The sequence below is a fragment of the Mesorhizobium australafricanum genome, from assembly GCF_033977265.1.
In the GTDB taxonomy this organism is placed as follows: Bacteria; Pseudomonadota; Alphaproteobacteria; order Rhizobiales; family Rhizobiaceae; genus Mesorhizobium; species Mesorhizobium australafricanum.
The window spans coordinates 1-54488 of the sequence record NZ_JAVIIT010000022.1; the positions used below are offsets into that span (position 1 = coordinate 1).

At 63.1% G+C, this 54488-nt stretch carries 57 protein-coding genes and 1 pseudogene; 30 read left to right on the forward strand and 28 right to left on the reverse strand.

Annotation, left to right across the window (positions count from 1 at the left end; all coding sequences use genetic code 11):
- From hemA to RFM98_RS27990, 11 genes and pseudogenes are all read right to left on the reverse strand, one after another.
- On the reverse strand, window positions 1–910 hold a 910-nt coding region (hemA, locus tag RFM98_RS27940), incomplete at its 3' end, for a 5-aminolevulinate synthase (protein ID WP_320311794.1).
- A 475-nt stretch (window positions 911–1385) separates the two neighbouring features.
- Entirely contained in the window at window positions 1386–1997 is a 612-nt protein-coding gene (gene fixJ / locus RFM98_RS27945) for a response regulator FixJ (protein ID WP_320311795.1), read from the reverse strand.
- Window positions 1987–3474, reverse strand: coding sequence for a PAS domain S-box protein (locus tag RFM98_RS27950; RefSeq protein WP_320311868.1), 1488 nt, complete (start codon window positions 3472–3474; stop codon window positions 1987–1989). Before RFM98_RS27950 ends, fixJ begins: the two co-directional genes overlap by 11 nt.
- 248 nt (window positions 3475–3722) lie before the next feature.
- Entirely contained in the window at window positions 3723–3875 is a 153-nt protein-coding gene (gene ccoS, locus RFM98_RS27955) for a cbb3-type cytochrome oxidase assembly protein CcoS (RefSeq protein WP_320217550.1), read from the reverse strand.
- Window positions 3872–6157 carry a cation-translocating P-type ATPase gene (locus tag RFM98_RS27960; protein ID WP_320311796.1) on the reverse strand — a complete coding sequence of 762 codons (2286 nt, stop codon included), beginning with the start codon at window positions 6155–6157 and terminating at the stop codon, window positions 3872–3874. Before RFM98_RS27960 ends, ccoS begins: the two co-directional genes overlap by 4 nt.
- Window positions 6154–6669, reverse strand: coding sequence for a FixH family protein (locus RFM98_RS27965; protein WP_320311797.1), 516 nt, complete (start codon window positions 6667–6669; stop codon window positions 6154–6156). Before RFM98_RS27965 ends, RFM98_RS27960 begins: the two co-directional genes overlap by 4 nt.
- Window positions 6666–8225 carry a cytochrome c oxidase accessory protein CcoG gene (gene ccoG, locus RFM98_RS27970; RefSeq protein WP_320311798.1) on the reverse strand — a complete coding sequence of 520 codons (1560 nt, stop codon included), beginning with the start codon at window positions 8223–8225 and terminating at the stop codon, window positions 6666–6668. The genes RFM98_RS27965 and ccoG overlap by 4 nt, the downstream gene beginning before the upstream one ends.
- Window positions 8226–8396: 171 nt before the next feature.
- Window positions 8397–9260, reverse strand: coding sequence for a cytochrome-c oxidase, cbb3-type subunit III (gene ccoP, locus RFM98_RS27975; RefSeq protein WP_320311799.1), 864 nt, complete (start codon window positions 9258–9260; stop codon window positions 8397–8399).
- A 2-nt stretch (window positions 9261–9262) separates the two neighbouring features.
- The gene (locus RFM98_RS27980; protein WP_041005791.1) at window positions 9263–9412 is read right to left on the reverse strand and encodes a CcoQ/FixQ family Cbb3-type cytochrome c oxidase assembly chaperone; all 150 of its coding nucleotides are present in this window, start codon (window positions 9410–9412) and stop codon (window positions 9263–9265) included.
- Window positions 9413–9424: 12 nt separating this feature from the next.
- Window positions 9425–10156: a cytochrome-c oxidase, cbb3-type subunit II gene (gene ccoO, locus RFM98_RS27985; RefSeq protein WP_320311800.1), complete on the reverse strand. Its 732-nt coding sequence runs from the start codon at window positions 10154–10156 to the stop codon at window positions 9425–9427.
- A gap of 10 nt (window positions 10157–10166) precedes the next feature.
- Window positions 10167–10397, reverse strand: a pseudogene (locus tag RFM98_RS27990) (cytochrome-c oxidase, cbb3-type subunit I); the annotation flags it as partial.
- Between the two features lie 47 nt (window positions 10398–10444).
- On the opposite strand from RFM98_RS27990, the gene RFM98_RS27995 reads away from it, so the two are divergent.
- Together RFM98_RS27995 and RFM98_RS28000 are read left to right on the forward strand one after the other, a co-directional pair.
- A complete protein-coding gene (locus RFM98_RS27995; RefSeq protein ID WP_320311801.1) occupies window positions 10445–11578 on the forward strand; it encodes a porin in 1134 nt (377 codons plus the stop codon).
- Window positions 11579–11819: 241 nt separating this feature from the next.
- A complete protein-coding gene (locus RFM98_RS28000) occupies window positions 11820–12896 on the forward strand; it encodes a tyrosine-type recombinase/integrase (RefSeq protein WP_320311869.1) in 1077 nt (358 codons plus the stop codon).
- A 601-nt stretch (window positions 12897–13497) separates the two neighbouring features.
- Here RFM98_RS28000 and RFM98_RS28005 read toward each other — a convergent pair.
- Both RFM98_RS28005 and RFM98_RS28010 read right to left on the reverse strand, forming a co-directional pair.
- The gene (locus RFM98_RS28005) at window positions 13498–14394 is read right to left on the reverse strand and encodes an alpha/beta fold hydrolase (RefSeq protein WP_320311802.1); all 897 of its coding nucleotides are present in this window, start codon (window positions 14392–14394) and stop codon (window positions 13498–13500) included.
- 225 nt (window positions 14395–14619) lie between these two features.
- Window positions 14620–16662 (reverse strand): lytic transglycosylase domain-containing protein, encoded by a 2043-nt coding sequence (locus RFM98_RS28010; RefSeq protein ID WP_320311803.1) that lies wholly within the window; start codon window positions 16660–16662, stop codon window positions 14620–14622.
- Between the two features lie 355 nt (window positions 16663–17017).
- Between RFM98_RS28010 and dapA the strand changes: the two genes are divergently transcribed.
- From dapA to RFM98_RS28025, 3 genes are all read left to right on the forward strand, one after another.
- The gene (gene dapA, locus RFM98_RS28015) at window positions 17018–17899 is read left to right on the forward strand and encodes a 4-hydroxy-tetrahydrodipicolinate synthase (RefSeq protein WP_320214386.1); all 882 of its coding nucleotides are present in this window, start codon (window positions 17018–17020) and stop codon (window positions 17897–17899) included.
- Window positions 17900–17924: 25 nt separating this feature from the next.
- Window positions 17925–18404, forward strand: a complete 480-nt coding sequence (gene smpB / locus RFM98_RS28020; RefSeq protein ID WP_320311804.1) for an SsrA-binding protein SmpB — start codon at window positions 17925–17927, stop codon at window positions 18402–18404.
- Between the two features lie 164 nt (window positions 18405–18568).
- A complete protein-coding gene (locus RFM98_RS28025; protein WP_320311805.1) occupies window positions 18569–19294 on the forward strand; it encodes a glycoside hydrolase family 25 protein in 726 nt (241 codons plus the stop codon).
- A gap of 24 nt (window positions 19295–19318) precedes the next feature.
- Here the strand turns inward: RFM98_RS28025 and RFM98_RS28030 are convergent, their stop codons facing one another.
- Window positions 19319–20248, reverse strand: coding sequence for a DMT family transporter (locus tag RFM98_RS28030; RefSeq protein WP_320311806.1), 930 nt, complete (start codon window positions 20246–20248; stop codon window positions 19319–19321).
- 154 nt (window positions 20249–20402) lie between these two features.
- Between RFM98_RS28030 and RFM98_RS28035 the strand changes: the two genes are divergently transcribed.
- Window positions 20403–20864, forward strand: coding sequence for an Lrp/AsnC family transcriptional regulator (locus RFM98_RS28035; protein ID WP_320311807.1), 462 nt, complete (start codon window positions 20403–20405; stop codon window positions 20862–20864).
- A gap of 32 nt (window positions 20865–20896) precedes the next feature.
- Here RFM98_RS28035 and RFM98_RS28040 read toward each other — a convergent pair whose 3' ends face one another.
- Window positions 20897–21553, reverse strand: a complete 657-nt coding sequence (locus tag RFM98_RS28040) for a uracil-DNA glycosylase (RefSeq protein ID WP_320311808.1) — start codon at window positions 21551–21553, stop codon at window positions 20897–20899.
- Window positions 21554–21566: 13 nt separating this feature from the next.
- Complete coding sequence (locus tag RFM98_RS28045) at window positions 21567–22148, reverse strand: LabA-like NYN domain-containing protein (RefSeq protein WP_292471979.1); 582 nt, start codon at window positions 22146–22148, stop codon at window positions 21567–21569.
- 304 nt (window positions 22149–22452) lie between these two features.
- Between RFM98_RS28045 and rpoZ the strand changes: the two genes are divergently transcribed.
- The 4 genes from rpoZ to RFM98_RS28065 all read left to right on the forward strand — a co-directional run bounded on the left by rpoZ (window position 22453) and on the right by RFM98_RS28065 (window position 26290).
- Window positions 22453–22854, forward strand: coding sequence for a DNA-directed RNA polymerase subunit omega (gene rpoZ / locus RFM98_RS28050; RefSeq protein ID WP_320214393.1), 402 nt, complete (start codon window positions 22453–22455; stop codon window positions 22852–22854).
- A 125-nt stretch (window positions 22855–22979) separates the two neighbouring features.
- A complete protein-coding gene (locus RFM98_RS28055) occupies window positions 22980–25211 on the forward strand; it encodes a RelA/SpoT family protein (protein WP_320311809.1) in 2232 nt (743 codons plus the stop codon).
- Between the two features lie 103 nt (window positions 25212–25314).
- Window positions 25315–25893: an orotate phosphoribosyltransferase gene (gene pyrE / locus RFM98_RS28060; protein ID WP_320214395.1), complete on the forward strand. Its 579-nt coding sequence runs from the start codon at window positions 25315–25317 to the stop codon at window positions 25891–25893.
- A 13-nt stretch (window positions 25894–25906) separates the two neighbouring features.
- Complete coding sequence (locus tag RFM98_RS28065) at window positions 25907–26290, forward strand: VOC family protein (protein ID WP_320311810.1); 384 nt, start codon at window positions 25907–25909, stop codon at window positions 26288–26290.
- On the opposite strand, the gene RFM98_RS28070 is transcribed toward RFM98_RS28065, so the two are convergent.
- Complete coding sequence (locus tag RFM98_RS28070) at window positions 26268–26798, reverse strand: GNAT family N-acetyltransferase (protein WP_320311811.1); 531 nt, start codon at window positions 26796–26798, stop codon at window positions 26268–26270. The two genes, RFM98_RS28065 and RFM98_RS28070, sit on opposite strands and share 23 nt — an antisense overlap.
- Window positions 26799–27007: 209 nt before the next feature.
- Between RFM98_RS28070 and RFM98_RS28075 the strand changes: the two genes are divergently transcribed.
- The 6 genes from RFM98_RS28075 (at window position 27008) to RFM98_RS28100 (ending at window position 31509) form a co-directional block, all read left to right on the forward strand.
- Window positions 27008–27595, forward strand: coding sequence for a DUF2062 domain-containing protein (locus RFM98_RS28075; protein WP_320311812.1), 588 nt, complete (start codon window positions 27008–27010; stop codon window positions 27593–27595).
- Entirely contained in the window at window positions 27592–28005 is a 414-nt protein-coding gene (gene acpS, locus RFM98_RS28080) for a holo-ACP synthase (RefSeq protein ID WP_320311813.1), read from the forward strand. The genes RFM98_RS28075 and acpS overlap by 4 nt, the downstream gene beginning before the upstream one ends.
- Before the next feature lie 79 nt (window positions 28006–28084).
- The gene (gene lepB / locus RFM98_RS28085; protein ID WP_320311814.1) at window positions 28085–28834 is read left to right on the forward strand and encodes a signal peptidase I; all 750 of its coding nucleotides are present in this window, start codon (window positions 28085–28087) and stop codon (window positions 28832–28834) included.
- A gap of 105 nt (window positions 28835–28939) precedes the next feature.
- Window positions 28940–29656 (forward strand): ribonuclease III, encoded by a 717-nt coding sequence (gene rnc, locus RFM98_RS28090; RefSeq protein WP_320311815.1) that lies wholly within the window; start codon window positions 28940–28942, stop codon window positions 29654–29656.
- Window positions 29641–30573: a GTPase Era gene (era, locus tag RFM98_RS28095; RefSeq protein WP_320311816.1), complete on the forward strand. Its 933-nt coding sequence runs from the start codon at window positions 29641–29643 to the stop codon at window positions 30571–30573. Before rnc ends, era begins: the two co-directional genes overlap by 16 nt.
- Window positions 30574–30615: 42 nt before the next feature.
- Window positions 30616–31509, forward strand: coding sequence for an aminoglycoside phosphotransferase family protein (locus tag RFM98_RS28100; RefSeq protein ID WP_320311817.1), 894 nt, complete (start codon window positions 30616–30618; stop codon window positions 31507–31509).
- 46 nt (window positions 31510–31555) lie between these two features.
- Here RFM98_RS28100 and RFM98_RS28105 read toward each other — a convergent pair whose 3' ends face one another.
- A complete protein-coding gene (locus RFM98_RS28105) occupies window positions 31556–31720 on the reverse strand; it encodes a type II toxin -antitoxin system TacA 1-like antitoxin (protein WP_320311818.1) in 165 nt (54 codons plus the stop codon).
- A 135-nt stretch (window positions 31721–31855) separates the two neighbouring features.
- Here RFM98_RS28105 and recO point away from each other — a divergent pair, with 135 nt between their 5' ends.
- Entirely contained in the window at window positions 31856–32614 is a 759-nt protein-coding gene (recO, locus tag RFM98_RS28110; RefSeq protein WP_320311819.1) for a DNA repair protein RecO, read from the forward strand.
- 12 nt (window positions 32615–32626) lie between these two features.
- On the opposite strand, the gene RFM98_RS28115 is transcribed toward recO, so the two are convergent.
- Complete coding sequence (locus tag RFM98_RS28115; protein ID WP_320311820.1) at window positions 32627–33091, reverse strand: NUDIX hydrolase; 465 nt, start codon at window positions 33089–33091, stop codon at window positions 32627–32629.
- A 351-nt stretch (window positions 33092–33442) separates the two neighbouring features.
- On the opposite strand from RFM98_RS28115, the gene RFM98_RS28120 reads away from it, so the two are divergent.
- From RFM98_RS28120 to RFM98_RS28155, 8 genes are all read left to right on the forward strand, one after another.
- The gene (locus RFM98_RS28120) at window positions 33443–36196 is read left to right on the forward strand and encodes a DUF2339 domain-containing protein (protein ID WP_320311821.1); all 2754 of its coding nucleotides are present in this window, start codon (window positions 33443–33445) and stop codon (window positions 36194–36196) included.
- 49 nt (window positions 36197–36245) lie between these two features.
- Window positions 36246–36488, forward strand: a complete 243-nt coding sequence (locus RFM98_RS28125) for a type II toxin-antitoxin system VapB family antitoxin (protein WP_320311822.1) — start codon at window positions 36246–36248, stop codon at window positions 36486–36488.
- Complete coding sequence (locus tag RFM98_RS28130) at window positions 36488–36901, forward strand: type II toxin-antitoxin system VapC family toxin (protein WP_320311823.1); 414 nt, start codon at window positions 36488–36490, stop codon at window positions 36899–36901. Before RFM98_RS28125 ends, RFM98_RS28130 begins: the two co-directional genes overlap by 1 nt.
- A gap of 159 nt (window positions 36902–37060) precedes the next feature.
- On the forward strand, window positions 37061–37579 hold the full coding sequence (locus tag RFM98_RS28135; protein WP_320311824.1) for a sigma-70 family RNA polymerase sigma factor: 519 nt from the start codon (window positions 37061–37063) through the stop codon (window positions 37577–37579).
- On the forward strand, window positions 37576–38370 hold the full coding sequence (locus tag RFM98_RS28140) for an anti-sigma factor family protein (RefSeq protein ID WP_320311825.1): 795 nt from the start codon (window positions 37576–37578) through the stop codon (window positions 38368–38370). Before RFM98_RS28135 ends, RFM98_RS28140 begins: the two co-directional genes overlap by 4 nt.
- A gap of 205 nt (window positions 38371–38575) precedes the next feature.
- Window positions 38576–39673: a peptidase C39 family protein gene (locus RFM98_RS28145; RefSeq protein ID WP_320311826.1), complete on the forward strand. Its 1098-nt coding sequence runs from the start codon at window positions 38576–38578 to the stop codon at window positions 39671–39673.
- Window positions 39674–39677: 4 nt separating this feature from the next.
- Window positions 39678–41141 carry a RimK family ATP-grasp domain-containing protein gene (locus RFM98_RS28150; protein WP_320311827.1) on the forward strand — a complete coding sequence of 488 codons (1464 nt, stop codon included), beginning with the start codon at window positions 39678–39680 and terminating at the stop codon, window positions 41139–41141.
- Window positions 41142–41178: 37 nt separating this feature from the next.
- Entirely contained in the window at window positions 41179–41451 is a 273-nt protein-coding gene (locus RFM98_RS28155) for a DUF3303 domain-containing protein (protein ID WP_320311828.1), read from the forward strand.
- Window positions 41452–41472: 21 nt separating this feature from the next.
- Here the strand turns inward: RFM98_RS28155 and RFM98_RS28160 are convergent, their stop codons facing one another.
- Window positions 41473–42396 (reverse strand): LysR substrate-binding domain-containing protein, encoded by a 924-nt coding sequence (locus RFM98_RS28160; protein ID WP_320311829.1) that lies wholly within the window; start codon window positions 42394–42396, stop codon window positions 41473–41475.
- A gap of 85 nt (window positions 42397–42481) precedes the next feature.
- Here RFM98_RS28160 and RFM98_RS28165 point away from each other — a divergent pair, with 85 nt between their 5' ends.
- Window positions 42482–43399, forward strand: a complete 918-nt coding sequence (locus RFM98_RS28165; RefSeq protein WP_320311830.1) for a fatty acid desaturase family protein — start codon at window positions 42482–42484, stop codon at window positions 43397–43399.
- Between the two features lie 16 nt (window positions 43400–43415).
- Here the strand turns inward: RFM98_RS28165 and RFM98_RS28170 are convergent, their stop codons facing one another.
- The 3 genes from RFM98_RS28170 to ygfZ are packed head-to-tail and all read right to left on the reverse strand — an operon-like array spanning window position 43416 to window position 47138.
- Entirely contained in the window at window positions 43416–45557 is a 2142-nt protein-coding gene (locus tag RFM98_RS28170; RefSeq protein ID WP_320311831.1) for an EAL domain-containing protein, read from the reverse strand.
- A 37-nt stretch (window positions 45558–45594) separates the two neighbouring features.
- Complete coding sequence (locus RFM98_RS28175) at window positions 45595–46260, reverse strand: YfbR-like 5'-deoxynucleotidase (protein WP_320311832.1); 666 nt, start codon at window positions 46258–46260, stop codon at window positions 45595–45597.
- Entirely contained in the window at window positions 46260–47138 is an 879-nt protein-coding gene (ygfZ, locus tag RFM98_RS28180; protein WP_320311833.1) for a CAF17-like 4Fe-4S cluster assembly/insertion protein YgfZ, read from the reverse strand. Before ygfZ ends, RFM98_RS28175 begins: the two co-directional genes overlap by 1 nt.
- A gap of 85 nt (window positions 47139–47223) precedes the next feature.
- Here ygfZ and RFM98_RS28185 point away from each other — a divergent pair, with 85 nt between their 5' ends.
- Both RFM98_RS28185 and RFM98_RS28190 read left to right on the forward strand, forming a co-directional pair.
- Entirely contained in the window at window positions 47224–48555 is a 1332-nt protein-coding gene (locus RFM98_RS28185) for a dihydroorotase (protein ID WP_320311834.1), read from the forward strand.
- Between the two features lie 49 nt (window positions 48556–48604).
- Complete coding sequence (locus RFM98_RS28190) at window positions 48605–48829, forward strand: hypothetical protein (RefSeq protein ID WP_320311835.1); 225 nt, start codon at window positions 48605–48607, stop codon at window positions 48827–48829.
- A gap of 92 nt (window positions 48830–48921) precedes the next feature.
- Here the strand turns inward: RFM98_RS28190 and RFM98_RS28195 are convergent, their stop codons facing one another.
- The 4 genes from RFM98_RS28195 to RFM98_RS28210 all read right to left on the reverse strand — a co-directional run bounded on the left by RFM98_RS28195 (window position 48922) and on the right by RFM98_RS28210 (window position 51441).
- Window positions 48922–49713 carry a hypothetical protein gene (locus tag RFM98_RS28195; RefSeq protein ID WP_320311836.1) on the reverse strand — a complete coding sequence of 264 codons (792 nt, stop codon included), beginning with the start codon at window positions 49711–49713 and terminating at the stop codon, window positions 48922–48924.
- A gap of 115 nt (window positions 49714–49828) precedes the next feature.
- Entirely contained in the window at window positions 49829–50086 is a 258-nt protein-coding gene (locus RFM98_RS28200; RefSeq protein ID WP_040984202.1) for a hypothetical protein, read from the reverse strand.
- A 357-nt stretch (window positions 50087–50443) separates the two neighbouring features.
- Window positions 50444–50821 carry a TIGR02301 family protein gene (locus RFM98_RS28205; protein ID WP_320311837.1) on the reverse strand — a complete coding sequence of 126 codons (378 nt, stop codon included), beginning with the start codon at window positions 50819–50821 and terminating at the stop codon, window positions 50444–50446.
- Between the two features lie 206 nt (window positions 50822–51027).
- Window positions 51028–51441 carry an NUDIX hydrolase gene (locus RFM98_RS28210; RefSeq protein ID WP_320311838.1) on the reverse strand — a complete coding sequence of 138 codons (414 nt, stop codon included), beginning with the start codon at window positions 51439–51441 and terminating at the stop codon, window positions 51028–51030.
- A gap of 118 nt (window positions 51442–51559) precedes the next feature.
- Between RFM98_RS28210 and RFM98_RS28215 the strand changes: the two genes are divergently transcribed.
- Window positions 51560–52321 carry an SOS response-associated peptidase gene (locus tag RFM98_RS28215; RefSeq protein WP_320311839.1) on the forward strand — a complete coding sequence of 254 codons (762 nt, stop codon included), beginning with the start codon at window positions 51560–51562 and terminating at the stop codon, window positions 52319–52321.
- A 111-nt stretch (window positions 52322–52432) separates the two neighbouring features.
- Here the strand turns inward: RFM98_RS28215 and RFM98_RS28220 are convergent, their stop codons facing one another.
- The gene (locus RFM98_RS28220; RefSeq protein ID WP_112095803.1) at window positions 52433–52588 is read right to left on the reverse strand and encodes a hypothetical protein; all 156 of its coding nucleotides are present in this window, start codon (window positions 52586–52588) and stop codon (window positions 52433–52435) included.
- A gap of 391 nt (window positions 52589–52979) precedes the next feature.
- Between RFM98_RS28220 and cysS the strand changes: the two genes are divergently transcribed.
- The gene (cysS, locus tag RFM98_RS28225) at window positions 52980–54431 is read left to right on the forward strand and encodes a cysteine--tRNA ligase (protein ID WP_320311840.1); all 1452 of its coding nucleotides are present in this window, start codon (window positions 52980–52982) and stop codon (window positions 54429–54431) included.
- Window positions 54432–54488 lie beyond the last annotated feature (57 nt).

The following is a 54488-nucleotide window of genomic DNA, read 5'->3' on the forward strand; positions in this document are numbered from 1 at the left end:
GCGCGTCGCGCTCGGCCTGCGAACGCTTCAGATGCCGGATCGAGGTGGTGGCGGCCGCCGCGATCGCCGGCGGCAGCGCGGTGGTGAAGATGAAGCCCGGCGCATAGGAGCGCACCGCGTCGATCACAGCACTGGTGCCGGTGATATAGCCGCCCAGCGTGCCGAACGCCTTGGCCAAAGTGCCCTCGATGATGTCGATGCGGTCGGCCAGGCCTTCGCGCTCGGTGATGCCGCCGCCGCGCGCACCGTACATGCCGACAGCGTGGACCTCGTCGATATAGGTCATGGCGTTGTAGCGCTCGGCGAGCTCGACGATCTGCCTGATCGGCGCGATGTCGCCGTCCATCGAATAGACGCTTTCGAAGACGATCAGCTTGGCGCGCTCGCGACCGGCCGCCTGCAGCAGGCTTTCCAGATGCGCCACGTCGTTGTGGCGGAAGATCTTCTTTTCGGCGCCCGAGCGCCGCACGCCTTCGATCATCGAAGCATGGTTCAATTCGTCCGAGAGCACCAGGCAGTTGGGCAAGAGCCGGGCAATGGTCGAGATCGAGGCCTCGTTGGAGACGAAGCCGGAGGTGAAGACCAGTGCCGCTTCCTTGTCATGCAGGTCGGCAAGCTCGTGCTCGAGCTCGACCAGCGGGTTCGAGGTGCCGGAAATGTTGCGGGTGCCGCCGGCGCCCGAGCCCATCTTGCCGGCAGCGTTCTGGAAGGCGGCGATGACGTCGGCGTTCTGGCCCATGCCGAGATAGTCGTTGGAGCACCATACGGTGATTTCCTGGGCGCGGCCGTTGGAACGCCAGATGGCGCGCGGGAACTTGCCCACCATGCGCTCGAGGTCGGCGAAAACGCGGTAACGCCGCTCCGCGTGGATCTGGTCGATCGCATCTTCGAAGAACCGCTGATAGTTCATGTAGAGCTCCTGTGCGGGAATTGGCGCCGCGGACCACGACGGGTTCGATCTGCCGGGGACCTCAAACTACGAACCAGGGGAAGGCGCCGCTTTGAGTTATGTCAAATTGCAAGGTGCGCGGTTGCCTCGTGATAGGAAGGTTCCTCGACGCAAGCCGTCTAAAAATGATTCAAATCAAAGCGCGGAACCCCGTTTCGGCCCACGCTAGCTAGATGTGGAATCCCATAGCAAGCGCTCCGTTTGGTCGCAGTCTCGAACTGGCCGTTCTGGACGAGGAAGGGTTGCACGCCGTTATATTTCCCTGCGAAAAAGGCAGGGAGGGGTGGCGGCATGCCGTTACCGGCAATCGCGTCGATATCCGGCCGACCCACTGGCGCGACTGGGATCTGCCAAAGGACGGTACTGCTTCGCCTGGAAACCTTTCCTAGAGCGGCAAGTCCGGACGGAACCGCTGCGCACTTTTCCTGGAATTGCTCTAATATTTGGGTTCCGTGATCAAGGCCATTCGTACCAGATGCGAGAGGCTGCCGGCGCCCATCTTGCTCATGACATTGGCGCGATGGATTTCAACCGTGCGTGGGCTGATCCCAAGATCGTAGGCAATCGTCTTGTTAGGCAATCCGGAGACAAGTCCATCGAGCACCTGGCGCTCCCGCTCGGACAGAGTGGCCAGATTCTTCCGGATCTCGGTTGACTGCGGGTGTGCCGCAACGGGCTGGCTGCGATTGTCCAAGGCGGAGCGAATCGCATCGATGAGCACCTGATCGTCGAAAGGCTTTTCGATGAAGTCGGCGGCGCCCTCCTTCATCGCCTGGACGGCCAGCGCGACGTCGGCGTGCCCGGTCATCACGATCACCGGCACGCCAAGGCCACGGGCCTTCAGTTGCCGCAGAAACTCGATGCCGTCTATGCCAGGCATGCGCACGTCGGTGACGACGCAGCCGTCGACCTCCTTCAGCTCTGTCGCCAGGAATGCGGTTGCCGATTCGTAGAGGCGCACAGCAAAGTCGGCTGTCGCGAGCAGGAAACCCAGCGACTTGCGAACGTCGACATCGTCGTCGACCACATGGACGATATCATTGGCCACCGGCGACCTCTTCCTTTTCCACCGCGCGCAAAGTGAACCTGAAAGCAGTCCCTCCACCAGGCATTGAGTCTGCCCAGATATGACCGCCATGCGACTCCACGATAGTGCGGCAAATCGACAGGCCGACACCCATTCCATTTTTTTTGGTGGTGACGAAAGGCTGAAAGAGCTGAGCTGAAACTTCTGGCGCCAGTCCGGGGCCGGTGTCAATTACACCAACTTCCGCCATACCATCCTGGCGTGCCACAGTAACGACACGCAATTCGCGCTTGGGAGCGCCCTGCATGGCCTCCACGGCGTTTCTCATCAGATTCAGCAATACCTGCTCGATCTGAATTCGGTCGGTCAAAACAAGCTCGGCAGCCGGGTCGAGATCGTAATTGACGCGCACGTCCGCTTCCTTGGCGCCTACCAAGGCGAGCGATGAAGCGTCCTCGATCAGCGTTGGCAGACGTTCGACCTGACGTTCGCTTTCACCCCTGGCGACAAAGTCCCTGAGACGACGGATCACGTCACCGGCGCGTAGTGCCTGTTCGGCAGCCTTCTCGACGGCATCCTGCAGCATGGCGGCATTCTCGTCCTTGCTTTTCTCGAGGAGACGGCGGCTGCCCTTTAGGTAGTTCGTGATGGCCGTCAGCGGCTGGTTGATCTCATGCGCCAATGTCGAGGCCATTTCGCCGAGCGCGGTGAACCGCGCCATGTGGAGCAGCTCCTGCTGCTGCTCCTGCATCCTAGCTTCCGTTCTGTGGCGTTCCGTCAGGTCGCGGCAGAAGCCGGTGAAGAAGCGGCCCGTTCCCGGATGCATTTCGCCGACCGCGAGTTCCATCGGAAAGGTCGATCCGTCCTTGCGCATCCCGGTTACCGTGCGCCCTAACCCAATGATGCGGCGCTCTCCCGTCGTCAGGTAACGCTGCATGTATGTGTCGTGCTCCTCCCGGTACGGCGAGGGCATCAGCATCTTGACGTTTTGCCCGATGACCTCGCGGGCCCTGTAGCCAAACAGCATCTCGGCCGCCGTGCTGAAAGATTGGATGTTGGCACCTTCGTCGATGACGACCATCGCATCAGGTACCGTCGCCAGGATCGAACGCAGGTGATCCTCACGCAGCTGCAGCGCGGCGTTGGCGAATGACAGATCGCTGACGTCGGTGCCCTGAACAAAGATTGCCGTGATCCGGCCATCCTTGGCCCTGATGGGCTGGTAGACGAAGTCCAGGATGCGTTCTTCCGCTATGCTGGTTTCAGTGTTGCGCAGGACGATTTTGGCATTGCGGCCAACATAAGGCTCGCCGGTTTCGCTGACACGATCGAGCAATTCGAAGAACCCCTGACCCTCGAGCTCGGGCAAGGCCTCGCGAACGGACTTGCCGATAACCTGCCGCTGACCGATCAGGCGTTGGTAGGCAGCATTGGTCAACTGAAAGACGTGGCCCGGCTCGCTGAGCAAGGTTATGAACCCAGGAGCCTGGTCGAACATCAGGGCGAGAAGCTCGTGTTCCGGCAAGCTTTCGACGGCCAGCGGAGACGCTTTGGCGGCGGCTTCCGACCAGCCTTGCTCCTTCTTGCTCACAAGCAGTCTCCGGATTGAGAAACCGCGGCGGTCGCCGATTTAGCACCCATGGATCCGCTCGCCAAACAGCGGTTGTGACGATTTGATCGGTATCAAGGCGCAGCACCCCGCGCAATGCAAATGACAAAACGTCTATATCAGTTTGATCGCCGGCCTTAGTTGTCTCGCGCATCGGGTTCGATCAGTATCCGCTCAGCGGCTCCATCGAGATCCTCGTACTGGCCGCTGCGCAAAGCCCACAGGAAGCCCGACAAACCGAGCGCCCCCAGGAACAGGGCCACGGGAATGAGATAGACGAGCGTGGTCATGGATGGGCCGCTTCGATGACGTCGGTGCGGCGCCTGGCCGGAGTCGCTTCAGGTGCCGTCTTCGGCGTCGCCTGCAGCCGCATCGCATTCGCGATCACGATCAGCGACGAAGCGCTCATCGCGATTGCCGCGATCAGCGGCGTCACATGTCCAAGGATGGCGATCGGCACGGCGAATGCGTTATAGACGATCGCGATTGCGATGTTCTGGCGAATGAGCCGGCCGGCCTTGCGCGAGACATCCAGGGCGAGCGGCACCGCCGACAGGCTCTCGCGCAGGAAGACGAAATCCGCGGCCTGGCGGCCAATGTCGGCCGCGGTTGCCGGAGCCATCGAAACGTGTGCCGCCCGCAATGCCGGTGTGTCGTTGAGGCCGTCGCCCACCATCAGCACCTTGTGTCCGGCGCGGTCCAGCGACTCGATCCATTCGACCTTTCCTGAGGGCAGCAGCGCCGGCACGAAACTTTCGGTTCCCAATGATTTGGCAACCTCGCCGCAGGCCTTCGCGGTATCGCCGGACAACATATCGACGGACACGCCGGCGTCCTTCAATTGCTGGATCGTTGCCTTGGCGTCTAGTCGAAGCGCATCCTCGAAAGCGAAGCACGCGACGATGTTCCCGTTCTTGGAGAGCACCGTGCCGCCATAGCCGCCGAGCTTGCCCTCACCGCCGGTGCGAGCCTTCCAGCCCGCCCATCCGCGCCGTCCGAGCCGCCACGTATTCCCCTCCGTTATGGCTTCGACGCCGAAGCCCGGATGCTCGGCGACGGATTCGACACCGGGCTGGCCGGAATACCCCGCATAACCGGCGATGGCCCTCGAGAACGGGTGGCGGGAATGAGCCGCCATGTCGGCCGCGATCGCAAGCATGGTCGGATCGATCGAGGACGCATTCACCAGCTTTGGGCGCCCGAGCGTCAGCGTTCCGGTCTTGTCGAACACTGCCGCGTCGATCGCAGCGAGACGCTCCATTGCCGAGCCATCCTTGACCATGACGCCAGCCTCGAAAAGTCGTCTGGCCGCTACGACCTGGACGATCGGCACCGCAAGACCGAGCGCGCAGGGGCAGGTGATGATCAGCACGGCGATGGCGATGGTGAGAGCCCGGTGCCAATCGCCGGACGCCACCATCCAGCCGAGGAATGTCACGAAGGCCGCCAGATGGACCACGGGCGCGTAGAGCGCCGATACGCGATCGGCGATGCGCCGGTAATGTGAGCGGCCACCTTCGGCGGCCTCCATCAATCGGACCATTTCTGCCAGAAAGGAGTCCTTCGCGGCTGCCGTTGCCAGCATCGTCAGCGGACCTGTGAGGTTGAGCGTGCCTGCCTGAACATGTGCGCCGGCACCCACGGCCTTGGGCGCGCTCTCGCCGGACACGATCGAGCAATCGAGGTCGGAGTTTCCGCTGAGTATGTCTCCGTCGACCGGTATACGTTCTCCAGCCGCGACGAGCAGGCGCATTCCCGGCGTGAGTTCGGCCACTGCCACATACTCGCGCGTGCTGTCTTCCCGCAGGACCACCGCGCCCCGCGCCGCGAGCCTCGAGAGGCCGCTGACAGCCGTTCGCGCCCGCTCCCGCATCACGTGGTCCAGCGTGCGGCCGATCAGCAGGAAGAAAAGCAGCGATACCGAGGCGTCAAAATAGGCGTGCTCGCCGTGATTGATGGTCTCATAGAGGCTCATCGCGTAAGCGAGCGAGACACCCACCACGATCGGCACATCCATGTTCATGCGGCCATGGCGCAGCGCGTTCGCGGCAGAGCGGAAGTAGATCCCGCCGGCAAAGGCGAGGGCCGGGATGGCGATCAGCGCGGACAGCCAATGGAACAGATCGCGTGTTGCACCTTCCGCGCCGGACCAGACCGATACCGAGAGCAGCATGATGTTGCCTGCCGCGAAGCCCGCCACGGCGACAGCGCGGATCAGCTCCGAGAGCGTCCTGTCCTTCTCGTGAATTTCCTGGTCGAATAGGTGCGCCTGATAGCCGAGACGACCGAGCACGGCAAAGAATGGCGGGACGCTGTCTCCGTGCCAGCGAATCGACACACGCTTCGTCGACAGGTTGACGCGAGCGGACTCAACGTTCTCGACCGAGCCGAGCGCAGCCTCGATCGCTTGAATGCAAGCCCCGCAATGAACCGTCGGCACCGACAGGTCGGTCTGGTGAATGTCGCTGCCCAGAGAGCGGCTGGCGAGCTTGATCTCGTCGCTCGACGGCGATGCGGACGCCGCTGCGGCGATCTCCAACGTCATTTCAGCCCCTGGCGCGCAGCAACTCATTGCAGGGCTCCATTCAAGATCATGACGCGGCGGACGTCGCGAAATGGTGACGTCAGTCCGGCGTCCGCATCGATCTCCACGATCCAGACGCCGTCCTTCGGCGTGTGCCGGGCGGCAAACGCCTGCGTATTGCCAGGAGAACCGCCGGATGGCGCGGCGAGCGTCAGGGCTTCGTCCTCGGCCTCGTAGGCTGGATGGCGGAACAACATTCTGACGCCGTGCAGCGGCACCGTTTTGCCCTGGCTATCGACAAGGAGGTAGCGGACTTCGCCCGCGGCGACGGTCAGCTTGCCTGTCCAGCCCAGCGCTGCCTGCGCCCTTCCTTTCCTCGCTTCTTCGTTGAACTGCTGGCTCGCAACATAGGTGTTCTCGACAACGAGGCCGGTCCAGCTCTTCTGAGCGAGCGTGGCCATGGTGACGTTGACCCCGATCACCACAGCGAAGAAGCTGACGATGACGATCAACATGTGCTTGCCGGTGAAGCCGCGTGGCCTTTGCGTATCGCCGCTCATCTGTCTTTCTCCGGCGCGTTGAAACTGGCGGTGTATTCGGCGGATTCGGAACTCGCCTTGTCGTCGATGCGAAATTCGAAATTCTGCACCGGCTTCTTGATCCGGCTTGCCGGTTGCCTGACGAAGATTTTGAGCGTCTTCAGCCGGTCGGGTTCGACCGGAATCGAGAATGAGCGGCCCGCGGGCTGCTCGATGCCGACGATGCTCATCTCGCCGCCATCGAGGCCTTCCAGCGTCACCTCGATCGTCCTCGGCTCGGGTATCATGTTGAGCAGCTTGACGGTGTAGCCGTTGCGGATCGAGCCGTCCGAGAGCGTCACGAACTGCGGATTGCGGTCATGCAGGACATTGAGCTCCAGCCGCTCGCGTGTCAGCAGCGAATAGACGAGCACCAGGCCGATCGCCGACCATGCACCAAGATAGATGTAGGTGCGCAACCGGAAGATCTTGCCCAGATGGAAATGTGCCAAGCCGTTGGCGAAGCTGCCGCTCGCCGTTCTTACGAGCGCCGGATCGACCGGGCGAGAGCCCCCGGAAGTAGCCACTGCCATGTTGGCGTTGTAGTCCGCCAAGGTGGCATAGGAAATCAGCCCGCGTTCCCGGCCGAGCTTGTCCATGACGCTGTCACAGGCGTCGATGCACAGAGCGCAGGTGATGCATTCCAGCTGCTGGCCGTCACGGATGTCGATGCCCATGGGGCAGACGGCGACACAGGCGTTGCAGTCGACGCAGTCGCCGACCGCTTGGCCGGAGGCCGAGGCCTTTTTGGCATGCCTTGAACGCGGCTCGCCGCGCCAGTCGTTATACGTCACCGTCAGCGAATTTTCGTCGAGCATGGCGGCCTGGATGCGCGGCCACGGGCACATATAGGTGCAGACTTGCTCGCGCATCAGCCCGCCGAACACGTAGGTGGTGCCGGTGAGCACGGCGATCGTGACATAGGCGACGGGCGCCGCCGCGCCGGTGACGACCTCGCCGAGCAGCTTCGGCGCGTCGGCGAAGTAGAAGATCCATGCGCCGCCCGTGGCCATAGCGATGACGAGCCAGACGGCATGCTTCGATACGCGCAGGACCAACTTGCGGGCCGTCCAGGGGGCAGCCTCCAGCTTCATGCGGGCGTTGCGGTCGCCTTCGATCGCGCGCTCGACGACAAGGAGCAGGTCCACCCAGACGGTCTGCGGGCAGGCATATCCGCACCAGGCTCGCCCGACCGTCGATGTGATCAGGAAAAGGCCGACGCCCGCCATCATGAGGAGGCCGGCGACGTAGTAGAACTCCTGCGGCCAGATCTCGATGAAGAAGAAGTAGAAACGGCGGTTCGCCAGGTCGATGAGAACCGCCTGGTCGGGAGCGAAGGGGCCCCGATCCCAGCGCAGCCAGGGGGTCAGGTAATAGATGCCGAGTGTGATCGCCATCACCAGCCATTTGAACTGGCGGAAACGACCGGAGGCCCGCTTCGGAAAGATTTTCTTGCGCGCGGAATAAAGTGGCTGTCGCGCCTTTGCAGAGTTGACCGCTTCGGCCTCGAGCCGTTCTACCTGCGACTGATCCAGCACGACAATCTCCAATCGCGGCGAAATGGTGCCGCTTATGTCCAGCAGTCTTGCAATCGCTCACGCGCGTCGCGTTGATGCAGGTCAAATTGAGCTATCAAAAAAGCAAGTCGAGGCCCGGCATGACCGGGCCTCGTCGCTTGAACGGCCGAGGGCCGAGAATAGGCCCCGCTCCTATTCTCCACCGCCAAGCGAATGGACATAGACAGCCAGTTCCTTGACCGTCGTCTCGCCAAGGCGGCCGACCCAGGCAGGCATTACTCCGTTCTTCGGGGCTCGCACCTGAGAAGCAATTGCGGCTTCACCGGAGCCGTGGAGCCAGATCGCATCTGTCAGGTCGGGTGCTCCGAGCTCCCGGTTGCCCTTTGCGTTCTCGCCATGGCAGGTGGCACAATTGTCCGCGAAAACCTTGGCGCCGGGCTCGATCAGGGTTTTGTCCCGCACGGACCCGGAAAGGCCGGCGACGAAAGCGCTGACCTGAGCGACCTGCTCGGGCTTGAGCACGTCGACGAAGGCGGGCATCTCCGACTGACGGGTGTCGGCGTCCGCGGCGAAGCGGATGCCGTGCGTGATCGTCTGCTGGATCTGCTCGGTCTTGCCGCCCCAGAGCCAATCGTCATCGTTGAGGTTCGGAAACCCTGTCGATCCTTGCGCGCCGGAGCCGTGGCACTGCACGCAGTTGACCTTGAATGCCGCGCCGCCGCCCGCGACGGCGAACTCGCGCAACGCGTCGTCCGCGGCAATTTCCGAAACCGTTTTGGACTGTATTGCCGCGACGTATTTGGCCTTGCCGGCTTCAGCCGCGGCCATTTCGTTCTTGACGTCATTGCGACTGGAAAAGCCCAGAACACCCTTGGTGGCGGAGCTCAGCATCGGCCAGGCGGGGTAGGCAATCGTGTAGGCCAGCGCCCAGGCGATGGTGACGTAGAAGGTGATCACCCACCAGCGCGGCAGGGGATTGTTGAGCTCCCTGATACCGTCCCATTCGTGGCCGGTCGTCGTCACGCCCGAGATTTCATCGACATGCTCGCTGCTCATGATCAATCGTCCTTGAGAGGAATCTGTGCGGCGTGGTCGGCATGCGCTTTGCCACCTGGACGAAGCGCGAAAGCAATGCAGCCTACAAAGAACAGGGCCATGGCAAGCAGGCCCCAACTGTCGGCAAACTCCCGCATCAAGTTGTATTCCATCGGTTGCTCTCCTCAGCGGTAGCCAGCTGCTTCGTCGTAGTTCTTGAAATCGACCAGTGTGCCGAGCATCTGCAGATAGGCCACCAGGGCGTCCATCTCGGTGACCTGCTGGGGGTTGCCGTCGAAGTCGCCGACCTTGGCTTTCGGATAGCGGCTTTCCAGTCCGGATGTATCGGCGTTCGGATCGGCCTGCGCCATCAGGTCGGCATTCGCGTGGGAGATCATGTCGTCGGAGTAGGGCACTCCGACGCGCCTGTTGGCTATCAGATGCGTCGAGAAATCCTTCACCTCGATCGGCGTGTCCTTCAGGAACGCGTAGCTCGGCATGATCGACTCAGGCACGACGGAACGCGGGTCGGTCAGGTGCTGGACGTGCCAGCTGTTGGAATAGCGGTCGCCGACGCGAGCGAGATCCGGCCCGGTCCGCTTGGATCCCCATTGAAACGGATGATCGTACATCGACTCGGCCGCCAGGCTGTAATGGCCATAGCGTTCCACCTCGTCTCGGAACGGCCTGATCATCTGGCTGTGGCAGAGGTAGCACCCCTCGCGCACATAGATGTTGCGGCCGGCGAGTTCGAGCGGCGAGTAGGGTCGCATGCCCTCGACCTTCTCGATCGTGTTGTCGAGATAGAATAGAGGCGCGATCTCGACGATACCGCCGACGGTCACAACCAGCAGGGATCCGACAAGAAGCAGCGTGGCGTTCTTCTCGATCAGCGCGTGTTTATCCATCAAGCCCATGTCTGGCTCCTTATTCGGCAGGCTGGAGGGCGGGGGCGGAGCCCGGCAAAGGCTGCTCTTGGCGCTGGTAGCCACGAATGGTCATGGTGACGTTCCAGGCCATGATCAGCATGCCGGCGAGGTACATGGCGCCGCCCGCGGCGCGCATGACATAGTAGGGATGCATGGCGGCGACCGTCTCGGCGAAGGAATAGACGAGGAATCCCTGCTCGTCGTACTCGCGCCACATGAGCCCCTGCATGCCTTTTTGCTCAACTCTTCCGGTCGATTCTGACTGGAGGTCAGAAAATGAACATCAAGAGCCTTCTTCTCGGCTCAGCTGCGGCCCTGATCGCAGTTTCCGGTGCACGCGCCGCCGACGCCGTCGTCGTCGCCGAGCCGGAACCGGCTGAATACGTCAAGATCTGCGACGTCTACGGCGCCGGCTACTTCTACATCCCGGGCACCGAGACCTGCCTGCGCATCGGCGGCTATGTCCGCTACGACATCGGCGTCGGCGAATTCGGTTCGGTTAACGGCACTGAGGGCCCTGATCGCCTCGATGGCAGTCGTCAGCAGACCTACCGCAAGAACGCCCGGGCTGACGTGAAAATCTTTACCGGTTCAGAAACGGAACTGGGCTCTCTGAAGACCTATAGCGAATTCGAATTCAACTTCGGCAACTCGCAGGGCAATCCGTTCGCCCGCCAAAAAGGTGGGCAACTCGATAGCGCGTGGATTTCGCTCGGCGGCTTTCTCATCGGCTACACCGATTCGGTCTTCGCAAGCTGGACCGGCTTTGCAGGCAATGTGATCAACGACTCGGTCATCGCGTATGGCGCCCAGGACGGCACTAACCAGATCAACTACACGTTCGACGCTGGCAACGGTTTCTCCGCGGTCCTGTCGCTCGAGGAGGGTCGGGGTTCGTATTCCCAGTATCGGGCGCCGGGCCAGGATTGGGTCGTCGACGACAACACGGTCGACAGCTATGTTCCGCATGTCGTTGGTGGTGTGAAGTACACGCAGGGCTGGGGCAGCATCTCCGGCGTTGCGGCTTACAACAGCGACTACGAAGAGTGGTCAGGCAAGGTCCGCTTGGACGTCAAGGCCACCTCCGAGCTTTCGCTCTTTGCGATGGCTGGCTACGGCACCGACGATCACATCGACCGGAACTTCTACAAGCCTTGGGGTGGCAACTGGGCCGTCTGGGGTGGTGCCAGCTACAAGCTCAACGAGAAGACTTCGATCAACGGTCAGGTATCGTATGACGAAGACAAGAATCTCGTCATTGCAGCTAACGTGAACTACGAAATCGTTCCCGGCTTCAAGGTCATTCCGGAAGTCGATTACAACCGCGCCGCCAATTACGATCGTGTTGGTAACCACACCAACAACGACAGCTTCGTCAGCGGCGTCGTTCGCTTCCAGCGCTCGTTCTAAGGGCTGGTTCGATACAGTTGAAATCCAGCCCGGGCGCTTTCACGCCCGGGCTGTTTGTTTTCGCGATTGGGTGAGGGCAAACGAAAGACGAAAAGGGGGTACCGGTAGCTGAAGTCCGCAAAATGGTTCCGTGGGATTCGCCGCCTGGCGGATGGACATCATTTTTGCCGGACAGAAACTCTTGAAAGGACATCTTCAAGCGGGTAGCTGTGCCTATCCACTCGGGGGTGTGGCTAAAAAAATGACGAACGAAGCGATTCAAGAGGGGGGGTCCTCTATTCACTTTGGAGTTTTTTCTTCTCAGAATTCGAACTTTCGATACACGTACAACAAGGTCAGAGAAGTAAAATCGTACAGAGTTGGGGAGCTTTTCGCAGCTTATCGGGATATACTCTGGGATGACGGGCGACATAAATACAATGTCAGCTCTTTCATTGGTGAAATAGACGAGATCCTTCTGGGAGAACGTTTCAGCACCTTTGACCAGAACACCCTGGACAATCTTATCGGCACCTTGCGCCAGCGCGGCAACAGCAACGCAACCATCAATCGCAAGATGGCTGCCCTCAGCAAATTGCTGCGTAAGGCGCATAAGATGGGAGATATCCACAGCCTGCCCGAGTTCCGCCGCCAGAAGGAGCGGGCGGGACGGATTCGTTTCCTCGAAAGGGACGAAGAGGCGAGGTTGTTCGCGGCGATCAAGAGCCGCAGCGAGGATGCCTACCGGCTTTCCGTCTTCCTGGTCGATACCGGCTGTCGCCTCGGCGAGGCGCTCGGCCTGATCTGGAACGACCTCCAGGAACACCGGGTCTCCTTCTGGATCACCAAATCCGGCCGCAGCCGCACCATTCCGATGACCGAACGCGTCAAGGAAGTGATCAAGCTGCCGCCGAACGCGGAAGGACGGCGGCCGAAGGGCCCGTTCACCAAGCTCACCCAGGCGCAGTACCGCGCGATCTGGAACGAGGCGAAGACGGAAGTCGGTCTCGGCGCCGACGAGCAGGTGGTGCCGCACATCATGCGTCACACTTGCGCTTCACGCCTCGTGCAGGGTGGTATCGACATAAGGCGCGTTCAGATGTGGCTTGGCCACCAGACGTTATCGATGACCATGCGTTACGCGCATCTGGCCACCAACGATCTCGATGGCTGCGTCGTCGTTCTCGAAAAGCCGCGCGGCGATGAAGCGTCGTCGCGCTCGGCGGAGAGTTCGGTGTTTGCTTCGCCTCTTACGACGCCGACTTCCGTCTCGTCGTCTCGGAAAGAGAAAAAGCCCGCAGCGGCCAAGGCGCCCCGCAAGCGATCGAAACGCGAATAGGCCGATCGGATCAGACTCGCTGGCGCCGAAAATCCATATTTTAGAGCAATTCGAGGAAAAGTGCGTAGCGGCTTTAATTGCGTGAAAACAAAGAGATAGAGCGGTTCACCGTTCCGTGAAACGGTGAACCGCTCTAGTTCCCCTACACAGGGATTTTGAAAGGTTGCCGTTTGTCTTGGTGCAAGATTTTCCGTTCATTTCCGTGAAATCAGCGCAAACGCCGGGGATTTGGTTGAAGCCTCCCAACGTCGTTATTCTATGGCGGAGCAAGGAGCGAAGCGACGCGCGCAGACCATAGAATCCATGCCGCGACGTCGAAGCGTTGCTGCGGTGCAGAATTCTGCTCCGTTGCACTCCTTGGCGAAGGTAACGGCATGGATTCTAGGGTCTTCGCGACGGAGCTTCGCTCCTGCTCCGCCCTAAAGCGCGTCGCGCTGAACCGGATTCGGGCGACGCGCTTTAAGTCTTTGTTTTGATGCATGTCGTTGTCCCAGAACTGCTGCACACTTCTGGGCGAATGACGATCGCGATGGACGTTTCGGCCAATCTCCAACGCACGCCACCTGCCAACGCAAACAAAGAGCCGAGCGGTCTCGGGTTTTTACTTTTGTTTGACTTGATTTTCGACTTGATCGAGGAACGCCGCTATCTTGTCCGGCAGGACGCCGGTTTCGAGGAAAGGCGCGTGGCCCTGGCCTTCGACGATGATCGCCTCCATGCCGGGATGACGCCTGCGCATCTCGTCAAGCGTCGCCGCGGAGAGAAGTTTCGAGTTGGCGCCGCGAACCACAAGCAGCGGCATGGCGGCGAGCGCGTCGAACTGCGGCCACAAATCCGGCAGCGGCTTGTTGAAATCGACGCCGGCCAGCGTGTCGACCAGGGCCGGATCGAAATCCGGAACCCAGCCGGCGTCCGTCTCGCGGCAGATCGCCGCCACCATGCGCGCCCAGTCGGCGTCGGTGAGGGTGGGGAAATCGGCGCCGTGCACGCGCCGTTGCGCCGCCGCCGCTTCCGCGAATGTCTTCGGTTTCGGTGCGCGATCGAGATAGGAGCGGATATGGGCAAGGCCTTCCGCCTCGATCGCCGGGCCGATGTCGTTGAGCACGATGGCCCTCAGCACGGCCGGCTTCAGCGCCCCGAGCACATGAATGATCAGGCCGCCGCGCGAGGTGCCGATGAAGGCGGCTTGTTCGATGCCGAGCGCCGACAATCCGGCAAGCACGTCGCCGGCCTCGACCCCGACATTATAGTGGCCGATGTCGGGATCGTAGTCGGATTGGCCGCGGCCGCGATAGTCGAAGGCGACGACCTTGCGCGGGCTTTTCGCCTTGCTGGAAAGGTAGAGAGCAAGCTCATGGAAGTCGCGGGCATTGCGAGTGAGGCCCGGCAGGCAGACGGCCGGCCAGGTATCCATGTTCACTTCGCCATAGATCCGGGCATGGAGCTTCAAGCCGTCGAGCGCAGTATAGTTGAAGTCGGAGAACTCACCGCTCGCCATCGGAATGCCGTTCCTCGCTGGGATGACCGACAGCTATAGCCGAGAGCAGGGAACGTCAAATGGGGAGTTCTTTCCTTCTCCCCTTGTGGGAGAAGGTGTCGCCGAAGGCGACGGATGAGGGGTGCTACAGGGAACACCGACGTCTCACTCCGCTGGAACACCCCTCATCCGTCTCGGCGCTATCGCGCCGATCCACCTTCTCCCGCAAGGGGAGAAGGAAACCCCTCAGCTCCGCCCGTTCACCAGATCTCCCACAATGTCGTATTTGCCTGAAATACGCATCTTATAGACCTCGTAATTCTCCATCACGCGCTGCACGTAACTTCTTGTTTCCGTGTAGGGAATCCGCTCGATCCAGTCGACCACCTCATCGACCTGCTTGCTGCGCGGGTCGCCGTATTTCGCCATCCATTGGGCGGCCCGGTTGGGGCCGGCATTGTAGCCGGCGAAGGTCAGCACATAGGAGCCGCCGAAGCGGTCGAGCTGCTCGCCGAGGAAGGCCGAGCCCAGCGTCGCGTTATAGCCGGCATCCGTCGTCAGCCGCGCCTGCGAGAAGGTCATGCCGGCTTTCTTCGCCAATTGCTTGGCCGTGCCCGGCATCAACTGCAGCAGGCCGCGCGCGCCGGCGCTGGAAACGGCGCCGACATTGAACTCGCTTTCCTGGCGGGCAATGGCGTAGGCGAGCGCCTTGCCGGACCCCGATATGTTGGCCGAATCGGGGATGACGCCGAGCGGATGCGACAGCGCGCCGACATCGATGCCGCGCTGGGCGGCGATCTTGCCGATCTTCAGCGCCATGAAATGGTTGCCCTGCTTTTCCGCCAGCAAAGCAAGCAGTGCCAGCTCGCCCGGGCTGGTCAGCTGCCCGGCAAGGTCACGGTACAGCGTCTCGGCGTACCGGTCATAGCCCGCTTCCTGCAGCCGCTTGATCGCGCTGACCGCCTCGCGGCCGTCAAAGCTCTGGCGGTCGGCCGCGCTCGGTTTGGGATAGACGATGTTGAGGGTCCGCAAGCCCACGCGCTCGCCGGCGAGCTGGCCGTAGAAGGTCGTGCCGTAGCCGGCTGCGCGCGTGAAATAATCCTTGGCGCTGCCTGGTCCGCCGACTTCCGCCGCGCGCCCGAGCCAATAATAGGCGCGCGACAGCGAGACCGGTCCCTGGGCGAGCTCGGTGATGCGCGTGAAATGCCCGGCGGCGGTCGCCGGGTCGTTGAGACCGCGCAAGGCATACCAGCCGGCATGGAATTCGGCCTCGGCGGCGTTCTGCGGGCTCTCGGCGGCGTGCACGGAGACAATCTTGTAGGCGGTCTTGATGTCGCCCTGGTCGACCAGCTCGCGCGACAGCACACGACGCTCGACCCACCAGGCATCGGGGTCGACCAGCGAATCGCGGTTCGTCGGCGCTTTCATCACGACAGAAGCGGCATCGGCGAATTTCTGCTGCTTGCGCAGATATTCCGCCTCGGCGAAGAAATAGCCGGCCGAGCGCTGCGCCGCCGGCACCGCCTTCAACAGCTTGGCGGCGTTCTTGTCGCCCTTGTCGGCCGCCGCCCAGGCATCCGCCAGGGGTTGCGCGCCGGCGAGACCCGCAACGCGCAGCGCCGAGGACGGCCGGTCGGCATAAAACATCCGCTCCATGCGGTAGCGATGATCCGCCGCCGGGATCAGCGCGCCGAATTCCTTGATGACGGTCGCCTCGTCCTTTGCTTCCAGCTTTTCCGTGCGCCAGAACGGCACCAGCACCGCGCGCGCCGCGGCCTGGTTGCCAAGCGCCACCTGCGAGCGGGCAAGGATGATCACGCCCTCCGGCGTCAGCGGCTGGCTGCGGCCGAAGGCCTGCACCACCATTTGCGGCGGCGGGTTCTCGCGATAGAGCGCCCGCTCGCTGTTCTTGCGCAGCGCGATCGTGCCGGGCCATCCCGGCAGCATCTTGGCGGCATCGGCGATTTCGCCGCTCGGCACCTGGTCGCCGCCATAAAGCGCGATCGCCCAGGCAAGGATATGCCGGTCGAGCGAAATAGCGGGCAGCGTATCGCGCGCATTGCGCGCGCCGACAATGTTGTTGGCGGCGAGCGCATCGAGCCCGCTCTTCAACTGGGCAATACTGTCCGATGAAGGCGAGGGCTGCGTCTGGCCGGGGGCCTGCGGCGAGCCGGGCGCGGGGATGGAAGCCGTCACACGCACATCGACACTGCCGCCGATCGCCATGGTGGGCATCAGCGCGACGATCGCGCCGAGCAGCGCGAAGATATGAGGCCGCCTCGTCGGCATTGTTGCAATCCTAGCACATGGTCAGCGGGCGAGTGGGACTTAGGAGCCCGAACGAGAGCGTAAACTTAGGTCGTGAAGGGCTCGTAAACAAAAGGTTATCGAGGCCGTTCGAATTGCGCTTGCTGGCACTACGCCGATGCTTGCCGCTGAACCATGTCGAGACTATGGTGCGCGGCCTCGCTTTCGGTTAGAAGGCGCGCAAATAAAACGCCATTGCATGTCGCCCAAAAGTGGGAACCGGTTTTGGGGCGACGACATGCATCAACCAACGAAAACGCATGTCGCCCAAAAGTGGGTACCGGTTTTGGGATGACGACATGCGTAAACCAACAAAGTTCCAAGGAGTTTGGACGACATGCTGAGAGGCTCGCTGACCGCGCTCGTTACACCGTTCGAAAAGAGCGGGCGCTTCGACGAGAAAGCCTTTCGCGCTTTCGTCGAATGGCAGATCGCCGAGGGCACCAAGGGCCTCGTTCCGGTCGGCACCACCGGCGAGTCGCCGACGCTGTCGCATGACGAGCACCGCCAGGTCGTCAAGGTCTGCATTGAGGTCGCCAGGGGCCGTGTTCCGGTCGTCGCTGGGGCCGGGTCCAACAACACCGAGGAAGCGGTCGGGCTGGTGCAATACGCCGAAAAGGCCGGCGCCGATGCTGCCCTTGTCGTCACGCCTTACTACAACAAGCCCACGCAGCGCGGCCTTTATGAGCATTTCGCCGCCGTCGCGAAGGCGACCAAGCTGCCGATCATCATCTACAACATCCCGCCGCGCTCGGTGATCGACATGACGCCGGAGACGATGGGCAGGCTGCGCCACGACTTCAAGAACATCGCCGGCGTCAAGGACGCGACCGGCAAGGTCGAGCGCGTCTCCGAGCAGCGCATGACCTGCGGCAAGGATTTCATCCAGCTCTCCGGCGAGGATGCATCCGCCCTCGGCTTCAACGCCCATGGCGGCGTCGGCTGCATCTCGGTCACCTCGAATGTCGCGCCGCGGCTCTGCGCCGAATTCCAGGAAGCGACGCTTTCCGGCGACAGCGCCAAGGCGCTCGACCTGCAGGATCGGCTTCTGCCGTTGCACAAGGCGATCTTCATGGAGCCCGGCGTTTCCGGCGCCAAATACGCGTTGTCGAAGCTGGGCAAGGTCGAGAACGTGGTGCGCTCGCCGCTGGTGACCGTCGAAGCCTCGACCGCCGAGAAGCTCGACGCGGCGCTGAAGCACGCCGGCTTGATTAATTAGGGATGAGGCGCCACCTCTCCGCATTATGAATCAAGTCAAGAAAGCCGACCCCAACAACAAGACCGTCGCGGAAAACCGCAAGGCGCGCTATTCCTACGAGGTGCTCGACACGATCGAGACCGGCCTGGTGCTGACCGGCACCGAGGTGAAGTCGCTGCGCCAGGGCCAGGCCAACATTCAGGAGAGCTACGCCTCGGCCGAGGGCGGCGAGATCTGGCTGATCAATTCCTACCTGCCGGAATATCTGCAGGCCAACCGCTTCAACCACGAGCCGCGCCGGCGCCGCAAATTGCTGGTCTCGAAGCGCGAGATGGCCAAGCTCTCGCAAAGCGTCGAGCGCGAGGGCATGACGCTTGTGCCGCTCAAGATCTATTTCAACGACCGCGGCCGCGCCAAGCTCCTGCTCGCTGTCGCCCGCGGCAAGAAGCTGCACGACAAGCGCGAGACCGAAAAGCAGCGCGACTGGTCGCGCGAGAAGGGCCGGCTGCTGAAGGAGCGCGGCTGAGCTTTCGCCGCCGGCGCAAGGCGTCTGAAAAAAGCCACCGGCCGTGGTCCGGCGCGAACGCCAGAGCAATTCCAGGAAAAGTGTGAAACGGTTAGCTCGGCAACTTGGCCGTAGCCTTTCCGTCCGGAATTGCGTCAAAACAAGGTTCCGACAGGGGGATAGTCTTGGGGAAGCGGATTGTTTTCTGGGGTCTTGCCGGCGCGGTTGTCGCCTGCGCGATCGTGGCGGGCGCCTTCTTCTGGTTCCGCGGCTTTTCACCCGACCGTAGCGAATTCCCGATCCGGGGGATCGACGTCTCGCACCACCAGGGCAGCATCGACTGGCGGCGCGTCGCGGCCGACGATGTCGCCTTCGCCATCATCAAGGCGACCGAAGGCGGCACCCATGTCGATACCCAATTCGCGACCAATCTGCGCGAGGCGCGCGCGGCCGGCCTCGCGGTCGGCGCCTATCACTTCTTCACCTTCTGCCGGCCGGGCGCCGACCAGGCGAAGAATTTCATCGCCGTGGTGCCGCGCGGCGAGCCGCTTTTGCCGCCAGTGGTCGATATCGAATTCGGCGGCAACTGCCCGCAGCGGCCGTCGCCCGAGCAGTTGAACACCGAGCTTGCCGCTTTCCTCGGCCCGGTCGAGACAGCTTTCGGCAAGCAGGCGATCTTCTACCTGACCGACGAGGCGGCCGACGCCTATTCCGCAACCATCATCGCGCGCCAGCGCTGGCTGCGTTCATTGGCGATCAGGCCGCGCGAAAACGACTGGATCTATTGGCAATATCACAATATGGGCCGCGTCGACGGCATCGAAGGCGATGTCGATCTCAACGTGCTGAAGGGCAGCCGCGAGACGCTGGCCGAGCTGTTCGCGCCGACGCCTGAAATTGCAGGCCCTTGAGTAGTTTGCCGTACCGCTGAAGTCTCACGATCCGCCTGACGCTTGTGCATTCAGGCTCGCGCTGGCGGTGCGTGTCCCGATCGCCGAGAAGGCCATTCCCGCTACCATGATGGCGATGGCTGCGAACTGGATCGTCATCGGCGTTTCGCCGAGTACCGCCATGCCGACAATCACCGTGGCGATCGGTATGCCGGGCAGGAACAGCGATGCCGTCTGCGGTCCCAATTGCCGCACGATATAAGTATAGAGGAACATGGCTGCCGCGCCGGCCAGAACTCCCTGGATCACGATCTGGCCGGCGATCTCCGTGGCCGCCGCGGCATGGATATGGCTTGGTGCGAAGAGATAGAGAACCGGCAACGGCAGGCACGACAGCAGCACGACAGCAGCCGTCGCCGTGACCGGATCGGCACGCCAGAGCCTCACGAGAACGGCATAGGTCGAAAACATGAGGCCCGATCCGATGAACAGCACGTCGCCGATGAAGACGCCGTTGGCGGCGTCACGCGCCGCCGCGATGAACAGCAACAGCCCGGCGATGATCGCGACGACGCCGATTGTGCGCCGTTGCGAAGCGCCGTCATCGAAGAAGACGCGCGACAGCAGGAACGAAAAGAAGACGATTGACGCGGGGCAGAGCGCAGCCGCGTGGGCGGCAGGCGCATAAGTCAGACCCCAATTGATGATCAACGGATAAGGCAAGCCGGCCAGTGCCGCCAATGCCAGTGCCCGTCGCCAACCCAGCGCCCTCATGGGCGCGAAGCCGCTGCGCCAGACGATCGGCACAAAGACCACCCCAGCGCCGCCAAAGCGCAAGGCGGCCAAATCTGTCGCCGTCAGATGATCCCTGAGGCTGAAGCGAGCGGCGACGAATTGGATAGCGTAGATGCCGATCATGGTGAGGCCGGCGATGATCGCCAGTCTCGTGTTTCCTGCGTCCCCTGCGTCTGCCACGACCTGCCACCATTTGTTGTCCGAGATGGAGACCGTCTCCACCGCCGTGACGAATGCGCAGGCTATTGCTCAGGTCATAGTGATGAAATACGCTCTTTTTGGAAAATAGTAGTGGAATTCACACTGGAAAGGCAGTTCCGAAGTGAATCCTGAAGTGAGTGGTCTCGACGGCGTCGACCGCAATCTTCTTCGGCTGCTGCAGGAGGATGGGCGCCGCACCACGCTTGACCTGGCGGCGCGTGTCGGCCTGTCGCCGACCGGCACGAGCCAGCGGGTGAAGCGGCTGTTCCGCGAAGGGTACATCACCGCGGTCCGGGCCGTTCTCGACCCCGCCAAGATCGGACGCGGCACGCTCGTCTTCATCGAGGTCCGTCTCGATCACACGGCGCCTCATATTTTCGAACGCTTCGCCGAAGCGGTGACCAAGGCGCCCGAGGTTCTCGAGTGCCACATGGTCGTCGGCGGTTTCGACTATCTGGTAAAGGCGCGAATTTCGGAAATGGCCGCCTATCAGGATTTTCTGACACGGGTCATCTTACCGCTGCCGGGGGTGAAGGAGACACATACCTACGCCTCGATCGGTGACGTGAAGCCGGATGCGCTGCTGCCGGTGTGAGCCGGCGTCAGCCCGCCCGAGGACGCTTGAATCTAGTCCTTTAGGAACGCCGCGATTTCCTGGAACACGCTCACGAACATTGCTTCCGTCAGCACGCCCGTATTGGTGTTGTAGCGCGAGCAGTGATAGCTGGAAAACAGCGCGATGCCGCCGGCCTCCTGCCGTCCGCCATGGCGGAAGGGCAAGGCGGCGACGCGTCCGCCCAGCGCCCGCACCGTCGACTGGTGTGCGATCGAACCCAGCGTCAGGATGGCGCGCAGATTGGGAAAGCGCGCGATGGTCGGCTTGAGAAAGGTCCGGCAGGTGGCGATTTCGGCGCCGACCGGCTTGTTCTCCGGCGGCACGCAGCGCACCGCGTTGGTGATGGCCGTGCCGACAAGCTCAAGCCCGTCGTCCGGTCGCGCCTTGAACTCGCCGCGGGCCAGGCCCTGCGCGATCATCGTGCCGTAGAGCAGGTCGCCGGCATAGTCTCCGGTGAAGGGGCGTCCCGTGCGGTTGGCGCCGCGCAGGCCGGGCGCCAGCCCGACGATCAGCAGGCGGACTGAGGCTTCGCCCTCCGGTGGCAGGAAGGTCGGCACCGGCGCATTGAACCAGCCCGGCTCGCGCTCGCGCCAGCCGGCGATGAAATCATGCAGACGCGGGCAAAGCGGGCAGTCATGGCCGGGTTCGGGGCAGGGCACGGCGGACAACGCCGCGGCCCCGTCAATAATCGTCCTCGTCGACTTCGGCAGGTTCCGGCCGGCGCGCGGGCCGCTCGGACGGGTCGCGTCCGACTTCGTTCTTCAGCGTCATCAGGTCGATGAAATGATCCGCCTGGCGGCGCAGGTCGTCGGAAATCATCGGCGGCTGCGAAGCCATGGTCGAGATGATCGACACCTTTCGACCGCGTCGCTGCAGCGCCTCGACCAGCGTGCGGAAGTCGCCGTCGCCGGAGAAGATCACATAATGGTCGACGACATCGGCGAGCTCCAGCGCATCGACGGTCAGCTCGATGTCCATGTTGCCCTTGATCTTGCGGCGGCCGGTCGAGTCGGTGAATTCCTTGGCGGGCTTGGTCACCACCTTGAAGCCGTTATAGTCGAGCCAGTCGATCAGCGGCCGGATCGAGGAATATTCCTGATCCTCGACCAGCGCGGTGTAATAGTAGGCTCTGAGCAGATAGCCGCGCTTCTGGAAGCTCGACAGAAGCTTGCGGTAGTCGATGTCGAAGCCCAGCGCGCGCGACGTGGCATAGAGATTGGCGCCGTCGATGAAAAGAGCGATCTTTTCACGAGGATCGAACATTGAAAAACATCCCTTTCGAAAATTTCTGTCGTCTAAAAGCGTTTGACGAATAGGTCCCACAAATGGGCCTTGGCACCGTCACATCCGAGATAACGCGAGATTTGTGGATATCCAAGGGCAGGGCCCTCTATTGCAAGCAATTGTGATCGCGACTATGTGAGCTTCATCATGGCGCGGTTCGATGATGAGCCGGGCAAAGGTCCGCAAAGCTGACGCCGCCGCCATAAAGCTTGTATTTCAGCCGCGCCCGCGTTATGGAGCGCGCCAGCTTTCCATCAAATCCATCGCATGAAAGGGGCAGTCCATGGCCCGCGTAACCGTTGAAGATTGCATCGACAAGGTCGACAACCGTTTTGAACTCGTGCTGCTCGCCGGCCACCGTGCCCGTCAGATCAGCCAGGGCGCGCAGATCACCGTTCCGCGCGACAATGACAAGAACCCGGTCATCGCGCTGCGCGAGATCGCCGACGAGATGCTGTCTCCCGACGACCTCAAGGAAGACCTGATCCATTCGCTGCAGAAGCATGTCGAGGTCGACGAGCCGGAGGCCGAGGGCGAGGCGATCGCCGATCAGACCGGCGCGACCGCCGTTGCAGCCGACGCCGACGACGCCGAGGAGAACGTCACTTTCGACCGCATGAGCGAGGAAGACCTTCTCGCCGGCATCGAAGGTCTGGTACCGCCGGAAAAGAGCGACGATTACTGAGCTTCCCGGAACTTGCCTGGATCAAGCATCCGGCACTTCCGTCTCGTGAGTTTCGTGGCTATCTATGGGATGCGTCGCACCTTGGTGCGGCGCATCAATCATTTCAGCACCGCGAGATCCCGCCCATGATGCGTCAGTATGAGCTTGTCGAGCGCGTCCAGCGCTACAAGCCTGACGTCAACGAGGCGCTGCTCAACAAGGCCTATGTCTATGCCATGCAAAAGCATGGCCACCAGAAGCGCGCCTCGGGCGATCCCTATTTCTCGCATCCCCTCGAAGTCGCCGCCATCCTCACCGACATGCATATGGACGAGGCGACCATTGCCGTTGCCCTGCTGCATGACACGATCGAGGACACGACGGCGACCCGCGCCGAGATCGACGAGCTCTTCGGCCCCGAGATGGGCAAGCTGGTCGAGGGGCTGACCAAGCTGAAGAAGCTCGACCTCGTCTCCAAGAAGGCGGAGCAGGCGGAGAATCTGCGCAAGCTTCTGCTCGCGATCTCCGAGGATATTCGCGTTCTTCTGGTCAAGCTCGCCGACCGCCTGCACAACATGCGCACGCTCGACCATATGCCCGAGTCCAAGCGCCTGCGCATCGCCGAGGAGACGATGGACATCTATGCGCCTTTGGCCGGGCGCATGGGCATGCAAGGCATGCGCGAGGAACTGGAAGAAATCGCCTTCCGCTACATCAATCCGGAGGCTTATCGCGCCGTTACCGCGAGGCTTGCCGAGATTTTCGAGCGCAACAAGGGCGTCTTGCAGGAGATCGAGACGGCGCTGTCGGGCCTGTTCGAAAAACACGCCATCAAGGCGAGCGTGAAAAGCCGGCAGAAGAAGCCGTGGTCGGTGTTCCGCAAGATGGAGGCCAAGGCGCTCTCCTTCGAGCAGCTCTCCGACATTTTCGGCTTCCGGGTCGTCGTCGATTTGGTGGACGACTGCTACCGCGCGCTTGGCGCCATCCACACCACCTGGTCGATGGTGCCCGGGCGCTTCAAGGATTACATCTCGACGCCTAAGCAGAACGACTACCGTTCGATCCACACCACCATCGTCGGCCCGTCGCGTCAGCGCGTCGAATTGCAGATCCGCACCAGGGAGATGAACAAGATCGCCGAATACGGCGTCGCCGCGCATTCGATCTATAAGGATAGCGGCGGCAAGATGAACGGCGCCGGCCATGCGATCTCCAAGGAGACCAATGCCTATGCCTGGCTGCGGCGCACCATCGAGCAGCTGGCCGAAGGCGACAATCCGGAGGATTTCCTCGAGAACACCAAGCTGGAGCTGTTCCAGGACCAGGTCTTCTGCTTCACGCCCAAGGGCATGCTGATCGCGCTGCCGCGCGGCGCCACGCCGATCGACTTCGCCTATGCCGTCCACACCGACGTCGGCGACACCTGCGTCGGCGCCAAGGTCAATGGCCGCATTATGCCCTTGATGACGGAACTGAAGAACGGCGACGAGGTCGAGATCATCCGCTCCAAGGCGCAGGTGCCGCCCGCCGCCTGGGAATCGGTCGTGGTCACTGGCAAGGCGCGTGCCGCCATCCGCCGCGCCACCAAGAATGCGATCCGCAAGCAATATTCCGGCCTCGGCGCCCGCATCCTGGAACGCGCCTTCGAGCGCGCCGGCAAGACATTCACCAAGGAGAGCCTGAAGCCGGTGCTGCACCGGCTGGCGCGCAAGGATATCGAGGATGTGCTGGCCTCGGTCGGCCGCGGCGAGCTGAGCTCCACCGACGTCATGAAAGCGGTTTTCCCCGACTACAAGGACGAGCGCGTCACCGTCGCTGCGCCCAAGCAGCGCGAGGAGGGCTGGTCGAAGATCCGCAACGCCGCCGGCATGCTGTTCCAGATGCCCGGCAGTCGCGCCGCGCGCAAGGACAAGGACCAGCCGCGCGACGGCGCGGTGCCGATCCGCGGCGTGCGTGGCGACCTGCCGGTGCGCTTCGCGCCGGAGGGTGCCGTGCCCGGCGACCGCATCGTCGGTATCATCCAGCCGGGAACCGGCATCACCATCTATCCGATCCAGTCGCCAGCGCTGCAGGCCTTCGACGACCAGCCCGAGCGCTGGATCGACGTGCGCTGGGATATCGACGAGCGCACCAAGGAACGCTTCCCGGCGCGCATCTCGGTCACCGCCATCAACGCGCCGGGTTCGTTGGCCGACATCGCCCAGGTGGTCGCGTCCAACGACGCCAATATCCACACGCTGTCGATGATACGCACGGCGCCCGATTTCACGGAGATGCTGATCGATCTCGAAGTCTGGGACCTGAAGCATCTCAACCGGCTGCTGTCGCAGCTCAAGGACAATTCGAGCGTCAGCGATGCGCGGCGTGTGAACGGGTGAGTGAGTAGTGAGTAGTGAGTAGTGAATGGAAGGTGCGATCACTACCAACTAATCACTACTCAACACTCACCATTCACCCACCCACCAACGGCATGGAGCAACAATGAACACCGACGAAGTGCTGGGCATTTTCCGCGAGGCCGGCGCCGTTCTCGAGGGTCATTTCATCCTGACGTCTGGCCTGCGCAGCCCGGTCTTCCTGCAGAAGGCGCGCGTCTTCATGCATGCCGACAAGACCGAGCGCCTGTGCAAGGCGCTGGCCGAGAAAATCCGCAAAGCGGTGCCGGGCAGGATCGACTATGTCGTCGGCCCGGCCATCGGCGGCCTGATACCGGCCTATGAAACCTCACGCCATCTCGGCGCGCCGGCGATCTGGGTCGAGCGGGAAGGGGGCGAATTCAGGCTCCGCCGCTTCGAGATCGCCAAGGGATCGCGCGTCGTGATCGTCGAGGACATCGTCACCACGGGACTCTCAATCCGCGAGACGATCGACTGCCTGCGCGAGCTCGGTGCCGAGGTGGTGGCGGCCGCCTGCATCATCGACCGCTCGGCCGGCAAGACCGATGTCGGCGTGCCGCTGATCGCGCTTGCCGAGTATGAAGTGCCCGCCTATCCCGCCGACCGCCTGCCGCCGGAACTTGCCGCCATTCCGCCCGTTAAGCCGGGAAGCCGCAACATCTGAGGTCTCACTAGATATGATCGCCGGCATCGACCATTTCGTGCTGACGGTCCGTTCGGTTGAAGCGACCTGCGATTTCTACCGGCGAGTGCTTGGCATGCGGCGCCTGGATGAGCCGAACCGGCCGACGGCGCTTGTGTTCGGCTCGCAGAAGATCAACTTGCACGAAGTCGGCCGCACTTTCGAGCCGAAGGCAAAGACGCCGACGCCGGGTTCCGGCGATTTCTGCCTCGTGGCGGCGGTGCCGCTTGCCGAAGTCCAGGCCAGCCTCGAAGCCAGCGGCGTGGCGATCGAAGTCGGACCGGTCCAACGCACCGGCGCGCGCGGCCCGATGATGTCGGTCTATTTCCGCGATCCGGACGACAATCTGGTCGAGGTCAGCGAGTATCCGCTCGGCTGAGATCGAGCTGCATGGCGCAGCGCTGGTCCGAAGCCATGCCATGCTCGGCCTCGTCGCTGAGCAGGCTTGCGAGCCGTTCTCCGATCCCGGCGCCTTCGAGGATGCGAAATCCGAACTTGCGATAGAAGGGCGCGTTCCACGCGACGGCGCGAAACGTGGTCAGCGTCACTGCCGCGAGGCCAAGCCGCTTGGCGTCCGCGATCGCCCGTTCAAGCAGAGCGCGGCCGATGCCCGAGCCTTGCCGGTCCAGGCGCACGTCCAACTCCCAGATATGCAGCGCATCGCCCTCGATCCCGGCGCTCAGGAATCCGACCGGCCGGTCCTGGTTGTCGGCGGCAACCCAGCAAGCGCCCCCGGCGATCAGCGCGCGGTGCCGTTCCGCGCTGACATTGTCTCCATCGGCGAGCCATGCCAGTTCCGGGATGGCGCGGAACGCCAGTCCGGCGGACTGCTCGATCTGCGGCAGTGCCTCGGCGTCCTCGACCCGCGCCGGTCTAATGATGATCATCGGCTCCGCATCCCGGTTGTTTTCCTCAGTTTCGCCAGAATGACGCTGTTGTTACACCTGCGGCAGACCATCGCGACGGCGTTTCGTTGTGATGCTGCCTGGCTATCGCTATATAAGTCTTGTTGCCTTGCTGCGCCCTCGAAGCGCAAGATAGTTTGGCGCGACCCGGTGGCAGGGGCAGCGCGTGTTGGACCGGGAACTGGAACAGAGTGCTTTTTCGACGCCGAGAGCCTGATGGCCTCCTGGAGCGGGTGCGTACTTATCTATGGCCGCGCCGCTCGTTCTCGCGTTCCGTGCAATATTTTTCCAAACGCATCCTGCGGCTGAAGGCGACGCCGCATTCGGTCGCCGCCGGCGTTGCCGCGGGCGTTTTTGCATCCTTCTTCCCGCTTGGCTTCCACTTCATTGTCGCCGCCGTGCTGTGCTGGATCATCGCAGGCAATCTGGTCGCGGCGGCACTTGGCGCCGTGTTCTTCGGCAATCCGCTGACCTTCCCGCTGCTGTGGGGCGCGTCCTGGGAAACCGGCAAGCTGCTCCTGCGTGAGCGCCTGCCGAAGCACGGGCCGCCCGAGCATCTCGGCGAAATGATGCACAAGCTTTCCTTCGCGAAGCTCTGGCACCCCGTTCTGGAGCCGATGCTGATCGGCGCGGTTCCGCTCGGCCTGATCTTCGGGCTCTTGTTTTATGGCGTCACGCGCTGGGGCATGACCGTGTTTCGTGAGCGGCGCAAGAAGCGCATGGCCGAGCGTGCCGAGAAGAAAGCGCGGCAAGGCGCACGGGAAGTGCCCGCGGAATGATCGTCGGCATCGGCAGCGACCTGATCGACATCAGACGCATCGAAAAATCGCTGGAGCGGCACGGCCGGCGCTTCATCCAGCGCATTTATACCGAGGTCGAACAGGCCAAGTCGGAAAGGCGTGCCGCCCGCGCCGCTTCCTATGCCAAGCGCTTCGCCGCCAAGGAGGCCTGCGCCAAGGCGCTGGGTACGGGCATGGCCGAGGGTGTATTCTGGCGCGATATGGGCGTGATCAACCTGCCGAGCGGCGCGCCGACCATGGCGCTGACCGGCGGCGCCGCGGCCAGGCTGGAGAAAATCCTGCCGAAAGGCCACCACGCGCTGATCCATCTCACCATCACCGATGATTTTCCGCTTGCTCAAGCCTTTGTGATCATCGAGGCAGTGCCCGCCGAACAAGCGCCACATTGATTCCCTCTGACCACTGGCGGCATGACGTTGCCCAGCGCGCGCCGAGACTCTATACCAACATCGCACAATCGAGGACGACATGAGCGTGGCTGAAAAATCGCAGAAGAAATCCGGCGGGCTTGGTGAAACCTTCTCCGTCATCATCCAGGCTCTGCTGCTCGCGCTCGTCATCCGCACGCTGCTCTTCCAGCCTTTCTCAATTCCGTCCGGCTCGATGCGGCCGACGCTGCTCGAAGGCGACTATCTCTTCGTCACCAAATGGGCCTACGGCTATTCGCGCTATTCGCTGCCGTTCGGTCCCGATCTCTTCTCCGGCCGCATCTGGGGCTCCGAGCCCAAGCGCGGCGACGTCGTGGTGTTCAAGTTCCCGCCGGACCCGTCGGTCGACTACATCAAGCGCGTCGTCGGTCTGCCCGGCGATAAGATCCAGATGAAGGATGGCCAGCTCTTCATCAATGACGTCGGCGTGCCGCGCGTGAAGACCGGCCAGATCGAAAATCCCGACATCACCGAAGTGCCTCAGCCGGTCGACGTCTATCGCGAGACGCTGCCCAACGGTGTCAGCTACGACACGCTCGACCTGACGCCGAATTCGATCGGCGACAGCACGCGCGAATGGACCGTGCCGGCCGGCCACTACTTCATGATGGGCGACAATCGCGACAATTCTTCCGACAGTCGCTTCAGCGTCGGTTTCGTGCCGGCCGAGAACCTGGTGGGCCGCGCCAATCTCATCTTCTTCTCGATCGCCGGCAAGGCGAGCCCGCTCGAGATCTGGAAGTGGCCGTCGCTGATGCGCGCCGGGCGCCTGTTCCAACTCGTCCATTAGATCAGGATGACGTTCCGTTGAATCGCCATCCTGATCTAACTTTTTGTGGGAGCTTGATGTTCTCCAAAAACCGGGTCCCCCTTTTCGGGATCAAGCTGTAAAGCCATGGCGGCTAGCAAGCGTTTGACCGCCGATGCCCTTGCCGAGGCGCTTGTCGAGCGTACCGGCCACGTCTTTGCCGACCGCCAGCGCCTGCAGCGCGCGCTGACCCACGCCAGCGCGCGTTCGACCCATGCCGGCATCGATTACGAGCGTTTCGAGTTCCTGGGCGACCGTGTTCTCGGCCTTATCGTTGCCGACATGCTGCTCGCGGCCTTTCCCGATGCCGCCGAGGGCGAGCTTTCGCTGCGTCTCAACGCGCTGGTCAATGCCGAGGCGCTGTCCGAAATCGCCGAGGAGATCAGCCTGCCGGAACTGGTCCGTGCCGGCTCCGACGTGCGCAACCTCGAAGGCCGCAAGCGCACCAATCTGCGCGCCGATGCGCTGGAATCGCTGATTGCCGTGCTTTACCTGGATGGTGGCCTTGAGACTGCCCGCGCGTTCATCCACCGCTACTGGCTACCGCGCTCGCAGGCGATAGGTGCTGCGCGGCGCGACGCCAAGACCGAATTGCAGGAATGGGCGCACCAGGCAGCCGCCGGCGCCGTGCCGGCCTACCGGATCGACGGCCGCGAGGGACCGGACCACGACCCGCTGTTCACCGTCAGCGTCAAGGTCGGCTCTTTTGCTCCGGCGACCGGCAGCGGCCGTTCCAAACGTGAGGCCGAGCAGGCCGCGGCGGCTACTCTTTTGCTGCGCGAGGGCGTATGGAGCGCGGCATGACCGCAAACCAATCTCCCGAGATCCCCAACACCCGCTCCGGTTTCGTCGCGCTGATCGGCGCGCCCAATGCCGGCAAGTCGACGCTGGTCAACCAGTTGGTCGGCGCCAAGGTATCGATCGTCACCCACAAGGTGCAGACCACCCGCGCCATCGTGCGCGGCATCGCCACGCATGACAACGCGCAGATCGTCTTCGTCGACACGCCGGGCATCTTCAAGCCGAAGCGGCGACTGGACACGGCGATGGTGACGACCGCCTGGGGCGGCGCCAAGGATGCCGATGTCGTGGTGCTGCTGATCGATGCCGAGCGCGGCATCAGGGGCGATGCCGATGCCATCCTCGCCCGGCTGAAGGACGTGCGGCAGCCGATGTTGCTGGTCCTCAACAAGGTCGACCGCGTCAAGCCCGAGGCGCTTCTTGCACTGGCTGCGACCGCGAATGAACGCGTGCCGTTCAAGCGCACTTTCATGGTGTCGGCGCTGACCGGCTCCGGCTGCAAGGACCTGCTCGACTATCTCGCCGAGACGCTTCCCGCCGGCCCCTGGTACTATCCGGAAGACCAGATCTCCGACCTGCCGATGCGCCAGCTCGCGGCCGAGATCACGCGCGAGAAGCTTTATCTGAGGCTCCATCAGGAGCTTCCCTATTCCTCCCATATCGAAACCGAGAAATGGGAAGAGAAGAAGGACGGCTCGGTCCGCATCGAGCAGGTCATCTATGTCGAGCGCGACAGCCAGAAGAAGATCGTGCTCGGCCACAAGGGCGAGACGATCCGCGCCATCGGCCAGGCCGCGCGGATGGAAATCGCCGGCATCCTGGAGCAGAAGGTGCACCTCTTCCTGTTCGTGAAGGTGCGCGAGAACTGGGGCGACGACCCCGAGCGCTACCGCGAGATGGGGCTGGAATTTCCCCATTGATGCCTGTCGCCCAAAAGCGCGAAGCGGCTTTGGGACGACGACATGAATGACCCGCAACCGACCATCGATACCGGTCTCGTTCGCCGGCTGGTCGAAACGCAGTTTCCGCAATGGCGGCATCTGCCGGTCAGCCCGGTCGCTTTCGGCGGCTGGGACAACCGCACCTTCCATCTGGGCGACGAGATGACGGTCAGGCTGCCGAGCGCGGCCGCCTATTCGCTGCAGGTCGAGAAGGAGCAGCGCTGGCTGCCGAAACTCGCGCCGCTGCTGCCGCTGCCCATTCCGACGCCGCTCGCCATGGGCGAGCCGGCGGCGGACTATCCTTGGCATTGGTCCGTCTATCACTGGATCGAGGGTGAGACGGCCAGGACCGCGCCCATCGCCGATCCCGTCTCCTTCGCGGTCTCGCTCGCCGATTTCCTCGTCGCGCTGCGAGGTGTCGATGCGACGGATGGACCCGCGTCCGGCCGGCATAATTTCCACCGTGGCGGACCGCTGACCGTCTATGATGACCAGGCAAGGCAAGCGATCACCGCGCTGGAAGGCCGGATCGACGCCCGGGCCGCGACCACCGTCTGGGAAGCAGCGCTTGCCGCGACCTGGCATGGATCATCGGTCTGGTTCCATGGCGATGTCGCCTCGGGCAATCTCCTGGTCGAAGACGGCCGCCTGAGCGCCGTCATCGATTTTGGTACCTCCGGCGTCGGCGACCCGTCCTGCGATCTGGCGATCGCCTGGACCTTCTTCGAAGGCAAAAGCCGCGAGGCTTTCCGAACTCGTATCGCCGTCGATGACGCGACCTGGGCGCGCGGCCGCGGCTGGGCGCTGTGGAAGGCGCTGATCACCGTCGCCGGCCACGACGCCAACCAGGCGGAGGCCGAAAGGCAGCGTCATGTCATCGATGAGGTGCTTGCCGACCATCGGAAATGGGCGTGATGCGGATCACAACAGTCCCTTTGCTAGCGAGACAATTCCGATACCGTCACAACGTGCAAGGAAGAGCCGCGATCGCAGCCTGTAGCTTATCGTTGGGCCGTGGAGGATGCTCCAGCAATTTGAGGATTTGCTCGAAATCGCGCTCAGACACTTTGATTGCTTCAGTCGCCTTGTCGAAGAAATCAGTTTTGTTGGTGGTTTGCTCGGGCATGAATGGCTCCTGGCGTCAGCAACATATACCTTATGAGCACAAGAGGCAGTAACTAGCTCGTGCGATGACGGTTCCAAAGGGCCTATTCGGCAGCCAATCTTGATTTCGCCGCGCAACGGGTGAAAAGCTCGGCTCATGGAATGGCGCGACGAGGGAATCGTTCTCGGCACTCGCAAGCATGGCGAAACCAGCGCCATCCTCGAGGTGATGACGCGTGCCCATGGCCGCCATCTCGGTCTTGTGCGGGGAGGGCGCTCGCGCAGGCAGCAGCCGGTGCTGCAGCCCGGCAACCGCGTCGACCTTCTGTGGCGGGCGCGGCTCGACGAGCATCTTGGCATCTTCCAGGCCGAGGCGATCGAGATGAACGCGGCGCGGCTGATGGACAGCGCGGTCGCCGTGTACGGCCTGCAGACCATGGCCGCGCATCTCAGGCTCCTGCCCGAGCGCGATGCCCATGGCGGCCTCTACGAGGCGCTTGCCGTGATGATCTCCCATCTGGGCGATGCCGATGCGGCGGGCGAGCTGGTGGCGCGCTTCGAGCTGCTCATCCTCGACGAGCTGGGCTTCGGCCTCGACCTCAGCCAATGCGCGGCGACCGGCACCAGGCAGGATCTCATCTATGTCTCGCCGAAATCCGGGCGTGCCGTCTCGCGCGGAGCCGGCGCCCCCTGGCATGACAAGATGCTGGCGCTGCCCGCCTTCCTGCAACGCGGCTCCGGCCTGCGCGCCGACGCAGTAGCACTCGAGGACGCCTTCCGGCTGAGCGGTTTCTTCTTCACCCGCCATGTCTACGAGCCGCGCGGCCTCGAGCCGCCCGACGCCCGCGCCGGCTTCCTGGCCGCGTTGCGCCGGCATCATGCGGCGACGAAAGCGATTGCCGGTGAATCAGGGTAGCAGGAAAGGCGCTTAATCCGCTCCTCGCCGTTCCAGGAAATCGTCGAGCATGGCCAACTGGCCTTTCAGGATCTTGAGGCCGGCTTCGGGCACTGAAAACCAGCCGGCTCGATCTACCTCGGGAAACGCCTTCATGCTTCCCGATTTCGGCGGCCACTCCATGGTGAACATGTTGCTCTTGATGGCATTTGCGTCGACATCGGCCTCGACGCTCCACGCCACCACGATCTTGCCGCCAGGCTGCTTGTAGCTGCCGAGCGGCTGGAAGTCGCCGTCGATGGCGACGCCGAGCTCTTCCTCAGCCTCCCGTTTGGCGGCTTCGAGCTCATCCTCGTTGTCGTCGATCAGTCCCTTCGGGATGGACCACGCGCCCTCATCCTTTCGCGCCCAGAACGGTCCGCCTGGGTGGACGAGAAGGAATTCGAACACACCGGCAGTGCGCCTGTGGATCAGCAGGCCGGCACTTCGCTGCGGCATCGGTCACCTCACGGCATTTCCTTCGGCCGCACGAGAATAGCACGAGTATTGCGTGGTCGAAGTCACGCGATCTCATCGGCAAACGCGGACGGCGCCGGCGGCCCGGTATTGGATAAACCGGCAAGTTGCTGGCATTCGGCCACGAAACATGCTCGATCTTGTCAGTGCATGTCGCCCAAAAGTGCGCAGCGGTTTTGGGAGAACGACATGCACCAAGACAATGACTAAAGGCGCGTCGCCTGAATCCGTTTCGGCGCGACGCGCCTTTAGTCGGCAAGACGCTGATTTGGACCAGCCGTCTCATTGCCGCATTTGTTGGCCACGACTGGTCTGGTTTTGAGGGAAACCGCCATGTTTTTCAGCCTGATTGCCATTGCCGCGGTCATCGCTCTTTTCGTCATTGTTTCACGACAACAGAACCGCATCGCGCTGGTCGAGCGCGAATTGGGCGCGCTGCGCAGCCTGGTTCTGTCCGGCGCGGTGCTGCCCGCGTCCAAGGCTGCAGAAAGCGCTTCAAGCGAGGAAGTACCGACTGCGGCTATCGCCACCGAACCTGCGGCTCAGGACGCTGCTGTCGCCGAGCCAGCCGCAGTGAAGACCGATAGCGCTGATGCCGAGGTCGTGGTCGGGCCGTGGAAAGGCGAGGCGGGCAAGAATGGCGCGAAGGAGCCCGAAAAAGCCGAACCCGCTGACACGGCCGCGCCCGCCGGAACGGCGGTGCCCGCAAAGGCGGCGCGCCAGACCGACGTCGAAATGGCGCTGGGCACGCGCTGGGCGGTCTGGGTCGGCGGCATTGCGCTGGCGCTCGGTGGCCTGTTCCTGCTCCACTACACCATCGAGGCCGGCATTTTCGGCCCCGGCGTACGCCTCACCATGGCCGGCATCCTCGGCCTGGCGCTGATTGCCGGCGCCGAATTCATCCGCCGCACCGGCTTCAAGGTGCCGGTGCAGGGCGCGGCCGGCGCCTATATTCCCGCCATCCTCACGGCCGCCGGCGCCTTCATCCTGTTTGGCACGGTCTACGCGGCGCATGGCGTCTATGGCTTCATCGGTCCGGCGACGGCCTTCGCGCTGCTTGGCGTCATCGGCGTCGCGACCATCGGCGCTTCGCTCGTGCATGGCATGGCGCTGGCCGGCATCGGCCTCGTCGGCGCCATGGTCACGCCGGCGCTGGTCGCCTCGCAGGCGCCCAATCCCTGGGCGCTGTTCGTTTATCTGGCGATCGTGCTTGCGGCGACCACGGCAACCGCCCGCATCCGTGACTGGAAGGCGCTCGTGGCAGCGGCTTTCGCCGGCACCGGCATCTGGACCGTTCTTTACATGGTCGACGCGCCGGACGTGAACCTCGCCGCCGTGCTGTTCATCAGCCTGGCCACGCTGGCCGTGCTGGCTTTCGTCTGGCTCGCCGGCCGCGACGCAGCGGCGCGCGGCTTCGACTGGCCATCGATCGTGCCCGGCTTCTTCATCGCCGTGAGCGCGATGGGCCTGTCCGTCGATCCGGCTTTCGCCGGCGCCGGCGATGCCTTGCACGGCGCGGTCCTCCTGGCCGCGCTGGTCGCGGTGGCGCTCTACCAGCCGCGCGCGCTTCCGCTCGTCTTTGCCGCCGGCATCGCGACCGTGCTGATCTATCTCGGCATCATCCCGCCCGCGACGATCGGGGCGGACGCGCTCGATGTCGGGCTGGACGCTCAGCCCCTGGCGTCGTCCGACACGCTGACTTTCCGCATCGGCATCGCGCTTGGCCTGATCTTCCTCGCCGCCGGTTTCTGGGCGGCACGCCGCTTCGCGGCCACTGCTCCGGTGCGCGCGGCTTGCTGGGCGGCCTGGGGTGTCGTTGCTCCGCTGGTGGTGCTCCTGGCGCTGTGGCTGACCTTCGGCGATATCGACCGGGACTTCGGCTACGCGCTGCCGGCGCTGTTGCTGATGCTCGCCTTTGCCGCCGGGGGCGAATGGATCGCGGGTGCCGAGCAGCCGCCGCTGGCCGGCGGCCCGGCCGTGTCGTTCGCGCTCGGCGGCGCCGGCGTCGCCGGCCTCCTGATGCTGCACATGGCCTTCGGTTCGGGCTGGACGACCGTGCTGCTCGCCGCCGCTGCGATCGTGCCGGCGCTGGCCACGCGCTGGCGGTCTTACCCCGTGCTGGGCTGGATCGCGGTTGGCGCGGCGGTCGCCGTGCTTGGTCGTGTCGCCTTCGATCCGACCATCGTCGGCGCGGCGTTTCTGTCCAGGACGCCGGTCTTCAACTGGCTGCTGCCGGGCTATGGCGTGCCGGCGCTCGCCTTCGGCTTCGCCGCCTGGCAACTCGCCCGCACCAGCAACGGCCGGCCGCGCCTTGCCATGGAGGCGACCTCGGCGCTGTTCGCGCTGCTCACCATTGCCATGCTGGTGCGCCACGCCATGCATGGCGGCGTCATCGACACCGGCACGGTGACGCTTGCCGAACAGGCGATCTACACGCTGATCGCACTTGGCGCCGGCGCCATCCTGGTCGCCATCGACATGCGCTCGCCAAGCTCGGTTCTGCGCTATGGCTCGATGGCTGCCGGCGTGGTCTCGGCCGGCTTGATCGCCGTTCAGCATTTCGTGGTGCTGAACCCGCTGCTGACGGATGAATCGACCGGCACGATCCCGGTCTTCAACCTCCTGTTGCTCGCCTATCTGCTGCCGGCGATCGCCGCCGGCGCGCTGGCGCTCTATGTCCGCGATAAGCGTCCGCGATGGTATGCGGCGATGCTGGCGCTGATCGCCTCGCTGCTTGCCTTCGCCTATGCGACGCTGTCGGTGCGCCGCCTGTTCAAGGGCGAGTTCATCGCCTTGTGGAGCGGGCTTGGCCAGCTTGAGACCTACACTTATTCGGCACTCTGGCTGGTCATCGGCGTGGCGCTGCTCACCGCCGGCGTCTGGCTGAAATCGCAGGTGCTGCGCATCGCGTCCGCGGTGCTGATCGCGGTCGCGGTGGTGAAGGTCTTCCTCTTCGACATGTCGGAGCTGGAAGGCGTGCTGCGCGCGCTGTCCTTCATTGGCCTGGGCGCCGTGCTTATCGGCATCGGCCTGTTCTATCAGCGCCTGCTGACGCGAGCGGCGAGGGAGGTCAAGGAGATTTCTTGAAAGAATATCCAATATGGGATATCTAGAATATTCACAAAAGGATATTCGCATGCCTCTCTACATACGTGACGATGAAGTGGATGCGTTGGCCGCCAAATTGCAGCGCGAGACAAACGCGCCGAGCAAGACTGAAGCGGTGCGGACAGCTCTTATTCACGAACTGGAACGCAATCGTGCCAAGGTGCCGCTGCGCGATCGGATTGTGAGGCTTCAGACGGAGGCGAAGAAGATCGGTCTGCCCAATCCCGATTTCGATATGAAGAAATTCACTGACGAGATGTGGGAAGACTGATGTTTGTCGACGCTTCGGTGATCGTCGCCATTCTGAACCAGGAATCGGGCTGGGAGGAATTGTCCAAACAACTCTCCGGACCTGTCGACTTCTACGTCTCTGCAATGGTCCGTTTTGAAGCGACGCAAGCTCTGGCGCGAGCCGGCGCAGGTTCGCGCAAGCCGACCGCTGAAGCGCTCCTCAAAGCTCGCGATCTGGTGGATCAACTCATTGTGGAAATTGGCGGAGAAAACATGTCGATCGGCGACGAGAGCGGTTCACGCGCTATCGATGCCAGCGCTCGTTATGGCAAGGCCGTTGGTCATCAAGCTGACCTGAACTTGGGTGACTGTTTTGCTTATGCTTGCGCGAAAGCACTCGGTATTCCCTTGCTCTACAAGGGCAATGATTTCCTGCTGACGGATTTGAGATAGTTCGGCTTTCTCGTCGATTGCCGGGAATAAAACCGACCGCGCCATCGTTATCTGCGTGCTTGGGTAACCGCAGCGGTTGGGCCGCTTAGCGCTGACTGCTTGCACCGCGCCGGGAAGGCGCGTTCTATCGGATGGAAAGCGACCTCGAAACAAGCGGTCATGGACGACAAGAAGGCAGCGATCCTGAGCGAAATACCGCGGCTGCGGCGCTATGCGCGCTCGCTGCTGCGCGACCGCGATTCCGCCGACGACCTTGTCCAGGATTGCCTGGAGCGGGCGCTTGTGCGGCTCGACAACTGGCAGACTGGAGAAAGCCCCCGGAGGTGGCTGTTTACGATCATGCATCACTTGTTCATCGACCAGATGCGCAAGGTCAACCGGCGCGGCGAGGCGGCGATGCTGCCTCTCGAAGCCGGTGAAGCCCAGTCCGCGCCCGCCGATCAGGTCGAAAGCATCGCCTCGCGCGAGATCATGGATGCCTTGCAGGCGATCAGCCCCGATCGCCGCGCGGCATTGGTGGTGGTCGCCATCGAGGGCTTTTCCTATGCCGAGGCCGCCAATATCCTTGGCGTGCCGGCCGGCACGCTGATGTCGCGCATCGCGCGCGGCCGCGAGGAATTGCGAGGCCTGCTCGACGACTCATCGCGCCGCCGCTCGATAAGGATCATCGAGAAATGACCCGCCGCGATTTTTCCGAACGCGATATCCATATGGCCCTCGACGGCGAATTGCCGGGCGAGGAGCGCATCGCCTACGAGGCCTGGCTCGAGGCCAATCCCGAGATGAAAGCGAGGTCGGCGCGCTACATTGCCGACCGCGCCGCCATGCGCGCCGCCTTGGCCGGCGTGATGGACGAGCCGGTGCCCGCGAGGCTGCGGCAGGCAGTGTTTGGTGAAGCACCTGCAAAGACATCGGCCTGGCGCTCGCGTTGGTGGCTCTCGGCCGCGGCTGCCGTGGTGCTCGCCGTTGGCGGGCTCGGCGGCTATGTCGCCGGCATCGACAGCGTCGGCCGTGGCGGCGACGGCGACGACCAGCTCGCCGAACAGGCGATCGCCGCCCATGTCATCTACGCCGCCGAGAAGCGTCATGCCGTCGAGGTCCCGGCGAGCGACAGGGATCATCTGCAGACCTGGCTGTCGAACCGCGTCGGGCTGAAGCTGGTTGCGCCCGACCTGGCGGCCGAGGGCTTTGAGCTGGTCGGCGGCCGGCTGCTGCCGGCCGGTGATCAGGGCAAGGCGGCGATGCTGCTCTACGAGGACGCCAAGGGCGAGCGAATTTCGCTCTTCGTCACCGCCGAGTCGTCCGCGACATCCAAGGGCACCTATACGGCCGAGGGGGGCGGACCGGAGGCTGTCTACTGGCTCGACAAGGGCTACGCTTGCGCCGTCGTCGGCTCGTTGCCGCCGGAGCGATTGTCGGATGTCGCAAAGAGCGCTTATGGCCAGCTTCTGGCCGGCATATCGAGCTGAACCGGCTGCGTTTTTCGCGGCCGGCAGTCCTTTGAACAGCAACTCTGTTCAAACACTTCGGCCTTTTCTGCAGCGGCGGAACTGTCACAATTCGGCCCTAATCAAGGAGCGATAGCGCTTGATGAATGCTGGCGCTTCGGCCAGTATTTGCGACGCATCCACCGGGGCCGTTTCCACAACCCAATCGAGGTTCTCCCAAGCCCGCATGCCTGCCGAGATTCGAAAGGCCCGCGCGTCAGACGTCGATGACCTGGCCGCCATCGAGAAGGCTGTCTTTCCAGGCGACAGGCTCTCGCGCCGCTCCTTCCGTCAGTTCATCGAACGCGAGACCGCCGAGATGCTGGTGGCCGAGAACGAGGGCCGAGTCGCCGGCTATGCGGTGGTGCTGTTTCGCAAGGGCAGCGGCGTCGCGCGGCTCTATTCCATCGCTGTCGGTCCCTTCTTCGGTCGGCTCGGTATCGGCCGCCTTCTGCTGGCGGCTGCCGAGGAAGCGGCCTTCGAGCACGACCGGCTGTTGCTGCGCCTTGAAGTGCGCGAGGACAATGATCGCGCCATCCGTATCTACGAGCAGGCCGGCTATCGAAAACTAGGCCGGGAGGCCGACTATTACGAGGATGGCGCGACGGCGCTGCGCTACGAAAAGACGCTGCGCGGCGACACGCCGACGGCGACCAAGGTGCCGTTTTACCAGCAGACCTGCGAGTTCACCTGCGGACCATGCTGTCTGATGATGGCGATGGCCAATTTCGACCGTGGCTTCGTGCCGGACCCGGTCATGGAAATCCGCCTGTGGCGCGAGGCCACCACCGTGTTCATGATGTCGGGGCCGGGCGGCTGCGAGCCGTTCGGCCTGGCGGTCTCCGGCTACGAGAGCGGGCTTGCCGCCGAAATATTCGTCTCCTTTTACGGCGCGCTGTTCCTGCAGTCGGTGCGCAGCCAGGACAAGCGCCGGGTAATGGAGCTCGCCCAGGTCGATTTCCGCCGCCGCGCCGAACTTTACGGCATCCCTGTCAATTACCGCCCGTTCGGCATCGGCGACATCCGTGACGCTCTGGCCGAGGGCAAGCTGGTGGTGGTGCTGATCAGCGGCTTCCTGATGTTCGGCAAGAAGGTGCCGCACTGGGTGCTGGCCATCGGCGACGATGGCGACCATATCCTGATCCACGACCCCTGGGTCGAGGACGAAAGGCAGGAAACGATCCTCGATGCCGCGAACATTCCGGTGCCCTACGATATTTTCATGAACATGGCGCAGTTCGGCTGCGACGGCTTGCGCGCCGCCATCACTCTGGGAAAACGCTGAGACAATGACCTGGGTCATCTTAACAGGCAGGCAGAACGATCTCGATCAGGTGGCCACACCCCACAAGATCATCACCAACCGCGACTATCTCGCGCATCCGGCGCTGTTCCGCGGCCAGCGGCCGAAGGTGATCAACCTGTCGAACAATTATGGCTATCAGAGCCGCGGCTACTACGCCTCGCTGCTTGCCGGCTCGCGCGGCCACAGGGTGATCCCGACCGTCGAGACCATGATCGACCTTTCGGAGCGCAAGCTCTACGAGCACGCGCTGCCCGAGCTCGAGCTTGCACTCAACAAATGCCGCAAGGACCTCGGCGGGACTTTCCCAGCGAAGGTCGCGATCTTCTTCGGCATCGGTCCGTCGAAAATATGGGACCGTTTCGCCAAGCTGTTGTTCGACTGGTTCCGTGCGCCGGCGCTTGAGGTCCATATCAAGGACAGCGCCGAATGGGCCTCGATCCGCAAGATCGGTTTCCTGCCGCTCGCCCGCATGACCGAGGACGAGGACGAGTTCTTCCTGCAATGCCTGGACACCTACACCAATCGCGAATGGCGCGACACCAAGGGCCGCACGCCGGCGCGCTATACGTTTGCGACGCTGGTCGATCCGCATGAGGAATTGCCGCCGTCGGAGATTTCCTCGCTGCGCTATTGGGCGAGGATCGCCGAGAAGATGGGCGTCGAAGTCGAGCCGATCACCAGGAAGGATCTCGCCAAGCTCGCCAATTACGACGCGCTGTTCATCCGCGAGACCACGTCGATCTCCAACCATACCTACCGCTTCGCGCGCCGCGCCCAGCAGGAGGGCATGCCGGTGATCGACGATCCGCTGTCGATGATCCGCTGCACCAACAAGGTCTATCTCAACGAGCTGATGACCTACAACAAGGTGCCGGTGCCGCCGACGGTGATGATCGCCGGCACGTCCGACTTCGAGGTGGCGGCGCAGACGCTTGGCTTTCCGCTGGTGTTGAAGATCCCGGATTCGTCCTTCTCGCGCGGCGTCAAGAAATGCGAGAACATGATTGAGCTGACCAAGCTCGCGACCGAGTGGCTGGAAGATTCCGATCTCTTGATCGCGCAGAAATTCATCCCGACCGAATATGACTGGCGCGTCGGCGTGCTCGGCGGCCAGCCGCTGTTTGCCGTGCATTATCTGATGGCGAAGAAGCACTGGCAGATCGTCAACCACAAGGCCAGCGGCAAGCCCGACCAGGGCGGGATCAAGACGTTCACGCTGAAGCAGACGCCGCCGCATGTCGTCGAGACGGCGGTCCGGGCGGCAAAGTGCATCGGCGACGGCCTCTACGGCGTCGACCTCAAGGAGACCAAGGACGGGGTCTTCGTCATTGAAGTCAACGACAATCCCAATCTCGACCATGGCTGGGAGGATTCCGGCGAGAAGGACGAGCTGTGGGTGCGGTTGACGCAGTGGTTCCTGGAACGCCTGGAGCGACCGGATAAGTAGCGGCCGGAAAAGTAACCGTCTGATTTGAGGCAAGAGAATGCTGTTTTTCGTGATCGAGGATTTTCACGGCGCCGACCGCAAGGAAATCTACCGCCGCTTCCGCGATAAGGGCCGCCTGAAGCCCGACGAGCTTGTCGTGCATCACAGCTGGATCGCCGGCGACATGAGCCGCTGCTTCATGCTGGTGGAATCAGATGATGCGACGGTGCTGCAGCGCTGGGTCATCGAATGGGCGGATTTGGTCGAGTTCGAGATCGTTCCCGTGGCCAGCAGCAAGGACATGGTCGCGGCCCTGGCCGGGCACCTCTGAACGCCCATGCTTTGCTGGCCGTCAGACTGACGGCGTGACCAGCGCCGGCGATCCGACCGCGCGCACGCATTCCCCGACCAGCCATTCCCGGAACGCGCCCACGACATCGCGCCTTGCGCTGCGTTCCGGGATCGTCAGGCAATAGGGCTGGCGCAACGCCAGCGATCGGGCAGCAGGCCGGACCAGCCGGCCATCCTCCAGCGCCTGGGCGCAATAGATGCCCTGCGCCAGCGCCACGCCCAGTCCTGAAATGGCGAGATCGAGCGCTGCTCGCGACGAATTGGCCGAAAGGCCGCGCTGTGCCATGCGGCCCGGCTCGCTTCCCGCAGCCTCGAACCAGTTGCGCCAGGATGGAAAGGACGCCCCGGTCGGCCCCCAATCGGTATGAATGAGCGGCAGGCCGGCAAGGCTGTCGGATTTGATCGCGCCGGCGAGCCTTGGCGCGCAGACCGGATAGACGGCGTCCCTGACGATCTCCTCGGTCGGATGCTCCCGATAATGAGGACCATAAGAGAGGCGGATGTCGATCAATTCATGTTCGAACGGCACCGGATCGTCGTCGCCTCTAAGCGAAATGTCGGCGGCGCCATGGCCGGCGATGAAGCCGGCGAGGCGCTCCGAAAGCCAGCCCATCGCCATCGAGGGCGGCACCGAAACGATCAGCCGTGGCCGGAAAGCATCGCCGCCGATATCGCGCGCGACACTGCCGATTTCCCGGAAGGCCATGCTGAGCCTCGGCAGCATCTCCACCCCGGCCTCGGTAAGCACCGCGCGCCGGTTGACCCGGTGGAACAGTTTTCGCCCCATCTGTTCCTCGACGGTGCGGATAAGCTGGCTGACGGCCGCGGCCGAAACCGACAGCTCCTCCGCGGCGGCCGCAAAGCTGCCTGTCCGCGCTGCCGCTTCGAAGGCTTGAAGTCCGCGCAAGGAGGGAAGGGCGACCATTAGGATTCCAATAGATAAGGTAGCCTTATCTTTTTTGCAGAAATCATCGTTTTTCGAAAGGTTTCTTTCTGGGTATCGTAGCTTCATGAACGCATTCGACCACGACGCAACCGTCGACCATCGCTACGTGATAGCCTCGCTGACGAATGAGGAGCGCGGCCGGCTGACCGGAAAATCGGACGGGCCGGGCCTTTTCCAGCTCGCTCTCCACCTCGGGGCGATCATTGTTCTCGGCGCGCTGATCGCGGCACAAGTGCCGTTCTGGCCACTCCTGATGCTGCCACAGGGCGTCCTGATCGTGTTCCTGTTCACGTTGCTGCATGAGACCGTGCACAGGACGGCGTTCGAAACGCAGTGGCTGAACGATATGGTCGCGCGTTTCTGCAGCCTGGCGATCGCGCTGCCCGCCGACTGGTTCCGCTATTTCCACTTCGCCCATCACCGCTTCACCCAGGACCCTGAAAACGATCCGGAGCTGGCTTTCCCGAAGCCCGAAACCTTGCGGCAATACCTCGTCCACGTCTCCGGGCTGCCGGTGTGGCGGGGCAATTTCAAGACGCTCTACACCAATGCGACTGGTGGCTGCCGGGACAGTTACGTGCCGCCGAAGGGCATGCCGAAAGTGAAGGCCGAGGCGCGGGCGATGATCGCCTTCTATGGCGTCGTGCTGGCGCTTGCCGTCTGGTTCAAGGCATCGGTGCTGCTCTATGTCTGGATCGTGCCGGCGCTGCTTGGCCAGCCGTTCCTGCGGCTTTATCTGCTGGCCGAGCATGGCCGTTGTCCCTTTGTCGCCAACATGCTGGAAAACACCCGCACGACGCTGACCAACTGGTTCGTGCGCAAGCTCGCCTGGAACATGCCTTATCATGCCGAGCACCACGCCTATCCCGGCGTGCCGTTCCATCAACTGCCGGAATTCCACCGGCTGATCGAGCGGCATCTCAAGGTGGTCGAGCCAGGCTATATGAGCTTCCACGAGAAATACATCGGGACGCTGCGTTGATTAACGAGGTTCGACGTCAGCCCGATTGGCGCAGCAGCGCCTGCGCGCGCAGCAGCCGGCCCATGTGGGACGCCTTGGTCGGCACGCCGATCAGATAGCCTTGCGCCTCGCCGCAGCCGGCTTTGCGCAGCATGTCGAGCTGCGCCTCGGTTTCGACGCCTTCAGCGGTGACGGTGATGCCGAGCTCCGCGCCAAGCCCGATCACGGTGCGCACGATCGCCGCGGTGTCGCGCTTGTCGAGATCGCGGATGAAGGAGCGGTCGATCTTGATCTTGTCGACGGGGAAGCGTCGGAGATAGCCGAGCGAGGAATAGCCGGTGCCGAAATCATCGAGCGCGATGCGCACGCCGAGGCCGCGCAACTGTCTGAGCGTCTTCAGCACCGCATCGCTTTCGTCCATCATCACCGTTTCGGTGATTTCGAGCTCCAGGCCGCTGGCCGGCAGGCCGGAAAAGGCAAGCGCCGAGATCACGCCGCGGGCGAAGCCGCCGCTCTTGATCTGCGCGGCCGAGACGTTGACGGCCATGCGCATGTCCCGAGGCCAGTTCGCAGCCACATTGCAAGCCTTGCGCAACGCCCAGTCACCGAGCTGCACGATCAATCCGGTTTCCTCGGCGACGGCGATGAAGTTTTCCGGCGAGACCAGGCCGCGCGACGGCGAGCGCCAGCGCATCAGGGCTTCCGCGCCGACGATTTTGCCGGAGCCGATGTTGAGGATCGGCTGGAAATCGAGCTCGAATTCGCGCTTGGAGAGTGCTGTGTCGAGATCGACTTCAAGCGCACGGCGCTCCCGCATCAGGGCATCCATGCCCGGCTCGAAGAAGCGGTAGACATTGCGTCCTTCGCTCTTGCCCCGGTAGAGCGCCATGTCGGCATTGGTGAGCAGCGTGTCGGCATCGTGGCCGTCGCCGGGATAGAGCGCGATGCCGAGGCTGACGCCCACATGCATTTCGCGCCCCTTGTCGCGATAGGGTTTGCCGACGATCTCGACGATGCGCTTGGCGAGCTTTTCGGCGTCGGCGACGCTCTTGATGCCGAACTGTATGATAGCGAACTCGTCGCCGCCGAAGCGGGCCACCATGTCCTTGCTGCTGCGCACGGAGTGCTGCAACCGCTTGGCAACGCATTTCAGCAGCCAGTCTCCGGCCGGGTGGCCGAACGTGTCGTTGACGGCCTTGAAGCGGTCGAGGTCGAGCGAGAAGATCGCCAGCGGCTGGGCCTTGGCCTCGCCAAGCGCGTGGTCCAGCCGTTCGCGAAACATCGAGCGGTTGGGCAGATTGGTCAGCGTGTCGTGATGCGCAAGATGCGTCATGCGCTCTTCGGCGCGCCGGCGCTCGGTGACATCCTCGAAGGTCGCCACCCACCCGCCGCCGGCGAGTGGCCGCCGCAAGACGAAGAGCGTTCGGCCGTCGACCAATTCGCGATAGCTGGAATGTGACTGGCCGGCCTCCAGCCTGACTTTGGTTTTTGCGACTTCAACGTCGATTTCGAGTGGCGCGAAGATGCCGAGACGGATGAGTTTCCCCAGCATCTGGCGATGTGTCATGCCAAGCGTGAAGTCCGACGCTTTGGCGTTGCACAGATCCAGAAAGCGCTGGTTGCGCACGATCAGGCGGCCCTTGGCGCTGTACATCAGCAGGCCTTGCGACATGTTGGCCAAAGCGGCGTCGAAGCGGCGATGTTGCTCTTTCAACTCCGCCTCGGCGCGCCGTTGCTCAGTCACATCCTGGTAGATCGAAACCCAGCCGCCGACGGCGATCGGCCGATGCGAGATGACGATGATGCGCCCGTCCGACAGAACTTCCTCGTAGGTCGAAGGCTTGGCCCCGTCGATGTAAGGCTTGCGGATTGCGTAGAGCTCGGCGGCGCTCTGCGAGGCGATGCCGATGTCGACGCTGTGCTGCAAGACGTCGAAGAAACGAATGCCAGGCTTCACCACTTTGGCGTCAAGGCTGAAGATGTCGATGTAGTTACGGTTGCAGATGATCACCCGCTCATCGGCGTCGAACATGCACAGCCCATGCGACATGTTCTCGACGGCCGCCGCGAAGCGCTCGTTTTGGGCCCGCAATTCTTCCGCTATTCGTCGCACCGGACCAATGCCGGCCGCCTTCCGCCTGCCGGCAGCCGAACCAGTCTTGACATGTGCGTCAGGCATGAGCACGCCTTCGGACCGAGACCGAACGCATACTGTCCTAGTCCCGGGTTAATTTAGCGTTCTTTCGTGGGGTTGAAATCACGGCAAGCGAAAACTGGCGCTTGGCTTCCAGCGACTTGAAACGCTTGAGGAAAGCCGTTTGCGCCCAGGTGACGGATTTTGGCGAGAAGTCAAAGCGGTCGGCGGAGAAGCCGCGCGGCCGGCCGAAATACTCGGTCGCTTCCGCCGTCGAAAAGCCGGCCAGCAGCGTCGCCTCGTAATAGGCGGCGATCTGGTCGGCACGCTTGATGTCCTTACGCAAGGAGGCGTCAAGCTCCGCCGGCAATGAGAAACGCAGATGGATGGCGTGCTGCAGGCGCAGCTCGCAATCCTTGTAGGAGCCGCCCATCACCGATTTGAACGGCGAGATCATGTCGCCGATGACATATTCGGGCGCGTCGTGCAGCAGGGCGGCGAGCCGCGCCTCGGCTGTAGCTTCCGGCGCCAGCTCGCCATAGAGCGCCTCGACCAGCAGCGAGTGCTGCGCGACGGAGAAAGCATGGTCGCCGCTGGTCTGGCCGTTCCAGCGGGCGACGCGGGCAAGGCCGTGCGCGATGTCGGCAATCTCGATGTCGAGCGGCGATGGGTCGAGCAGGTCGAGCCGACGGCCCGAAAGCATGCGTTGCCAGGCGCGCGGCGGCGCGCCGGCCCGGTCGGCCGCCATCAGGCCTCCTCCGCGCTGGCCGCGTCCTGCGGGTAGGTGAATTTCGCCCAGTGCGGGATGGCAAGCATGATTGGCGTCTCGCCGGCCCTGATCGAATCGTGAGCGTCGATCGCCGCCTTGACGCGGTCGATACGTACGATGGCCAGACCGCGCCCGTCGTTTGACGAACCCAGCGTGCCGACCGGCCGACCGTTGACCGTCACCTCCGTGCCGGCCGGGGGTAGCGGACCGGCGGCGACGGCGATCAGGACACGGCGTCTGGCGGTGCCGCGATGCTGCATGCGCGAGACGACCTCCTGGCCAATATAGCAGCCCTTCTTGAAGCCGACTCCGCCGGTTTCGTCGAGCAGCACATCATGCGGGAAGGCGTCGCCAAGCTGGTAGTCGCTGCCGCTTTCGGCAATGCCGTGGGCGATGCGAATTTTTTGCCAGGTATTTGGATCGCCACCGTCCTTTGTCTCGCCGCCATAGGTGCGGCTGATCGCAATGTCGCGAAAACGTGTGTCGGCAAGCGCCGTTGAATCAGCCCCGATTGAATCGAAATGTGAAGCGGCTGAATCATCGCCCCATGCGACCGTGACAAGCGCCTGATCCTGCTTGGCAATATCGGCCTTGGCCCTTAGCCGGTAAAGCATCAGCCGGCGCACGAAATCGTCGGCGATGTCGGCCCGGCATTCCAACTGGAAGCCGTTGTCGCCGGTGCGCGAGATCAGGAAATCGAACAGGATCTTGCCTTGTGGCGCCAACAGCGCGCCGGGCTTTGCCTCGCCCGGCCCGAGCGTGTCCAGATCGGTGGTGAGGATGTTCTGCAGGAAATGCTCGGCATCGGGGCCTGACACGGAAATGAGCGCGCGGTCCTTGATTTGGGTAAAGGGCATGAGCGTGAAATCGGCCTGATCTTGCAAAACGTTCGGTCATTACGTAAGCCGGCCACACTCCCCCCGCAAGAGATTGGACCTGCCCATGGCAACCACCTTCGACCTCACCCTGACACGCGGCACGGTGGTCAACCATGACGGCGAGGGTTTTCGCGACATTGGCGTCAAGGATGGCCGCATCGCGGCAATCGGCGATCTTAGCCAGGCCTCGGCCGGCGAAACCATCGATTGCAAGGGTCTGCATATCCTGCCGGGCGTTATCGACAGCCAGGTGCATTTCCGCGAACCGGGCCTGGAGCACAAGGAAGATCTGGAAACCGGCTCCCGCGCCGCCGTGCTGGGCGGCGTCACCGCCGTCTTCGAAATGCCCAACACCAATCCGCTGACCATCAGCGAGGCGGCGCTCGCCGACAAGGTGCGCCGCGCCACCGGCCGCATGCATTGCGACTTCGCCTTCTGGGTCGGCGGCACGCGCGACAATGCCGGCGATGTCGGCGAATTGGAACGGCTGCCGGGAGCGGCCGGCATAAAAGTGTTCATGGGTTCGTCCACCGGCGACCTTCTGGTCGAGGACGATGAAGGCGTCGCCTCGATCCTGCGCAACACCCGCCGCCGCTCGGCTTTCCATTCGGAGGACGAATTCCGTCTGCGCGAACGGCTCGGCGAACGCATCGAGGGCGATCCGTCGTCGCATCCCGTCTGGCGCGACGAGGTCGCGGCATTGCGCTGCACGGAGCGCCTGGTGCGCATCGCCAGGCAGACACGCGCGCGCATCCATGTGCTGCATATATCGACGGCCGAGGAGATCGTCTTCCTCGAACAGCACAAGGATGTCGCGACCTGCGAGGCCACCCCGCACCACCTGACGCTGACGGCCGACGACTATGCGCGGCTGGGCACGCTGATCCAGATGAATCCGCCGGTGCGCGCAGCCCGCCACCGCGACGGCGTCTGGCACGGCATTTCCCAAGGCATCGTCGATGTTCTGGGGTCCGACCATGCGCCGCATACGTTGGCCGAGAAGGCAAAGACCTATCCGGCCTCGCCGTCCGGCATGACCGGCGTGCAGACCCTGGTGCCGATCATGCTCGACCATGTCAACGCCGGCCGGCTCTCGCTGCAGCGCTTCGTCGACCTTTCCAGCCACGGCCCGCAGCGGATTTTCGGCATGGCCAGAAAAGGCCGCATCGCCGCCGGCTACGACGCCGATTTCACCGTCGTCGACATGAAGCGGCGCGAGACCATCACCAACGCGCAGGCCGGCTCCAAGGCCGGCTGGACGCCTTATGACGGCAGGCAGGTCACCGGCTGGCCGGTCGGCACCATCGTGCGCGGCACGCGCGTCATGTGGGAAGGTGAGATCGCGACACCTGGCCAGGGCAGGGCGGTGGAGTTTTCCGAGGCGCTGCCGGCCTAACCTGCCAAAATTGGATTTGTTAAGCGCTCTGCACTATGTTGGATGCGCCATGACCGCGAATATTGCGCCGATCATTCCCGCGGAGTTTCCCGAGCTCCAGGCCCTCGCCTGGAACCGCGACGTCGCGCGCCCCATCCCCGCTAAAGAGGCCTTTGCGCTTTACGAACGCAACTGGCGCTTTGTCGATCAAAAGCGCCTTACGGCACGTGAGAAGCTGCTTATTATGAAATTGGCTGACGAATTTGGCCACGGTATCCTTCTGATTGCTGCATGAGCCATTGCAGCGTTTCAGCCGATAGGATTTGTCGACTGTCGTAGAGTTCCTTCGCCGCCGGCGTTGCGACACTTCAGTGGGCCACAACGCTCTCAATCCCCGGCGACGAAAAACAGCCACTGTCCGGTCGGCGTGATGCCGATGCGGTAGAAGATGTAGGCGCCGAACTGCTTCATGTCGTCATAGTCGCTCGCCGTGACCAGCTTGAACAATTCGACACGCTGCCTGGCATCGAGCTTGTCGAGCGGCAGCGCGAAGAAATACGGCCAGACATAGAGTTCCTGCGGCGTGCCGGTGTCGACATGGACGTAGCCGGCTGAAAGCACCTCTTCCAGGATGGCGAGGATTTCCTGGCCGTCGCCGTCGCCCGAAAGGCCCTTGAGGAAGGTGACCGGGTCGCCGTCAATGTCGCCCAGCGACAATTGCGTCATGGCATCGCCCTTGCCGATCAGCGGCCTCAGCTTCTCGATGTCGCCGCTTTTGCAGGCCTCGATGATCAGCCCATGCATGCGCTTGACCGGTTCGGGAAGCGTGTTGAGGTCGTATACGACCGCCGGCGGCGGTGCGTCTGGATCGGCGCGCGGGCTGGTGATGCCGCCATTGGCGGGCGGCGTCTCCGGCTTCGACTTGTCCGTGTCGTCGGCCGGCTGGCCGCCGTCCGAGGGTTTGTTGCCGGGTGCCTCGGGCATCGGCACGGTGGCTCCGGGCGCGGTGCTGTCGCCATTGGCGGGCGGGGTGACCGGGGAAGGCAGGTCCTCGCGCTGGATTTCGCTCAGTGCGTAGGAAGGCGTGCTGGTGAGGCACAGGGGCAGCGCCATGCAGGAAGCGGCGATCAGGATGCTGAGGGCCAGCCCGCACGGCCGGCCTGACATCGAAAATCTCACCGCTTGCTTCTCCATGGTTCCCGGCTCGGTCCCGGCCCGCGCTCGGAATGTCCAGCGCATGGGCATGATGCCCAAACGGCGCGGCGCCGTCAAAAAGTCGTTGTCAAACAGGGGGCTAGTGCTTCAGGCGTTCCGGCTCGAAGGCGCCGGCAATCACCTTTTCCCGCATGCGGTCGAGCAGGGCGAGCGCCGAGGTCTCGCCATTGGCGCGCAGCATCTCGCCGAAAGCGGTCTCCAGCGCTGCCTCGGCGATGATTTCCGGTTCGATGCCGGCCGACAGGCCCTCGGCCCAGGCTTCGCTGTGGCTCTCCACGGCGGTCAGGCGCTTTTCTTCCCTGACCAACGCGTCGATGTCGCTGACACCATGTTCCATTGCGATGTCCACCTTCTGCAAGCGGCGATCCGACAGATGGATCTGGGCTTGGCCTGTCAGTTCGTCCGCAGTCTCAACTAAGTCTTTGTAAATACGACAATTTTAGGGTCGAAATCTACATTGCCGGAGAGACTGCCCTCAATCGATGCCGAGCTTAGCCGATTAGACCGGCTTGCGGCATCAAAACCTTCAGTTTGAGTTAATTCCACAATTGCGTGCTAACGTTTCATTAATGCTGTTGCGAAAACGCAACACATGATTGCACCAGAGCGGGACAGGAGACAATAAGGCACCTCACATTGGCGCCGATTGTCACAAGAAATCTGCGCAAAACGCGCAGTAGGGGCTGATCCGGCCTCAATTGCCGTAGCGCGAAGCGATATCGCGCGACAGCGTCTCGCCTTCCTTCATGTAGCGGGCGATCGCCTCGGTCGCCGAAGGCGTGCATTGCGTATAGATGCCGCTGAAGGAGCGGTAGCCGCGGTTGAAGGATGCGATGAAGCGGGCACGCCGGTCGGGATCGGGGTTTTCCGATTCGAGCAGCTTTTCCATCTCGACCCGCCACTGGTCGCCTTTTTCGCCGCACAGGTTGCGCAGGAAATGCAGCGATCCCAGCACTTCCGCCAGCCGCATCAGCCCGGGCTCGAAAGGCGCCTCGGTGGCGCGCGCTGGGGACGCCGCGACGGCGATGCCGACGGCGAGGCACGCGGCGAGAAGAAGGGAAGCGCGGGTCATCGGCTTATGTGACCAAACAATTCGTCGCCCGCAAGGCGATTTTCGGAACGGAAACTGCGGTTTGCCAGCGGCGATGGTAGTTTGGAACTTGGCAGAAACCTCCGCGTCGTCATCCCAGGGTCTCCGCGACAGAGCTTCGCTCCTTGCTTCGCCCTGGGATGGCGAAGTTGGGAAAGTTCCGGCCAATCTCGTCAGAATCATTGCGTCTACGAACTAGGTCCGAGCAATTCCTCGGCGACCGAGAACACATCGCCGGCAAGCGGCATCTCGGCCATTTGGGCCAGCGTGTAGAAGGCCGCGGTCTCGGCATCGTCGCTGGCCACCGGCTCACCTCCGGCATAGGTCGCGCCGAATACCGTCAGGCGATAGTCGACCGCATGATTTTCGCCGCTGCCGTCGATATGAATGTCGCGCAGCGGGTGGTAGTCGCTGGCCTCTAGCCCGGTCTCTTCCTGCAACTCGCGCGCTGCGGCCTGTGCGAGCGTTTCACCCGGCTCGACCTTGCCGCCGGGATAGGCGTAGAGCCCTTGCGACGGTGCCCGCGCGCGCTTGACCAGAAGCACCGTCTCGCCACGCACGATGGCGACCGAAACGGCCGGTATGATCTTGCGCTGTTCCATGGGATCGCCGAGTTTCCGCATCCTGTTGTGGACCGACTGGTCCGATCAAGCTTTAGCCGTTGCGGCGTGGCGGTTCCATCGCCACTTTCATGGCGCATCAATCGACGAGCCCAGACCCATGTGCGGACGCTTTGCCCTGACCGCCACGCCGGACCGGACAGCCGCCTTGCTTGGCCTGGCCGAACTGGAGGAATTTCCCGCGCGCTACAACATCGCGCCGACGCAGCCAGTGCTGGTGGCGCTCGCCGGCCCTCAGCGAGCGCCTGGCTCGAACTTGCCGGACCGCCAGGCGATGCTGGTGCGCTGGGGCCTGATCCCGGCCTGGGTCGAGGACACCAAGGCGTTTCCGCTGCTCTTCAACGCCCGCTCCGAAGGCGTGCTGCAGAAGGCCTCGTTCAAGACCGCCATGCGCCATCGTCGCGCTCTCGTGCCGGCCTCCGGCTTTTACGAGTGGCAGCAGTCGGGCGGCAAAAAGGGCCAGCCCTACTGGATCCGGCCGAAGCAAGGCGGCGTGATCGCCTTCGCCGGGCTGATCGAGACCTATGCCGAACCGGGCGGCTCGGAAATGGACACCGGCGCGATTCTCACGATTGAGGCCAATGCCGGCATCGCCCATATCCATCACCGCATGCCGGTGGTGATCGAGGAACGCGACTTCAGCCGCTGGCTCGATTGCCGTACGCAGGAGCCGCGCGACGTGCTCGACCTGCTCAAGCCCGCCGAACCCGATTTCTTCGAAGCGATTCCGGTTTCCGACCTTGTCAACAAGGTCGCCAACACCGGGCCGGAGATTCAGGAGCGGGGCGTCGTCGGGCCGCAAGCCGAGAAGGTCAGGCGCCAGAAGCCGGGCGCGGACGAAAACCAGATGACCCTATTTTAGCGAAGGCTGCTTGCCTCGGGAGGCTGCTTCGGGGCCTTCATCTCCAGGGCGCTCTATGGCGCCCCCATCGCCGGCGTCCCCATCGTCGGGGACTGCGCCGGTCGTGCCGTTTCAGGCGGCGCGCGGCGAAACGATCTTCTGCGCCGGCTTCTTCTTCTTCGCGGTGTGAAGAAGGGCTGCGACGATTGCCGCCGGGCCGATCGCGCGGTAGTGGCTGGCCAGTGCGGGCTGCGTTTGTCGGTTCTGTTCCTGCTTGTTGCGAGCCATTGTTCTCTTCCCTGGTAACGGTTTCGTGTGCAGCGTTTGGCGGCTGATTCCGACCAAATCGTGACATCTGGCGGTCTAGCCGGCGAATGTTTCATCGCTGTGCCGACATGTTTAATAAAATGTTTCGGCGTGTCTTTACCTGTGATCCGGCGACATCTTTCCTCGGCGGAGCGACTTGACGGCAACACCTGCCAGCGCGATAAAGCCGCCCATGAAAACGTCTTTCGCCATTTGTGGCATTTGCATTATTGGCTAGCCTCGCGCTGGTCCGGACGTTTTCGCCTCATCTTTCCCTAGAGTGGACAAACGCCCCGGCCAGCAGGCTGGAGCCCGATTTGTGCCTGCGGCGCAGACAAGGCTCCGACCAATCTAAGGGATCGGAAGGGCACGCATGTCTGACGTATCGAAGGGCCTCAGCCTCTACAACACGCTAACGCGGACGAAGGAGCGTTTCGTTCCGATCGATCCGCAAAATGTGCGCATGTATGTCTGCGGTCCGACCGTCTACGACTTCGCCCATATCGGCAATGCGCGTCCGGCGATCGTCTTCGACGTGCTGTTCCGCCTGTTGCGCCAAGTCTATGGCGAACGCCAAGTCACGTATGTGCGCAACATCACGGACGTCGACGACAAGATAAATGCCAGGGCACTGCGCGATTTCGGCGACGATATCGCGTCTGGAAAGCTGTCGCTCAACGATGCCATCCGCAAGGTCACCGAAAAGACCGCCGACCAGTACCACAAGGATGTCGCAGCCCTCGGCTGCCTGCAGCCGACCTTTGAGCCGCGAGCGACCGAGTTCGTCGCACCCCGCGCCGACGGCAAGGCCGACATGCTGTCGCTGATCCGGCAGCTGATCGAACGCGGCCACGCCTACGTCGCCGGCGGCGAGGTGCTGTTCGACACCGCCTCGATGCCGGACTATGGCGAATTGTCGAAGCGCAATCTCGACGAGCAGCAGGCGGGCGCCCGCATCGCCGTCGACGCCCACAAGAAGAACCCCGGCGATTTCGTGCTGTGGAAGCTTTCGAGCCCGGAAGAGCCCGGCTGGGAGAGCCCGTGGGGCAGGGGCCGGCCCGGCTGGCACATCGAATGCTCGGCCATGTCGGCCGCCTATCTCGGCGAGGTCTTCGACATCCATGGCGGCGGCCTCGACCTGATCTTCCCGCACCATGAGAACGAGATCGCCCAGTCGCGCTGCGCCCACGGCACCAGGGTCATGGCCAACGTCTGGATGCACAACGGCTTCCTGCAGGTCGAAGGCCAGAAGATGTCGAAGAGCCTCGGCAATTTCTATTCGATCCACGAACTGCTGGAGACCGAGACGTTCGGCGGCCGCACCTGGCCGGGCGAGGTGCTCAGGCTGGCGATGCTGATGACGCACTACCGCGAGCCGATCGACTTCTCCGTGCGCAAGCTGGAGGAGGCGGAAAACACGCTGCGCAAATGGAAGCGCGCGGCCGACCTGGCGCCCGCGCCCGCGAAGGACCTGCCGGCCGAGGTGGTGGAAGCACTGTCGGACGATCTCGCCACCTACATCGCCTTCCAGCGGCTGACTCAGCTCGCCGGCGAGGCTATCGAGTTCAGCGGTGACGGCGAGAACACCGCCGCTGCTTCGCTGAAGGCGGCGCTCACCTTCCTCGGCTTCGATGTCGGCGCGGCCAAGGTGGACGAGGCGGCGGTGGCCAAGGCAATCGCGGATCGGCTTGCGCTGATTGCCGCCAAGAACTGGGCGGAGGCCGATCGCCTGCGCGACGAGCTGCTGGCGCAGGGCGTGCAGCTGAAGGACGGCAAGGATCCTGTCACCGGCGAACGCGTGACGACGTGGGAGATCAAGCGGTGAGGGTACTTGGGCGATTGGCGAAAGCGGCGGCGAAGGCCAATCTCCCCCCTTGCGGGG

Coding starts and splice junctions, on each gene's coding strand:
- RFM98_RS27950 (WP_320311868.1), bottom strand. CDS start 3,474: ATGTTCGACCAGGCTCCTGGGTTCATAACCTTGCTCAGCGAGCCGGGC.
- ccoS (WP_320217550.1), bottom strand. CDS start 3,875: ATGACCACGCTCGTCTATCTCATTCCCGTGGCCCTGTTCCTGGGGGCG.
- RFM98_RS27960 (WP_320311796.1), bottom strand. CDS start 6,157: ATGAGTTGCTGCGCGCCAGGGGCTGAAATGACGTTGGAGATCGCCGCA.
- RFM98_RS27965 (WP_320311797.1), bottom strand. CDS start 6,669: ATGAGCGGCGATACGCAAAGGCCACGCGGCTTCACCGGCAAGCACATG.
- ccoP (WP_320311799.1), bottom strand. CDS start 9,260: ATGAGCAGCGAGCATGTCGATGAAATCTCGGGCGTGACGACGACCGGC.
- RFM98_RS27980 (WP_041005791.1), bottom strand. CDS start 9,412: ATGGAATACAACTTGATGCGGGAGTTTGCCGACAGTTGGGGCCTGCTT.
- ccoO (WP_320311800.1), bottom strand. CDS start 10,156: ATGGGCTTGATGGATAAACACGCGCTGATCGAGAAGAACGCCACGCTG.
- RFM98_RS27995 (WP_320311801.1), top strand. CDS start 10,445: ATGAACATCAAGAGCCTTCTTCTCGGCTCAGCTGCGGCCCTGATCGCA.
- RFM98_RS28000 (WP_320311869.1), top strand. CDS start 11,820: ATGACGAACGAAGCGATTCAAGAGGGGGGGTCCTCTATTCACTTTGGA.
- RFM98_RS28005 (WP_320311802.1), bottom strand. CDS start 14,394: ATGGCGAGCGGTGAGTTCTCCGACTTCAACTATACTGCGCTCGACGGC.
- RFM98_RS28010 (WP_320311803.1), bottom strand. CDS start 16,662: ATGCCGACGAGGCGGCCTCATATCTTCGCGCTGCTCGGCGCGATCGTC.
- dapA (WP_320214386.1), top strand. CDS start 17,018: ATGCTGAGAGGCTCGCTGACCGCGCTCGTTACACCGTTCGAAAAGAGC.
- smpB (WP_320311804.1), top strand. CDS start 17,925: ATGAATCAAGTCAAGAAAGCCGACCCCAACAACAAGACCGTCGCGGAA.
- RFM98_RS28045 (WP_292471979.1), bottom strand. CDS start 22,148: ATGTTCGATCCTCGTGAAAAGATCGCTCTTTTCATCGACGGCGCCAAT.
- rpoZ (WP_320214393.1), top strand. CDS start 22,453: ATGGCCCGCGTAACCGTTGAAGATTGCATCGACAAGGTCGACAACCGT.
- RFM98_RS28055 (WP_320311809.1), top strand. CDS start 22,980: ATGATGCGTCAGTATGAGCTTGTCGAGCGCGTCCAGCGCTACAAGCCT.
- pyrE (WP_320214395.1), top strand. CDS start 25,315: ATGAACACCGACGAAGTGCTGGGCATTTTCCGCGAGGCCGGCGCCGTT.
- RFM98_RS28065 (WP_320311810.1), top strand. CDS start 25,907: ATGATCGCCGGCATCGACCATTTCGTGCTGACGGTCCGTTCGGTTGAA.
- RFM98_RS28070 (WP_320311811.1), bottom strand. CDS start 26,798: ATGATCATCATTAGACCGGCGCGGGTCGAGGACGCCGAGGCACTGCCG.
- acpS (WP_320311813.1), top strand. CDS start 27,592: ATGATCGTCGGCATCGGCAGCGACCTGATCGACATCAGACGCATCGAA.
- lepB (WP_320311814.1), top strand. CDS start 28,085: ATGAGCGTGGCTGAAAAATCGCAGAAGAAATCCGGCGGGCTTGGTGAA.
- rnc (WP_320311815.1), top strand. CDS start 28,940: ATGGCGGCTAGCAAGCGTTTGACCGCCGATGCCCTTGCCGAGGCGCTT.
- era (WP_320311816.1), top strand. CDS start 29,641: ATGGAGCGCGGCATGACCGCAAACCAATCTCCCGAGATCCCCAACACC.
- RFM98_RS28100 (WP_320311817.1), top strand. CDS start 30,616: ATGAATGACCCGCAACCGACCATCGATACCGGTCTCGTTCGCCGGCTG.
- RFM98_RS28105 (WP_320311818.1), bottom strand. CDS start 31,720: ATGCCCGAGCAAACCACCAACAAAACTGATTTCTTCGACAAGGCGACT.
- recO (WP_320311819.1), top strand. CDS start 31,856: ATGGAATGGCGCGACGAGGGAATCGTTCTCGGCACTCGCAAGCATGGC.
- RFM98_RS28115 (WP_320311820.1), bottom strand. CDS start 33,091: ATGCCGCAGCGAAGTGCCGGCCTGCTGATCCACAGGCGCACTGCCGGT.
- RFM98_RS28120 (WP_320311821.1), top strand. CDS start 33,443: ATGTTTTTCAGCCTGATTGCCATTGCCGCGGTCATCGCTCTTTTCGTC.
- RFM98_RS28125 (WP_320311822.1), top strand. CDS start 36,246: ATGCCTCTCTACATACGTGACGATGAAGTGGATGCGTTGGCCGCCAAA.
- RFM98_RS28130 (WP_320311823.1), top strand. CDS start 36,488: ATGTTTGTCGACGCTTCGGTGATCGTCGCCATTCTGAACCAGGAATCG.
- RFM98_RS28135 (WP_320311824.1), top strand. CDS start 37,061: ATGGACGACAAGAAGGCAGCGATCCTGAGCGAAATACCGCGGCTGCGG.
- RFM98_RS28140 (WP_320311825.1), top strand. CDS start 37,576: ATGACCCGCCGCGATTTTTCCGAACGCGATATCCATATGGCCCTCGAC.
- RFM98_RS28145 (WP_320311826.1), top strand. CDS start 38,576: ATGCCTGCCGAGATTCGAAAGGCCCGCGCGTCAGACGTCGATGACCTG.
- RFM98_RS28150 (WP_320311827.1), top strand. CDS start 39,678: ATGACCTGGGTCATCTTAACAGGCAGGCAGAACGATCTCGATCAGGTG.
- RFM98_RS28155 (WP_320311828.1), top strand. CDS start 41,179: ATGCTGTTTTTCGTGATCGAGGATTTTCACGGCGCCGACCGCAAGGAA.
- RFM98_RS28160 (WP_320311829.1), bottom strand. CDS start 42,396: ATGGTCGCCCTTCCCTCCTTGCGCGGACTTCAAGCCTTCGAAGCGGCA.
- RFM98_RS28165 (WP_320311830.1), top strand. CDS start 42,482: ATGAACGCATTCGACCACGACGCAACCGTCGACCATCGCTACGTGATA.
- RFM98_RS28170 (WP_320311831.1), bottom strand. CDS start 45,557: ATGCCTGACGCACATGTCAAGACTGGTTCGGCTGCCGGCAGGCGGAAG.
- RFM98_RS28175 (WP_320311832.1), bottom strand. CDS start 46,260: ATGGCGGCCGACCGGGCCGGCGCGCCGCCGCGCGCCTGGCAACGCATG.
- ygfZ (WP_320311833.1), bottom strand. CDS start 47,138: ATGCCCTTTACCCAAATCAAGGACCGCGCGCTCATTTCCGTGTCAGGC.
- RFM98_RS28185 (WP_320311834.1), top strand. CDS start 47,224: ATGGCAACCACCTTCGACCTCACCCTGACACGCGGCACGGTGGTCAAC.
- RFM98_RS28190 (WP_320311835.1), top strand. CDS start 48,605: ATGACCGCGAATATTGCGCCGATCATTCCCGCGGAGTTTCCCGAGCTC.
- RFM98_RS28200 (WP_040984202.1), bottom strand. CDS start 50,086: ATGGAACATGGTGTCAGCGACATCGACGCGTTGGTCAGGGAAGAAAAG.
- RFM98_RS28205 (WP_320311837.1), bottom strand. CDS start 50,821: ATGACCCGCGCTTCCCTTCTTCTCGCCGCGTGCCTCGCCGTCGGCATC.
- RFM98_RS28210 (WP_320311838.1), bottom strand. CDS start 51,441: ATGGAACAGCGCAAGATCATACCGGCCGTTTCGGTCGCCATCGTGCGT.
- RFM98_RS28215 (WP_320311839.1), top strand. CDS start 51,560: ATGTGCGGACGCTTTGCCCTGACCGCCACGCCGGACCGGACAGCCGCC.
- RFM98_RS28220 (WP_112095803.1), bottom strand. CDS start 52,588: ATGGCTCGCAACAAGCAGGAACAGAACCGACAAACGCAGCCCGCACTG.
- cysS (WP_320311840.1), top strand. CDS start 52,980: ATGTCTGACGTATCGAAGGGCCTCAGCCTCTACAACACGCTAACGCGG.